Here is a 57,151-nt window from a genome sequence, read left to right as displayed (position 1 = left end):
GGAACGCAGTGTGGCCGTGCCCTTGGCGGTCATCACGGCGACGGCCACCCCGCGGCTGGACGATGCCGCATCGGCGGCCACAAACTCCGAAACGGTGCTGGGCCGCTTGCGCACATCCACACTGGCGATGGTGCAGGTTCGCGGCACGCCCCCCAGCCCGACCCTGCGCGATGTCTATTGGCGCGGTGTGGGCGATGTGGGGGATCACGTGTTGGGCCTGGCCATATACGAAAGCAAGGATGGGGCGAACTTGGGCGAACAAGCCCCCGAGTTGTTGGTTCAGGCGATGCAGCGCACCTTGTCGCAGACTGCCGCGCGCACAGCACAGGCGGCAAACAATTCTGCCCCCAGCCCATGAATCCAATTGGCAACCCGGCCCTGCCCGGTTTATCTGAGGGAAACCTTTGGCATAGATAACAAGCCCGACCAACAATGGGCAGCCAAGCGTAGGGGCATATGGCAGGCAAAAGCATCAAGTTCATCGACAAACTGGCGCATCGGCGCGCGATGCGGCGATGGGCCCGTGCCGCGCGCAATGCGGGCGAGACGCCGCTGGACGAATTGCGCGGCACCCGCAGCGCGGCGCGCCTGTTGCGGAGCCACCTTGACCGGTTGATCCACCGCGCCGACGAGCGCCTCGCCTTGCCGGCTATCGGCTCCACAAGCTTTCCCCGCCCACACAATGCCGACTGGTCCTGGCGCCCGGAATTGTGGCGCGGGCCGTTGGCGACCAAAGGGCTGTCCTCGGTCCAGACAAAATCGATGCTGGGGGATGAGGCGACGCTGTTTCACGACTGCGCCCTCAGCGAATTGACCCTGCGCCAATTGCGCAACCAGCGCGAAGAAGACCTTGCGCCCTATGGGTTGCGCATGGACGTGTTCAAATTCGACGGCTCCTTCCTCAGCCTTGTCATCGATCTTCCCGAAGATGCGGTGAGGGGCATGCGCAAGACCCATCTTGTTGGCATGAACGCCATTGTCGAGATGGAAAAACCGCTGGAAATCTTTGGCCGCCTCAACATTCGCCACGGGCCCAACACCGAACAGATCGTGCGCGAGTTGCCGTTGCACCAGAAGGACGTGACGGTGGAATTCGACCTCGCCTATTCAAAGCTGAACGAAAAACGGGTGGAGCGGGCGTGGATTGACCTGATCTTTGAAGGGCCGCAGATGAACCAGGTGACGCTGCGCGACCTGACATTCTCGCGCCGCCCCCGCGCCGCACTGTGAAGGAGTTGTCGACATGAGCACCCTGACACTGACACCCACGAAAATGCGCCACGGCATCTGGCAAGGCGTGCTGGTGCAATCGGGCAGCGGCGTACCGCAGATCACGGTGACCCATCTGGGCAACGCGGTGCCCGACGTGCAGGTCAGCGAAAGCGGTCAAGCGGGCGAGTGGATGTTGCAGGTCCCGATCCCGTCCGAGGCGATTGCGGACGGCGTGCAGGTTTTTGTCATCACGGACACGACTGATGGCGATACATTGGGTCAGTTCACGTTGATTGCCGGTGAAGTCTTGGGCGACGACATCCGCGGCGAGGTCGAATTGCTGCGCGCCGAGTTGGACATGCTCAAACGCGCGTTTCGACGGCATTGCGTCGAAACGGGGTGACGCGGCCTTTGCCAGGGCACTAATGCCAGCGTGAATATCTTAACACGATGATACCACATTTTCGGGGTACTCGAGCCGGGCCCAAAGTGCAGTCGAGTTACGAAAATGAGATATCTTCGGTTCGTAAGGCCCAAAACAATCGAAAATTTTGGCGCGCCCGAGGGGTTCTTTTGCGCCGCGTATGAATTACGCCGCATGGACGTCCTCGAAAACTACACCTCAGATCAGCTCGGAAACCTTCTGACATGGTTTCGCACCAATCTCGCGATCCCGGACAAATGCAACCGGTCCCGCTCCAAGGGGTCATGGGACAAAGGCACTGCGGGCATCAGCTGGTTCAAGGGAGACGCCTCTGACGCCATCCAACGCTCTTATGAGTTGATTACCCTGTTGAGAGAAAATGGCTATGCAATCGATACCATTCGCACCGAACGAGTCGGCTAAATCGTCTATGAGGATGCGCAACAGGTCGTCGCAGAACCGTTTTTTGACACGCCGGTATGACTGTGATCGGGCAGAACCGGCGTCGACCCGCAATCTGATGGACGGTGACAGTTCGTTTAGCCATTCAACAGGTCCGCTATTGCTCCAGCGCAGATGACCACGCGCCCAGAAACAGGGATCGTTTGAGCGCATCAAGATAGACCAGCAATCCTGGCTCCAGCGTGACGACGCCTGCGGGGGGGGGCACCTCGGTCACGCCGATGGCGGGGAGCGGATAGCCTGGCCGATCCGTCTCTGCCCAAATCCCAGACGTAAGGTACCGCACGAGGTTGGTAGCCGCCTCTGCCTGAGATGTCGTGTCCAAGACAAGCACGGTGCGCATCATCGTCGTGGCAAAGTCTGTCGGGGTGATGATTGTCACCTTCTCGCGGGTTTCAGGCCGGGTCGCGGCATAGCTGCCCAGCACGTTATAGGCAACGAAAAGATCGCCCTGCGCCAGATCGTCGATCATCGCCCCCGAACAGCAATAAAGCAGCGCGCCGAGGCTGCCAAACACCTCCATCAGCCGCCAATAGGTTTCCGACGTGCGCGCATCCTGCGTGGCAAACAGATAACCAAGCCCAGACAGCCGCACGTCATATGTGCCCACTTTGCCGCGGAAAAACTCCGGATCGGCGCGCAGGGCTTCGATCAATTCCTGCCGGGTTTTTGGCATGGGACGGCCTGCAAACGCCGCCCTGTTCAGCACAATGGTGGCCGGTTCATGGGTGAAACCAAACAGGCTTTGACGCCATTGGCTTCCGGCGCTTGGGTCCACATCCGGCAGTCGACGCGCCAACCCGTCATTGGCGAGCTTGAGTTGCAGGTCCATCGCGCTGGAAATGACCACGTCGAAACAGTCCCCGCATTGCGCGATGATGTCCACGATGTCGGCTGACCCCGCAACGGCATAATCAATGCTGACACTCGGGTTCTGCGCAATAAAGCCGGTCAGGACCGGGGCGAAACTGTCAGTGTCCGTGCTCGACAACACGCGCAACGTCTGCGTGGCCTCGGGGGCGTCAAAGACTTGACGTTCCTCGAAGTCTGCGGCGCGGGCGAGGCCCGCCCACAGGATCAGTGCGACAAATGCAAGACCGCGCATGCGCCACCCCCTTTCAGGTTCTTGAGTTCCAGATGGCCGCCATGCGCCTCTGCCACATCCTGCGCGATGGTCAGACCAAGGCCCGAACCAACCGTATCCTTGACGTTGTTCCCGCGTTGAAACCGGTTCGACAGCATATCGATCTGATCATCCGGAAAGCCGATCCCCTGATCGGTGACGGTGATCGTCGGATCAGGATCGCAAGCGACAATGATGCGCACCACCTTGTCGGGCGGCGAATATTTCAACGCATTATCCACCAGATTGCGCACAGCATTCTGGATCAGGATCGGGTCCGCCTTGACCGGCACAGGGCCTTGATCGACCAGCATCAGGTCAAGGTCCATCATGTCGGCCACAGGGGTCAGCCGATCCACGATGTCCGAACAGATCGCCACCAGATCAATGTCCTGTCTCTCCAACTGATCGCGGCGAAAGGTGACCATGGCATGATCAAGCAGCTGACCCGCCGCCCGGCTGCTTTCGTCGATGGCGCGGATCATGGCGCGCAAGGCCTGGCGGTTTTCGTCCTTGTCGACCCGCATCAGGGTCACCTCGGCGTGGCTACGCACCGTCGCAAGCGGGGTGCGGACGCGGTGGGCCGCTTCGGCGATGAACGTCTCGGACTGGGTTAGGGACAGGTTCAATCGCGTCATCAACGCATTGAGCGAACTGACCAACGGCGAGAGTTCTGTTGGCACCGTGCGGGTGACGGGACGCAAATCGCTCGGGCCGCGACGTGCAACTGATTCCGCGATCTGGCGCAAGGGGCGCAATGTCGACGCCGACGTCCACAGCGCCATGCCCGCCGCCAGCAGGAAGAACGCCCCGCCAAAGACGGCGGCGTTGATCGAAATGGTGAGCAAAGTGCCCGCAAGGCTGTCGCGGGTCTGGGCGACGCTGATGGTCAACGACACCGGGCGTGGGTTGGCAGGCAGCGTTTGGGTCACAGTGGCCACCCGAACCTGCGCCCCGGCAAAGTCGCGTGTGGAAAAGGCGGGCGTTCGGCGGGTCTGTGCGGTCGCCCCTTCAAGCCCCGCATAGCCCGACAGCAATGTCTGGTCCTGATAGATCGCATAAAACACGCGGTCATCCGCAGGTGTGTCCAGCATCGCAAAGGCCGCATAGGGCACATCCAGTTCGATCTGGCCGTCCCGGACAACAGCCGCATCCAGCAGCGAGGTGACCGACGCCTCAAGGATGCGATCCTGGCTTTGTTGCGCGATCTGTTGGGCGTAAAGCCGGATGACCATGTAAAACAGGATCGCCAGAACTGCCGCGCCCCCGATCAGGGTCAGTGTCAGGCGACGCCGTAAAGAGCGGGGTTTAGCGTTCATCAAGCCGATACCCAAGGCCGCGATGTGTCGAGATGGTCACGCTGGAGGGCTCCAGGTGTTTGCGCAAGCGCCCAACATAGACCTCGATCGCGTTCTCGGTGACCGTATCGTCATAAGAAAACAAGCGGTCCACCAGCTTGCTTTTCGAGAAAATCTGTCCGGGGGCGTTCATGAACAACTCCAGCAGGCGCAGTTCGCGGTTGCGAAGCGTGACTTCGACCTCGCCGATGCGCAGCACGCTCGCCACCGGGCTCAAGATGGCCGTACCCCGTTTGATGACGGTCTGCGAGGCCCCCGCACGGCGGCGCAACACGGCGCGGCACCGGGCCTGCAGCTCGGCGTGGTCGAACGGCTTGGTCAGGTAGTCATCCGCGCCCAGATCCAACATGCCCACACGGTCGGACACTTCGGATCGGGCCGTCAGAACAATGACGGGCGTGTCATTCTGCGCCGCGCGATGGCGTTCGAGAAAGCGGCGCCCATCACCATCAGGCAGCATGATGTCGAGCAGGATCAGATCATACTCACCCACATTCAGATAATCTGCACCATCGCCAAGCGTCGGCGCATGGTCGACCACATGCCCGTCCAATCGCATCCGGTCGCCCACAGCGGCAGCCAGGTCCAAGTTGTCTTCGATCAGCAGGTATTTCATTGGTTTGCGCCGCGCGATGGGGTCGTGACAGGTTTATGTCAGGTTCGGGTGTTTCAGTGTCAGCATTCGCGCGCCAGCCGCGCGGAGTCAAATGGGAGGACATTATGAAAACGTTTGAACTGAGCCGTCGTGCTCTGTTGGGTGCCGCTATGGCACTGGGCCTTGGTGGCCAGGCGATCGCGGACGGCCATCAGGTTGTCGACAGCATCCACTTTCTGATCCCCGGCGGTGCCGGCGGCGGTTGGGATGGCACTGCGCGTGGCACAGGCGAGGCCCTGACAGGTGCGGGCCTTGTGGGCAGCGCGTCTTACGAAAACATGTCAGGTGGCGGCGGTGGCAAGGCCATCGGGTTCCTGATCGAAAACGCAGACAGCAACCACGGCACTCTGATGGTCAACTCGACCCCCATCGTGATCCGCTCGCTGACGGGCGTGTTTCCACATAACTTCCGCGACCTGACCTTGGTTGCGGGCACCATTGGGGACTATGCCGCCATCGTCGTGGGCAAGGACAGCCCGATCAACTCCATGGATGAGTTGCTGGCAGCCTATGATGCGGACCCGTCCGGCACAGCTGTCGGCGGTGGTTCGGTTCCGGGTGGGATGGACCACCTTGTTGCGGCCATGGTGATGGAAGCGGCAGGCAAGGACGCGCTTGGGGTCAAATACATCCCCTACGATGCGGGTGGCAAAGCCATGGCAGCCCTGCTGTCGGGTGAGATCGCAGCCCTGTCGACAGGCTTTTCCGAAGCGGTCGATCTGGCCAATGCGGGTGAAGTGAAGATCATCGGTGTAACTGCACCCGAACGCGTAGACGCCTATCCGGATGCACCCACAATGAAAGAGCAGGGGATCGACACGGAGTTCGTGAACTGGCGTGGGTTCTTTGGCGCACCCGGCATGCCTGCTGAGCAAGTGGCGGCCTACCAGGACGCGCTCGCCAAGATGTACGAGACGCCCGAATGGGAAGCCGTGCGCGCGCGCAACGGTTGGGTCAACATCCACAACAACGGTGACGAATTCAAAGCCTTCCTTGAAGATCAGGAACAAGTCATCGGCGATCTGATGAAAAAGCTCGGGTTCCTCTGATCTAAAGGAGCGGCTGACGCCGCACGCCTTTTACAAGAACGGAACGAGGGGCCAGCCCCTCGTACTCCCCGAGGTATTTTGAGCGAAAGGAAGAGGAGATTGGTTCCAACCTCCTCCCCTCGCGAAGGCGTTCAACGGCCTTCCTCTCGCACGGTCATCAGCTCCTCAGCCTGTACCGTACGCCTTGAATGATCGCATTTTCTTAAAATTTGCTTTCCTTTCGCTCAAAATACCTCGGGGGAGCCCGCAAGGGCGGGGGCAGAGCCCCCAAAACAAGAATTTCGGCCCGGCAGTTGGGTCCACCCTACTGCCCGTCACAGGAGAGACAGATGGCACTTGATCGATGGATCGGACTGATCTTGCTGGGAATATTTCTGGCCTATGGTTACACCGCCTGGTTCACCATGGATGCTGCCCTGGCCCCATTCATGCAGCGCAATCCGATCTGGCCGTCTTCCTTCCCCAAAATTCTGTCGATCCTGGGGATCGTGTGCGCCCTGATCATCATCACGGGCATCGAAGGCGGGCAGACCAAGGTCGGCGACATCGATTACCGCAGACTTGGCGACTATAACATCGGCCAGGCGCTCATGTTGCTAGGGTTGATGGTCCTTTATGCCCTGTTGCTGCGTCCAGCTGGTTTTCTGTTTTCCACCGCCGCGTTCCTGATCCTCGGCTCCGTGATTTTGGGAGAGCGGCGTTGGATCACAATGATCATCGTGGCAGCTATCGCGACGGGCATCGTCTGGTATTTGGTGCAGGTCGTTTTGGGCATTTATCTGCGCCCCCTGCCCGGTTTCATAGGAGGTTAGGCCATGATCGAAGGTATTCTCATTGGTCTGCAAACGGCTCTTTCGCTGCAAAATCTGCTGATGGTGATCGGGGGCTGCCTGATCGGGACCTTCATTGGTATGCTGCCCGGTCTTGGGCCCATGTCGATCATCGCCATCATGATCCCGGTCGCCATCTCAATTGGTGATCCCGCTGCGGCACTCATTTTGTTGGCGGGTGTCTATTATGGCGCGATCTTTGGTGGGTCGACCTCATCCATCTTACTGAATGCGCCGGGGGTCGCGGGCACCGTTGCGACCAGTTTCGATGGATACCCGATGGCGCGCGAGGGCAAGGCGGGCAAAGCCCTCACCATTGCGGCGATCGCGTCCTTCTGTGGTGGTACGATCGGGGCGATTTTGCTGATGATATTTGCGCCCATGCTGTCTTCGGTCGCGCTTTTGTTCCACTCTGCGGAATATTTCGCGCTGATGGTCGTGGGCCTTTCGGCCATCGCGGCCTTTGCGGGAACGGGCCAGGTCGCCAAGGCGATCATCATGACCCTTCTTGGCCTTATCATGGCAACCGTCGGCGAGGGGGCGTTGTTCAATATGCCGCGCTTTACGATGGGCCTGATGGATTTGCAGTCCGGCTTTGGCTTTGTAACCCTTGCGATGGCCATGTTCGCCCTGCCCGAGGCCATCTTTCTGGTGCTGAATCCCGGGCGCTCGGCCCAAGGCGACGGCGGTGCGATCAAAGATATGCGCATCACCCGCAGCGAGGCGAAATCCATCGCCCCTGTGATCGGGCGGCAGTCCTTGCAGGGGTTCTTTATCGGGGTCTTGCCCGGAGCAGGTGCCACGATCGCGTCTTTTCTGGGGTACGCCGTGGAGCGCAATATCGCCCCCAAGGCGGAACAAGAGCAGTTTGGCAAAGGGTCGATCAAAGGGCTGGCAGCGCCCGAGACCGCCAATAATGCAGCATGCACCGGATCGTTTGTTCCTTTGCTGACCCTCGGAATTCCCGGGTCTGGGACCACTGCGATCCTGCTCGGTGCTTTGATCGCGTTGAACGTCACGCCCGGACCGCGTCTGATGTTGGACGATCCGCAGATTTTCTGGGCTGTCATCATTTCGATGTATATCGGCAACCTGGTGCTGTTGATCCTGAACCTGCCGCTGATTCCCTACATCGCCAAAATCCTTTCGGTGCCGCGCAACTTTCTGATCCCGTTTATTCTCTTTTTCACCCTGATGGGGGCCTATATCGGGCAAAATAACGCGACTGAGTTGCTTCTGCTTGTCGGGTTTGGGGTGTGCGCCACGGTGCTGCGTTTTGCGGATTATCCACTCGCCCCGTTGCTGATCGGGTTCATTCTTGGCGGTATGCTCGAAAACAACTTCAGCCGGTCCATGCAGCTTTATGACGGCGTCAGCTTTGTCTGGGAGCGTCCCATGACGCTTGGTTTGTTGGTGATTGCGGCGTTCCTGGTGATCCTGCCGAGCTACCGCGCCCGCCGCGCCAGAGCGCGGGCTGCGGGTATCGCTGACGGGGATTGATGTCCGCACCGCTGTGATCCGACAGACTGGGTTGGCGATCCATAGCGCCTCAGTCACGGCTGCTGTTGTCGTATCTCCAGGGCTGTGCGTCCCTAAGGCGACGGTGTGCCGCTATTGGGGCAATATGGTTGCTACAGTTTTCCGCGTGCACTAAACGCAATTCAGTTTTGATGCGCATAAGGCAAGGCCTGACATGTCCGACACTCCAATTCCTTCGACAGTGGATCGGCTGTTGGACCAAATTAGCCAAAAGAGCGCGACAATCGGCATTATCGGCATGGGCTATGTGGGCATCCCCTTGGCCGTGGCCGTTGGCCATGCCGGGTATCGCGTCATTGGGTTCGATGTTCTGCCCGATCGGATTGAGCAACTCAACTCGTGCCACAGCCCGATCGGTCACATACCCGACGCCGCACTCGAGCAGATTCAAAAAACGGGTTTTGAGGCCACAAATGACTTCGCGCGTGCTACCGAATGCGAAGCGTTGATCATTTGCGTGCCCACACCTCTGGACAAAACGCGCGAGCCTGACCTTAGCTTTGTGACATCGACGATGGATGCCATTGGGCCCTATCTGCGGGCAGGCCAATTGCTCGCGCTCGAAAGCACGACTTGGCCTGGGACCACGGATGAGGTTTTAAAACCCTATGTGGAGCGCGCGGGTCTGACGGTGGGTGAGGACTTTTTTCTCGTGTACTCGCCAGAACGCGAAGATCCCGGCAACGCCAGTTTCAGTACGCAGTCGATCCCCAAAGTTCTCGGCGGTGACACACAGGCATGCCGCGCGGTGGGTGTCGCACTTTACAGCGCGTTTATCGACGAGGTTGTACCCGTCAGCTCGACCAAGGCTGCTGAGATGACGAAGCTGCTGGAGAACATCCAGCGATCCGTGAATATTGGGCTGATGAATGAGATGAAGATCGTTGCGGACGCGATGAACCTTGATATCTTTGAAATCATTGATGCGGCCGCGACCAAGCCGTTCGGTTTTATTCCCTACTATCCCGGCCCTGGAATCGGCGGCCACTGCATTCCAATCGATCCGTTCTACCTGACCTGGAAGGCACGCGAATTTGGGCTGCATACCCGGTTCATCGAGCTCGCCGGTGAAATCAACGCGGCTATGCCGACCTATGTCATCGACAAACTCGTGCGTGTCTTGTCCGAGCGCGGCAAAGCCCTGAAGGGGGCCAAGGTCATGGTGCTTGGTGTGGCCTACAAACGTGACATCGAGGATGTTCGTGAAAGCCCGTCTGTTATCGTGATGGAGCAATTGCGGGACTGGAACGCGGACCTTTCGTATAGCGACCCGCATGTGCCGGATTTTCCGGTTATGCGCGAACACCGGTTCGACCTGTCATCGACTGACCTGACACCAGAAACGCTGGCACAACAGGACGCTGTCATTTTGCTGACGGATCATTCCGGTTTCGATTACGATCTGATCGCCGAACATGCGCCACTGCTGATTGATACGCGCGGTGTCTATCGCCGGCTTGGGAAAAAGGTTCAAACCGCTTAGGCTCCGGGTTGCTGTCTGCGTCAGATACGGGCGGCTCGGAAAAATCCCGGCCTCAGTTATTAGTGCTAAGCTGACTTAGCGGGCCTGCCTAAAACCTCTTCGTACAACTCGAGCAACTTCTCACTCTGTCTTTGCCAGCTATAGGTATCGCTCAACGCTCGTTCGGCCTCAGATGTCAGCAAATAGCTCTCACGGTTTGCAATCATCTCCTGCATCGCGCTGGCAATAGCGTTAGGATCCGTTTGATCCATGACCACTCCGATGCCCAACGTTTCTACAAATTGGCGCATTTCTGGCAGATCGGATACGCACATGGGGATGCGTGCGAACGCAGCTTCGAAAAGCTTGTTTGGTAAGCAGAAGTGATAGCTCAAGGATGCATCTTGTATCGGTATCACGGAAAACGTTGCACTGCTTATGACGGCTGGTACATCGCGGGCATCGACCGGTTCGAGCAGAGTGACACGGTCCGCCACCTCCATGTTGTGCGCGATTTCCATGAACCAAGTGTCGTCTCGTTCATTACGTGGCCCGAGTACGACAAGGTGCAGATCGGGCACCATTTTCATGGCTTCCAACACTTTGTCCATACCCCGGTTTGTGCCTTGGACACCGCCCGTAAAGACAGCGACAGGCACCGTATCTGCAAGTCCGGCTTTCTCATGTATGGATTTCAATCCAGGTCGACGTGATGCGCCGTATGCGAGCGCACCGGGATCAATTTCCGGGGCATTCATGATGACCGTTGGCGAGGGCCCCCGATATCGCTTTGAATACAGATCCGCGATACCGTCAGAGACGGTGATCATCCGGTCAACATGGGGGAAACAATCGTCTTCAAGTTTCTCCGGTAGATTCAGCCCATCGGCAGCCATTTTGCTGGCGCGCGAAGGTTCATATTCATGTGCATCATAGACTAGTGGAATACCCAGCTTCTGCGACAGCATCACACCTGCGGGCAGACAGTATATATCGTGCGCATGGACTGCCACATACCGATCACTCTGCTCCACTTCTGGAAAATTAGCGTAAAAGACGATTGACTGTGCCTGATATAAATTCTTACGATATTTGCGACATTGCTGCCGCTGCCAACGCACGACTTTCATGTAGCTTCCGGGGTTTTGTTTGGGACCTTCCATTGAGACGGGGGGCTTTATAAACTTTGCGCGCATCTTGATGTAAAGATATTCTAAAAGTCTGCGTATACGTTGCTCTTTTGGAGCCGCTTTAAAATATCTGGATTCACCGCGTTCAGCAGCATTTGGGCCGAGGTTTTCATCGAGGAAAGTCTCGTATGAATAGCGTTCGTCGCATGCCGACGCGTAAGGTATAAACCTTGATCGAAGTTCATCCTTCGATCGGTTCAAAAATGTCATTTCGTCCAGAACATCTGCTCTGAAATTTTCGTCAGCATAACACCGAAAGCGTGTTATTTTAATATCTTCTATATCATCATATTGCTCAAAGCCGTCCTGCCAGTCACAATATAGATCCACATCATAACCAGCTTGCTTCAATACACGTGCTTGCTTCAGCACGCGGGGATCTTTTGTGATCTCGTGATATGTCAGGCTGATAATCGTATTTCGATTACGGGTGGTCATCTAATCTCTTTCAGTTTTCTATTCTTCTGCGCGAGCAGACACCATCTGCAATTTGGCAATAACTTTGTCTTGATCTGCTTCGGCCAAATAAGGGCTCATTGGAACGCTAAAGACCGTGGAAGCCGCTGTTGCGCTATTGCTCAATCCATCTGGGTCAACAGGAAAATCGCGATAGGCGGTTTGTTGGTTCAGAGGCTTTGGATAATAGATGACTGACGGAATGCCAGCGGCCTTCAACGCGCCCATAACCTCTGACCTTTGATCTGCCGACGCGGCACGCAATGTGTATTGGGCCCAGATTGACTGGATATCGTTGGACATTTTGGGCAAGGTGAAATGACCAGCCAGCGCAGCATTGTACCGTGCCGCCACGCGCTGACGTTGTGCAATCTCATCTGCATAAATCGCGAGTTTTTCGAGCAAGATCGCAGCTTGCAACGTATCCAGACGCGAGTTCATACCGATGCGGACATTGTCGTATTTCTCTGCACCCTTGCCATGGATGCGGTAGCTGTCCAGAACGGCCGCCAAATCAGGGTCATCGGTGAAAATCGCGCCGCCATCACCGTAGCAGCCAAGCGGTTTGGCCGGAAAAAACGAGGTTGTCGTTATCTTACCAAAGGTGCCTGTCATCCGCCCCTTGTAGACGCCGCCCCACCCCTGAGCACTGTCCGCAATCACCACCATATCGTGATTGGCTGCGATTTCTTCGAGAACATCATAGTCAGCAGGCCGTCCAAACAGATCGACTGGCATGACCGCCGCGGGTCGCAATCCGATGCTGCGGGCATGCTCGACTGCACGCAGCAAACTGTTAGGGCACATCGTGTAGCTGTCCAACGCGACATCAACGAAAACCGGGGTCGCGCCCACGAAGGGGACAACTTCCGCAGAGGCGGCAAAGGTAAACGAGGGAACGAAAACAGCGTCCCCCTCGCCGATCGCCAACGCCATCAAAGCCAGCTGAAGCGCATCCGTTCCGTTGGCGCAACTGATGCAATATTTCGCGCCACAGAACTCGGCAAGTGCGTTTTCCAATTCAGCAACTTCGGGCCCCATGATGTAGGCACCGTGATCCAGAACCGCCGTAATTCGCGCGTCGATGCCGCGTCGGATGCGGTCTTGCTGGGATTGAAGATCAATGAATTGCATCGCTCATTCCTCAAGTAGCAGCAGGCGCCCCTGCTCTTCTGCGTAGCGCTCTGCGGTACGCGGACACACCAGATCAGGCCCCAACGGATCACCAGAGCGGCTCACCCAGCCAATGCGACGCGCCGGAACACCCGCCATCAAAGCGTAATCCTCGACGTCATGCGTGACGACGGCGCCTGCGGCAATCATGCAGTAAGACCCCAAACGATTGCCACAGACGATCGTGGCGTTTGCTCCAATGGTCGATCCCTTGCCGACCAGCGTTTCTGCAAATTCATCCTTGCGCTCGACATGTGCGCGCGGGGTCAGCACGTTGGTAAACACGCAAGACGGCCCGCAAAACACGTTATCTTCCAGTGTAACGCCTTTGTAGAGCGCCACGTTGTTCTGGATTTTGCAGCCATTTCCAATGGTCACGTGCGGACCGGCCATCACATTCTGCCCAAGCACACAGTTTTCGCCGATGGATGTGTGGGCCAGCACATGCGCAAAATGCCAGATCTTACTACCCCGCCCAATTTCGACTGGCGTATCGACATACGCGCTTTCGTGGACGAAATAGTCGGCCTGTGTCATCCGCCGATAACCTTGGCGAAATCGGGATGCTGTTCGCCCACGTTCGGTTGAATAGCGGCCGTGCGGATATCACTGACCACCTCGATTGAAGGGCGCACCACGTCCAAGCCAAAGCCGTGACCGTCCAGAACAGTCTGATAGCTGGTGGTGTGCAAGTCGGTGAAGCCGCCGGAAAACTCAATTTCATCACCGTCGACAGTGATGGAACGATAAGTGGTTTGCCCCTCAGGTGTCTGCGGTGGCAAGTGTGAGCGGTTGATCGACAAGACCCACCGCACACGCGCCTTTTCGAACTCCAGATAGCCCGCCGCGGCATCCTCTGCGCGGTGATGGACAACGGATGATTTCACCGGGCCAAAGATGAAGGATAGCATATCATAAAAATGCACCCCGATATTTGTCGCAATGCCACCGGACTTTTGGTCAAATCCCTTCCAGGAGGCGTGATACCACTTTCCACGCGAGGTGAAGTATCCCATATCCACATCGTGGATTTTATCACTCGGCCCTTCGGCGATTTTCTTTTTCAGCGCAATAATGGCCGGATGCAGGCGCAACTGCAGGATCGAATTCACGCGGCGACCCGTTTCTTTTTCAAGCGTGACCAGGTCGTCAAGATCGCTTGGATTCAACACCAGTGGCTTTTCACAAATCGCATCTGCGCCAGCACGCAAGGCGAACCCGATATGCGCTTTGTGCAAATAGTTGGGTGAGCAAATTCCGACATAGTCGAGCCGCTCCCCCCCGGCTTGGCGGGCATAAACATCCGCTTCGAATTGTTCGAATTCGGTAAAGAATGAAGCCTCGGGGAAATGGCTATCCATAATCCCAATACTGTCGTTCAAATCGTATGCCGTGGTCAGAATGCCACCGGTCGCTTTGATTGCCTTCATATGGCGCGGCGCAACATAGCCAGCGGCGCCGATCAACGCGTAGTTTTTCGTCACTTTTTCACCTTCAGCGCACGGGTATCGACCTGTATGCGGTCATTATGCGACGCTCGTGAGGTTGTCTAGGTTGAACTAGGCCGCTTGCGGGCCCCGACGACGGCGAGCGGCTGAACTAGATTCGAGCGGGCCGGGGCAAGTGACCAAACCACCCATTGTCAGCGGAATGGAGGCAAGGCGATGCCTCTCTCCGATGTCAAAAACCACGTACACCTCTGCGTGGCTGATGCGGATAGCAACTAATTTGGCATCCCTTAGACTTGAGCGCACCTATCGAAGGGAGGTGTGACATGACCGAGATTGTTGCCGCAGACCCAAGCGCCGGTTTGGATTTGGAAGGGACTTTGGATGTCCCACTGATCGCCGGTCGCAAACGTCCCAATACCGCTCTTAGCCCAGAAGGCGGGTCAGGGGCCGATGCGGACGATACTGCCGTCGAGGTCGGGGGGGACTCGGTTGTCGAACAGATCGGCGAAGCCGTCTTTCGCGATACAAACGACCGGTTGGAATCCGAGCCGGACCGCGCAGCCTTTGGCAGTGAGATCGATGGCCAGTTGGCCGACAATCGCACCAACGGCGAGCAGACTGCTATCGACAACACGATCAATGATTTGGACAGCAACAACCGTTTGGACGTGGAAGTCATCGCAGTTGATGAAGGCACACTCGAAACCATTGCGACGAGCAACGGTGATATCACCGAGGTCTATCTGAACGAAGGCGAAGGATCGCGGCTGGTCGAGGTTGCCCCAGACGAAGTGGTCCTGATCATTGCCGATGATCTCAGTATTGCCGAAACCATCGATGAAGCGATCGAGGCGAACGTCCAGCTGATCACTGAGGCCGCCGAGGAAAACGGGGTCGTCGTGGACGATGCTGGATTGCGGCAGGCGCTCTATTTTCATTCCGAGGTCGCTGTGACCAGCTATTTCGAACTGCGTTACTTCGGAGCGTTGCAGACAGGCTTTGTCGATACGATCATGAACGACATTCGCACACGGATTGGAATGACAACCGGCGAGCAATAAACCGGGGGCGCTGTCGGCTGACCCCCAATAGAGGTCAGGGCCTCACACCAGCTGCTGTGCGGCGGCCCGGGTTTCGATCAGGGTCAGTTCATCCGGTATCGCATGTCCACCCGCGCGCAGCCGGGTTGTGGCGTCCAGCGCATTGACCAGCCGCCCCCGCCGCATGTCGATCAACGCCTGCAATTCAATGACCCGCCTGTTCTCAGGCATGATCCATGCCGCGAGGCCAACAAAACCGGCCGCCGTGTCATGCCGCCCAAACAGAGTATGCGCTGCGGCAAGGGCACAGAGCAGTTTCACGTCCTTATCGTCGCGCATACCCGCCCCGGCGGGCTCGCCCGGCGTGCTGGGAGGAGGATCCATCTTCATCGCGTGCGTCCTTCGTGTGATTTGGTTCTAGGCGGGCTGCCCATCAAGTGATGTCCCGCTGTTGGCCATGAACACATGTTCGAACATGCGCGCCAATTCACCCAAACTTAGCAATCCGTCCTGGGCGGCAGGGTCGCCTGACCCCAGCACTTCGGCTTGACGGGCAACGACCAATTCTGCCACCGCCCAAGCCATCTGTCCGGTTGTCATTGCCCCCAAGGTCTCGAGTTCCTGGGCCACAAAGTCGCGCAATGGGCCCGATACGGTTTCCTCGGATTCGATGGCCCATGGCTGCAATACCGTGGTGATCATCGTGGTGAAGGTTTCAGGGTTGGGCGGTTCCGCACCGTCCGGCAGGAACAGGCTGGTATCAAAGCCGAGGTTGTCCGCCTCAATCTGGTTCAGGTCCGTCGCGCTACTTCTGGAAACACTATCTGTCATCGAGAATTCTCCAAGCGTTAGAATGCAATGTCGATGTCTTCACCATTGCGAGACAGCAGAAAGCTGGTGGGACGGATTTCGGTCACGGTCCACCCATCGGTCAGGACTTCGCCGGGTGTGATGTTGCGACCACTGGTGAGCAGAATGTAAGGATCGGTGCCCAACTGGACGGCAGCAATCGGAGGCAGCGCATCAAGCCCCTTCATCGTACTGACCCGGCTCACAAGCGGCGCTGCGTTCGGGCGCTGATCCCAGCCCATGCGCAAGTCCCGCCACGCTGTCATGCGCGCCTCGGGCAGCCGCCCGGCGACGCGTAACGTGTCGCCTGATCCCGGCGTGATGGTCAGGTATTGGCCCAATCCTGCCTCTTCGATCAGTTGTGTCAGATCCGTGGCTCCGGACGTCGTCTCGGTCAGCTCGGGCTCTTGGATGACACTGGCCATATCGTGCGATGGCGTCGCGGCAGGGAACAAGAGCAACGCCAAGGCCGCCGCAGCCACGATCCCGACATAAGCAAAGCCTGTAACCCTCACCGCCCCGCTCCGGTTGGGAAGGTCGAGTTCCATCTCGACCCCGCCCAGATCGACAGTGCACGGCAGTCGTTCCCACAGACCGACCCGATCAATCGGGGTACCGCCGACCGTCATGCCCGGCGTGTCCGCGCGCAAGTTGACGAGTGCGCCGATCGCACTGCGCTGCGATGTGACGTGCAGGCGGGTTCCTCCCAAATCGGGGTCCAGCAGAACGATGTCGTTGTCGTCCTGCCCACCGACATGGAACCCGTCCCCTTTCAGATCGGAGAACAAGCCAGACATCAGACCACCGCGCAGGCGCACACGGACCTGCTCAAGCGGGCCTGCCCGGGGGCTGAGCCGATGCGCCAGACGGATCGCGCGGGCGCGCAGATAGTCAAAAGAGGCGGTCTGTGTCATGGCCCGACCCTTTTCCTATTGGCCACGCAGCAATTGCGAGGTGTCTTGCTGCACGCGACGGGCAATGGACCATGCGACCTGAAACACCGTCATATCGGTGTAGAGTTTCTCGTACCGGGCGGCGAGGGCATCCTGCCCGTCCTGCGCGGGGTTCGCACCCGTCGCGTCCGCGGTGTCAGACACAAGGTCAGTCTTGGCCCGCGTCACCTCATCACCAGTGGCTCCGGTCAGCGAGTCCTTGAAAGACAACGTTTCGACCTGCGCGCCAGGCATAGTCAGGATGCCGGACATAGCCCCTTCCATCGCGGTTGACAGATTGTCGGCAGCCATAACGTTCTGTGCGGCATCCGCTGACAGCTCCTGAAGCGACATGTAGTTTTGCACCGGTGACGGCGCCGCCCCGGCAGAGCCAAGCGGTTCAATCGCATCAAGCGGAGAGTGGGTCGTGTCACTCATGACATATCCTTTCGCAACGGGTGATGGGGTGCGCTCAGAAGTAAGTCGAAGAGCTTTGATCTTCTTCCGTCATGGTCATCATCTCGCTGCGCATGGGTCCAAGGACCACCGCGTCGAGAATTCCGAATGCGATACCTGCAAAGGCTTCGGCCAGATCCGCTTCCGACAATTCGCCTGAACCGTTTCCGGGCTGGCCGGTTTCTGTGATGGCGGTCTCTTCCATGATCAACCCTTCGTGCGCGTATTAGTATAGTGGTCCCATCCTAACGGAGCAGACCCCGATCACCGAGCGGCGCGGCCCCTGATCACCCTCATCCGTTTTGTGATTCTTCTAGGTGACTACGTAGAAGACCCCGCAACCGCACGGGCGTGTCGGTCGCCCTTGCGCGGATGGTGCCCCTATGACCCGGCCGGTAACCTCATTCACAACGAAACCGTCAACCAAAGAGAGCGTCGATGATCACAGCCCTGACAGCCCGCGCCGCAACGGTCCGCCGCGACACATGCGCAGCTTGTGTTGCGTTGATCTGTGCCGCGACCTCTGTCAGCGCACAGCCCATTGGTGCCTCCGGCGCGGCAGAGCAGACCATTCAATACGTCATCGTCGACCAGTATATCGAAGATGTCTTTGCGATGATCGAGCGTGATACCGGCCTGCGCATCCGCCCCAGCGAAGCGGTGCGGGCCCGTGTTCAGCGCCATACGCTGACGGGTCCGGTTCTGCCCGCTCTGACGGGCCTTGCCGCCGCCCATAATCTTGACCTGTTCGAATTTGGGGGCACGGTGCACGTATCAGCCAAAGACGAAACCGCACTGCGTCTTGTCCGTCTGAAGGGAGTCAGCAAGGATCGCGCCCTTGCGGCCCTGTCGGACGCGGGCTTGCAATTTGCGCCTGGTGATGTGCGCGAGGCTGCAACAGGCATGGCCCTCACGCTGACGGGTCCGCCCCGCATGTTGGCCATTGCCGAGGCGATTGTCGAAAGCATCCCGCCACTGACATCGCCAGCGTCCAATATCCGGGTGCGGCGCGGCGTCAGCATGGGTCTTGAGGCCGTCAACGCACCCGCCGCCAGCGACATCCCGCAAATTGCGCCGGTCGAAGCGCCTGCGCCCACCCAGTTAAAGGCCGAAAGCTGATGCGCTGCATCCCTTTCGCCTCCGAAATCCCAAAGCGCCAATCGCGCGGTTTGGGGCCCATGCGCAACGATGCGCCACATCAACGCCGCCTTGCGGCATCACTGCCCAACAGGGCGACACTTCAAGGAGAAACCAAATGAACGGGCCTGATTACACCCCACCCCCAGAACCTGACCAAGGCGACGGCATCGCACAGCTCGAAGCCCGGGCGGAGGCGCTGTACCTCAGAATCATGGATATGAACATGACCTTCCAGGAAAACACGGCTGACGAAAAAGTCGCCAAGGACCAGTCCGGTAAAGTCCAGAACTAACCGGCGAGACCCTATCCGGGCGGCCTTGGGGCGGCCCGGAATGTGGCAGGGCCGTCATGGTCCTGCCCTCTCTTTTGCGCAGGCGCGCCTATCCTCAAGGAGATCGATATGCGCAAGGATCTGATCCTCGTTGCCGTCGTCATCGCGACACTGACCCTGATGGTCGTGCCGCTTAGTCAGGGGGTGATCGACGTCTTGCTTGCGATCAATATATCCCTCTCTGTCCTGCTGTTGATGGTCGCCCTTTATCTGCGCAACCCATCTGATTTTTCGACATTCCCGTCCGTCATTCTGCTTGGCACCGCCTTTCGGCTGGCCCTGTCTGTCGGCACCACCCGCCTGATCCTCAGCGAAGCGGATGCGGGCCAGATCATCGAGACCTTTGGCGAGTTTGTCGTGTCGGGGTCCATTGCGATCGGCCTTGTCATCTTTTTGATCATCACTGTCGTTCAATTCCTCGTCGTGACCAAAGGGGCCGAACGCGTGGCCGAGGTTGGGGCCCGATTTGCGCTCGACGCGATGCCCGGCAAGCAAATGAGCATTGACGCCGAATTGCGCGCCGGAAACATCGACGCGACCGAAGCCAGCAGCCGTCGCGCCCGTCTGGACCGCGACAGCCAGTTTTTCGGGGCCATGGACGGGGCGATGAAATTCGTCAAAGGCGACGCGATAGCGGGGCTGATCATCATCTGTATCAACCTGCTTGGCGGGATCGCCGTAGGGATGAGCATGCATGGCTTTGGCTTTGGCGAAGCTGTCGGCGTCTTTTCCCTTCTGACGGTCGGAGATGGTCTCGTGGCACAGATCCCGGCCCTGCTTATGTCGCTGTGTGCGGGGGTGATCGTGACCCGTGTGGCGAATATGGACAACGATGACCTTGGCACTGACATCTTCAAGGAACTGGTGTCAGACCCACGCGTGCCCGGCATCGCCGCCTTTGTCGTGCTGGCCATCGGGTTCATTCCCGGCTTTCCTACGCTGGTCTTTGCAGGCATTGGGGTCGCGCTCTTTGTCTCGATGCTGTTTTTGCGCGCCACCATCATCCGTGAAGCCCGCGCCGAAGGGATGGGCCACGATGCAGACGAAGACGATGCAGACGCCGACGTCGAACTGGCCCCTGCCAGCACCCGGATCCGTGTCATCATCGGCACCGAAGCGGCAGCGCCCATGGATTTGACCGATCTCGAACAGCGCATATCGCTCAAGATGGACAGGTTGCATAATGCACGTGGCGTACGCTTTCCGCGTCTGGCGGTCGACGTGAATGACCGGCATGGCCCCAAGATGGTTGCGATTGAAATTGACGAGGTCCCGGTTTTCAAAAGCGTTCTGCCTACGGACGCAGTTGCCGTCCGCGGTGACATCGGACTGTCCAAGATCATGGCCGCCCAGACCGGCACCGCGCCTGATCCGATGGATTGGATCGATCTGAAAGGCGTCTGGGTCCCATCCGCCAACATGCATGTGATCGATGGGTTGGGCTATGACGCGGTTCCGGTCGAGGGGGCTGTGGCCCACCTGGCCTACCGCATTTACGAGCGTAATCTGGGCACGCTGTTTTCCAACGAGATCTTCATGGAATTGCTTGCCGCGATGCACGGCGCTGAACCAACGGCCATGAGCGAGATCGACGAAAAGATCGAGCGGCCTGCCCTGCACCGTTTGCTGCGCTATCTGGTCGAAGACGGTGTGCCCGTGCGCCCGCTGCCTTTGCTCATCGGAGCCCTTCACTACTGGCTTTACAGCCTTGACGCCCCGAAGGTCGTGAACCTGGCCGAGCACCTGCGCGGGTCCATGAAACGCCAGCTCTGCCACCGGATTGCGGGCCGCGAGGGGATTCTGGGTATCATGCTTCTTGATCCCAACCTCGAGGCGACCATCCGACGGTCACTGCAGGATGCCCGTCGCCCGGCAGGTGTTCCAGAAGACGGGCTGACTCTGCCGCCCCAGGTCAACGAGGCCATCCTCAAGCAGATGCGCGACGTGATCAGCGAACAGGACAGCGGCACCCGCCTGCCCGCCCTTGTCTGCGCCGCTGACCTGCGCCGCCGCTTCCGCAACTATCTCGCGATGCACGACATTCACGTGCCCGTATTGGCCACCCACGAGCTGGCCTCAGAAATTTCGACCTACCCCGTTGGCTTGCTCAAAGCGCCCCAACAAGAGATTGGAGGCCGCGCGCAGCTTGATCCCGCGACCGAGATGCGGCGCACCACGCCCATGCGTCGTCGGCTCGACAAGCGCGACACTTCGGTGCCTGCCTGAGCCTGCTGCCACCACTTTCACGTTCACTGCGATCCGTCCGGAATTTTATGCGCGGAGACCCCACGGGACTTTGCGCCGCAGCGACACCGGCCTTCTCGTCCCGTCTTGACTGGAAAGACACCGCGCGCTTGACGTGCCGGTCGGTGAGGCGGTCAGATCATCACTGCACGCATCGCGATGCTCAGGTCATGGCCTCACGCAGCGTCGTGGCGAATGTCTCGTAAAGATCACTGGGCATCGCGCCGCCGGGCTCGATCCCCCAGCACCCGCTGACCATGCGATCACTTTCCACCACCGGCAGCCCGACGCCGTTCAGCTTGTCCTTGAACTGCCCGACCGCCTGCCCTTGCAGCTTGGCCGAAATGCGCGGTGTCTGAGCCTGTTGAGGGTGATAGCGGATCGCGACAGCTCTGTCGCCGGCGAAAAAACAGATGTTGGCCTTGTCAACGCCGGCGGCCTTGGCGTCTGTGGTCTCTCCGCGCATCCGGCGGCGGCGTTCTGCGCGGATGCCCGGATCACCGAAGGCTTCCTTACGTTCCTGTTTCACCTCGCTTTCGGTCATCATCTGCTCAAACAGGAACAGCGACTTTTGCAAAATCATATCCGCCCCCGCGGACAGAACCAGAATCACGACAAAGCCGATACCCAAGAGCCACAGTGCAGGGCGGGACATGTTCAGCTGGCAAGAAAAGCCGCATTGCACCGCCCCCGCAAAGGGCGGCAGCCAGATCAGCGCGACAATTCCCACAAAGATCAGCCAGATGAAAATCCGCGTGAACGAGGCCGCTGTTTCGATCCATCCGCGCCGTCCATAGATTCGGGTCAGACCTGCTTTCGGTGATATCCGCTCAAGCTGGGGCGCAAGCGGCTTGGCAGAGATCGGCAAGCCGCCGTTGAACAGGATCGCAACCAGTATCGCAATCAATACCGCAGCACCGGCCACGGGGGCCACGATCTTGAACAAGCGCCACGCGATGTCGGCCGAGGCGGCCCGCACCGCATCTTCAAAGGGCTGCGCCATGGCCGTCGCCGTGACCTCGAACATCCCGGACAAGGAACCGATTGCCCCCCCGAAAATCGCGATCATGACCACGACGCCAATCGCGGCGGCCATGAACCCGGCCGTCTCGGTCGAGTTGGCCACCGTGCCCTCTTGGCGCAATTTGCGCAATTTACGCGGGCTGGCGTCCTTGGTTTTGGCTTCGGTATCGCTCATGGGGTGGCTTCGGGTGACAAGATGCGGCCCAGCAGATCATCGGCAAGAAAGGCCTGATCCGTCAGCGTATCAGACGCCCCAAGCACGAACCACGCAACCAGCGGCAGGGCCAGAACGGTCGCGAGGTTCTTGACCAAAAACGACAGATCGTAAAAGCCCGTGCGTCTGCCAAGGCGCGCCGCGGCCCCGATCCCCAATTCGATGACCAGCAGCAACGCAAGCAACGGCAATGCCAGCCGGACCGAGGTTGCAATCGTCTTGCCCACCAGCATCAGCGCAAGCACGGCGCCGCCATCTGCCAGTGGCGGGAAGGCGGCAGCAATCGGCCAGACCGTGTAGCTTTGATAAAGTAGCCCCACCAGCGCCCACAGCCCGCCCAGTGAAAAGAAAGCGGCAAAGCCGATGATCACATAGAGCACCGAAAAGGTTTGTAGTGTGCCGCCGCCAGACGGGTCCGTCTGGCCTCCATCGCTCTCCCCGCGAAAACTGTCGGTAATTGCACCTGCATATTGCAGAGCCAGAAAAGGCAGCGAGGCCAACAGGCCCAAGCCGAACCCGATGACAAACTCACGCGGGGCAACAAGGGCCGACGTCAGCGGCGGAGCCGACAGGATCAGCGGTTCGATCTGAGGCAGGTTCAGCATCAGCGTCGGCAATCCGATGGCAAGTGCAATGCCGGTACGCAACAAGACCGCCGTCCCAATCGCCCAGGCAAACGCCTGAAAGCCGAACAGCAATCCAAGCGGCCGGGCCGCGCCAAAAACGATCAGGCCATAGACGCCCTCGCCGCCACTTTCAGTCAGGATCTGGAAAAGCTGCGCCTCCACACCGCGGCCCTACCTGACCATTTCGGGGAAGTCGTCAAACACCATTTGGGCAGAGGTCATCAAAGGCGAGGTCAGGACCGCCCCAAATGCAAATAGCGTGATCGCAATGGCCGCGATCTTGATGGTCTGGGACAGGGTTTGATCTTGGATCTGGGTGATCGCCTGAAGGAAGGACACGATCAACCCGATCACCGTGGCCACTGCCAGAGGGGCCCCCGCCAACAACGCCACATCCGCCATGAACCCCACCAAAACCGATCCGTATGATGTCGTCTCCATCGCTCTATGCGCCCCCGTATCCAACCAGCAGGCCCTCGGCCAATCGGGCCCAGCCGTCCACAAAGACAAACAGCAGCAGCTTGAACGGCACTGCGATGATGTTGGGCTGCACCATCTGCATGCCGAGCGCCATCAGGATGCCCGTAATGGCCAGATCAATCGCGATAAACGGCAGGTACAGCAGAAACCCGATCCGGAATGCCTCGGTCAGCTCCGAAATCATGAAGGCGGGCACCTGGATCACGAAATCCTCGACCGTCGCCGACAACCCGGATCCGACCCAAAGCTCTTCGGCTGAGGCGATGAAGAACTGCGCGTGTTCAGGATCGATATTGCGCCCCATGAAGGTCTGGAACGGGGCGATGGCGACATTCCAGAGATCAAAGAGGTTCTGGGCCGTGTTCAGCTCAACCCCGCTGTCCAGCACCGCACTCAGCGACGCGCTGAAGACGGGAGCGGACACGAACAGCGCCAGAAACAGGGCCAATGCCAACACAATAATGTTGGACGGCACCTGTTGCAGCCCAAGCCCCTGACGGATCACCATCAACACCACCGAAATCTTTACAAAGGCCGTGAGTGTCAGCACTGCCAGCAGGAAAAATCCTGCGACAAAGCCAAGGACCAGTGGTGTTGAAAGGTCTTCCATGAAACGGCCCCAGGGTGCGCTGCGCTTAGTCGAGCGCCAGCAGGCGAACGCCGATCCGCTCACCGAGCCGCACCAATTCCCCCGAGGCAAAGGGAGCCCCGTTGGCCAGCAATGTGACTGGATCCCCCAACGTGCATTCAAATGGCAGCACCGTTCCGACCGTCAGCTTGCGCAAATCCCCAAGCGGCAACTCACTGCGGCTGAGTTCGACCGAGACGGTCACGTTCAGGTTCTCAAGCGCGGCTTGCGCCCCCGGCTCGCTTCGGCGGGTGACGGAGCGGCCCGTTGCGGGGCGTGGCAAGGTTTCAGTCTGTGTCATGTCATCGTTCCTTGTCAAAATATCGGAATCTGTCAGCGCAGCGAGGGTCACTGTCTGCGTTTCGGGATTGCGTGTGACGGCTCCGAGCGCATGCGCGCCGCACATCAACGTGCCTTGGGTCATCACGGGCCAGCCTGCGTCGGGTAACAACACGTCGCCCATGCCGAATTCAGCCAGAGTGCCTGCGGCCATGCTCACATCCGGGCTGTGCAATGCGATTGGCATCACCATCCTGTCCGGCACCTTCACCGGCGTGAGCGGAGAGGCTGGCGGGAACAGGGCCAAAAGTTGATCCGCCGCGCCTTGATCGGTAGACAGCACCATACGATGGCTGTGCCCACCCAACGCGACCATCAGGCACAGATAGGTTGAGGCCGGGACGTCTGTAGGATCAGGTCCGATCCGGCAGTGGCCACCCAGCGCCTTTTCCAGTGGCTTCAGGACGGGTTCAAGCAAGTGTTCGGCAACCATCGACATAACACTTGCAGGCAGTATCTCGCAGTCCTGATCAATCCCGTGTGCATCCACAAGTGCCTGAACCACCTGCCAAGGGGCCTGCAGATCAGCTCGGGTCGTGCCGAACCGGACGGTGGTTTCGACCGCTTCCGCATCGGGCTCGGGAGGGGACGTCCATTCTTCAAGCGTGACTGATGCGACGATATCCGCCCCCAGATCAATGGTGCGCCGCCGCGCGACGAATGGGGGGCCTGCAACTGCTGGAGGAAGTTGTGCGTGAAACGCGGTCCAATCCAACTCCTCAAACCGCTGGCTCTCAGCGTCTGGTATCTTGGTGTGCAAACCCATGTCTTATGTCCCCTTGGGCCGCAGCGCGGCGCATGACGCGCGGGCTTCGGCAATGGCGTCGTCTTCGCGCACGGCGGCACGACGGGTTTCGGCCTTGATCAGCGCATCGCGCCGGGTGCCCAGCGCCTGCGCCCGGGCGCGGGTGTCGAGGTAATGCGCGCTTGCCGCTTCGGCCTCGGCCTCAGCTTGAGTGCGCCGCGAGGTGGCGCGCCGGTGCTGCAATTCGGCGCTGGCCGCATCGCGGCGACGCTGCACCGCCCCAAAGGCCAACGCGGCATAGACCGACGCGCCATCCTGTGTCGGGGCCATGTTTCGGATGTGGCGAGCCATATATGTTTCGGCCAAAGAGGTGGCGGTTTCGAAGGTCGCCCTGGCCGTCCTCTCCGCAACCTCACGCGCCCGCGCTTCGCCCTGAGCCTGTGCCATCCGACCCCGCGCACCGTCCTGTTCCGCATCGCGCAGACGGCACAGCAAACGCAGCGTTTCGGCGGGGCTGCGGCTCATTTCACGGCCTCGGCCAGTTTGGTGCGCAGGCCCGACCATGCTTCGACCGTTCCGCCGGTTTGTTGCAGGAACCTGTCCAACGCGGGCTTGGCGGCGATGGCAGCATCCGCCTCGATGTCGGCCCCTTCAGTGTATTGCCCGACTTGCAGCAAGAGTTCGATGTCGCGAAATTTGGACAGGTGACGGCGGGCCAAACCTGCGGCGGCGACATGATCAGGCGTGGTCACCGCGCCCATCAACCGGCTGAGGCTGTCCAGCGGGTCGATCGCGGGCCAGTGTCCGGCTTCGGCCAGCTTGCGCGACAACGTGAGGTGCCCGTCCGTCAGGCTGCGCACCTCATCAGCAATCGGGTCGCCTTCGCCCTCATCCTCGACCAATACGGTGTAAAGCGCGGTGATATCACCGCTGTTAGTGCGCCCTGCCCGCTCAATAATGGCGGGCAATGCCGGGTAGACGGACGCGGGATAGCCGCGTCGCGTCGGGGCCTCGCCCGCCGCCAGGCCCACTTCACGTAATGCGCGCGCTGTCCGCGTCAGGCTGTCGATCATCAGCAAGACAGACTTTCCCTGATCCCGGAAGTATTCGGCGATGGCGGTGGCACTTTGCGCGCACAGCACCCGCTCGACCGCGGGACGGTCCGAAGTGGCGGCCACACAGACAACGCGTTCACGCGCTGCTGCGGACAGGTCCCGTTCGGTGAATTCGCGCACCTCACGGCCCCGTTCGCCAACCAGCCCGATGACGATCACGTCGGCTCTGGCCCCTCGTGCAATGCTGGCCAGCAAGGACGACTTGCCTGTGCCGGGGGGGCCGAAAATCGCAACGCGCTGGCCGCGTGCGAGGGTGGCCATCCCATCGATTGAGCGTACACCGGTCGGCAGAGGCGTGTCCACCAGCGGGCGCGAGACGGGATCGGGGGCGGCGCACCGCACGGGGAAAGACACTGTTGGACCTTTGATCGGGCCCTTCCCATCGACGGGTGTGCCAAAAGCGTCGACAATACGACCCAACAATCCCGTACCTGCCGTTAGTGTCAGTTGACCTGATGCGGGGCGGATCACAGCCCCCTCGCTCAGCCCTTCGGTCAGGCCAAAAGGACTCAGGATCGCGACCGATCCGTCAATGCCCACAACCTCGGCCCGCAGCGGAGCATCCGCGCCCCGGTCAATCCAGCACAGCCCGCCAATCTTTGCGCCTGACAACCGGGCCCGAATGATCGGCCCGCGCAATTCGGACACGCTGCCCGTCAGGGGACGCAGCGGGGCGGCCTGGACGGCGGCGCGTAGCGTATCAAGGCGCTCCGTGGAGATCACAGGTGCGCCTCAAGCGCGGCACACAACGCCTCGACCTGAGTGACAAGGCTTGCATCGACGCTGCCCCCCGCCCCTTCGAGGGACACCGCACCCGGTTGCAATCTTGCATCGCCGCGGATGTCGGCAACCCCGGAAAACCGCACCGGATATGACGTGCGGGTGGCTTGCAAATGCCCCAGATCAGCAGGGTGAACCAACACAGTGACCTGGCGCGCATCCTTGAGCGACGACACCCCTTCGGCCACCAGCCGGGACAGGACGTCCTCATCATCCAACTGCCCGATCAGGCGCGTTATGGCCACCTCGAGAAACTCGGTGAGCCACGGGATCATGCTGTCAAACTCTTCGCGGATTTCGCCCGCATCCCGGATCAGGCGGGCGGCGGCTGTTGCCGCAGCCTCGACCCGTTTGGTGTCGAGATAGCGATCAACGGCGGCGTTCGCGATCCCTTGAAGGGCCGTGTCGCGTTCGCGCGATTTGGCCTCCGAAAGCTCCTGAACCCTGCGGGCTTCTTGGCGGGCGGTTTCGATCAGCGCCTTGGCTTCGGAGATGGTTGCGCCGACCTCCTGATCAATCTCAACCGATTTCTGCATCTGGGCCGTTGCCTCAGCTGCCGTCAGTCGGGTGGCGGCAAAGGGACGGGTCATTGCAGGTCCTCAGAGGGGGTCTCAAGTGCTGCACACATCGCACTGTAACGCGGCCCGTCCGCAAGCGAGTCCGTCAACGTGTTGGCTTCATCGACAGCCAGACGCACACGCAGCCGGGCCGCCAACACGTCCGGCTGGTAGCGCAGCCACACGGCCAGACACGCTCGCCCGGCGCGGTGCAGGTCGGCAGCGGAACGAGGCGTTTCCACTTGAGATGCGGCGCTGTGATCACGCCCGGCCATCACAAGACGCAGACGGGCGCGGGTGGGTGTCACATCCGGCAAACCCGCCAAAGGTTGCAACGATGTCGCAAGCGCAGGGGCCGACCAGTACAACCCTGCGCGCAGCAGCGTCTCATCGTCCAGTTGCGCCATCAGCAATGCGACCTCTGGATCGGACTGTTCAAGAGCGGCCACGTCCGTCTCACAGTCCGTCAGCTCATCCAGCAGATCAAATTCGATCCGGGTGGCAAAGCGGGCGTTCCCGATCAGCGCCCCGCGCAATGTCTCATCCATGAGGGCGGGGGCCCACATGTCGGTCCAGTCTTGATGCAGCGCGCTCATGATCTGCGGCCCCGGCTGACGGCCATCAGCAGCAAAAGAAATGCGCCAATGCCCGCGCCGCCCAGCAAGGCTGCAAACCGTTCTGCGCCGATATGGCTGCGCAATTGGTCGAGCGGGGGAAAGACGGACATCACGCTCGCAGGATTGGCCGCTTCGGTCGTCAGGGCGGCGGCCTGAGCCGGCGTGGCCACGGGGCCGCCAGCCTCAAACAGCGCCACGGCCACGTCGTCATAGTCGAGATTCGGCAGGGCATGCGCAACCAGCATCTTGATGGACGACATGTTCGAGCGCACGTCCTCACCGTTTTCATGATGGATCGCGACCGACGCCGTGGCACGCGGGGCCTCGCGGTCAAACCGGCCACGCGGCGGGGCGGTGACCAACACCTTGGCGGACCGGATACCGTCGATGGCCGTGATGGTCGATGACAGTTCCTGGTTCATGGCATGAATGTAGCGGGCGTGTTGCTCAAACGGGGTGCCAAACACCCCTTCGGCGTTGAAGACCTCGCCCAACGATTGAAAAGTCTCTCGCGGATAACCGGCATTGCGCAGCAAGGTGATCGCCGCGGGGACGTCTGCGGACTCGACGCGGAGCGCATAGGCACCGTCCTTGTCGCGTTGCCGTGACGGGACGATGCCCGAGGCCGACAGAACGGCCACCATCTCGTTGACCTCGCGCTCGGCCAGATTACTGTAAACGTCTTCTTTGCAGGCCCCCAAAATCAGGCACAAACCCACGACGGCACCTGTGCGCGCTGTCTGTGAAATGAGATTGCCAAGCATCACGCGTCTCCCCCTCAAGCCGATGAAATACAGGCACCCGACCGTGTCTGCGTGTTCAAAGCGAGGGTGGTTTTTCGGGCGTGAATTGGCGATACGGCACTGCTACGCAGGCGGCACAGAACTGCTTAGAGCTTTACGTAGGTGGTGCGGGGAGTGTCCGCTAAACCATTGATGCGTCAGTGATTTCTCCATCGAAATACACTGAGATAACAGGCCGAAACGTGCCTTGGCCAGCGCCGTCGTCCGCACCAGCCTCGGGGGGGAGGTCGCCGGTCCGAATCAAGGTGGCCAAACTGTCGCCGACCTGGTCGTTGATCATCGACAGGCCCGCCGATTGGGCCAAATCCACAAGCAGGTCTATGGCCGCCTGTTGCGCGCTCAGGATCATGTCCCGAAACCCCAGATCGCTCGACAAAAGCACAACCGGCACGCCGTCCGGGGGGTAGACGATGGCGGCGTCTGCGCCGTCTGGCAGCACAGCCTCACCCGGTGACGCATCAAGCGGATCACCGACACGGGCGGAGACGAAATCGGCCTCAAGACCGCTATCAGCCACTGCGTTTAGCGCGGCATCCAACCGGCCCTGCACATCAGGATCGCGGGAGCCTCGAAACGTGCCGTCCATCACGTGTGCGACGGCCTCGACGTTCTCGGGGAACTGCAAAAACTGCGCGACGTTGTCCAGCGCCAGTTCTTTGACGGCGCGTAGATCTTCGTCCAGACCTGTTGCTTCCAAAGGATGGTCCATGGTCAACCAGTCACCCAATTGGCTCAGAGTTTCCAATCCCTGCTCGGGCGTCACTGAATTCGTGGAACGTCCCGTCGCAGAGGGGTCTTCAATTCCATTCATCAAAATCGTCCCAGCCCAAAAAATCCAACCATAGTCTATGGTCCATTGACCGGTAAGACTGAGGTTAGGATCAACTAGCGCTTGCGTAAAGTCGATACGTTGGGGGCGCGTGAACATCTGCGTAGGGGAAATGGGGCACGGGACCTACCCGCACCATAGGCGTTTGCGAAGGCCGCTCAGCCTGTTTGCAAGGTGCGGTACAGCTCTTGCAGATCGTGGCAATCCGTCTTGCGGTAGATTGCGTTGCGGTGGGTTTCGACGGTGCGCACGCTGATATTGAACCGCTCGGCCACCTCTTTGGTGCGCTGACCCGAGGCACAGGCCTCGAGCACTTCGAGTTCGCGCGGTGACAACCCGTAGGAATTCCCTGTGCGGCTGACATTGCGGCGCAGGCTGACAAATTCAGCGATGTAATCGCTTGGCATCGAGGTGTACCCAGACACCGCGGCCCGGATCGCATTGACGAAATCCGCGCCCTTGGCCTGCTTGGGCATAAAGCCGATAGCCCCCAATCCAAGCACCGTGAACGCATCCGCCACCTTCGCGTCCGAGGACAGCACGACGATGCCCATATCGGGTAGGGTGTAGCGCAGTTTGGTCAGTGTCTCGATGCCGGTCGGCCGGGTCAGACACAGGTCCATCAGCAGCAGATCGGGGGTGGTCTGGCGGCATGCCTTGATTGTGGAATACCCATCGGCGGCCTGCCCAACAACCTCAATCGGGCAGCTGTTTTCCAAGCGCGCCGCGATGCCTTCACGTACGATCTCGTGGCTGTCCGCGATGACCAGTCGTGCCTTTGCTCCGCCCTGCATATCGTCACATCCCATCTTGAAACTCTGAGCCAGAGTTGGGCCGCAAATCGATTTTCAATCAACATCGAAATTTTTGTGGAGGACGGGAATTCGCCTATGACATCGGCAATTCGGCACACCTGCGATAGCAATAAACTGTTAATAGACAGGGTCGTAAGAACGTTTCGGCAACTCTTCGCCAAGTCACTGAATCGACGGGTTTCCGTGATTGCGTACCGGCTTGTGTAGATACGGCTGCGTCTGGAGGACTACCCAATACCACGTAGAAAAATTGACGTTCCGAAACGAATCGGGCGAATCACTGCCAATGCAATGTGGGCAATTTTCCCGCCCCCCTTCGCAACCCACCCATGCAGGGCCTTGCGCGGCCCGGATGGCACCTCCAACTCGGGTCCGGCGTTTGGTGATGACAGAAAGGCCCACATGGTTTCTGACCTCATCTCGGACTGAAACCACTGAATGCATGTCCCCCGTCCAAACTCCTCAAACGGGTGCATCGCCGATACCAGTGTCCACGCGTGCCACATCGCCGACCAGCGATCAGGTACATGTCGACGACCCGAAGTATACGCGGTGCGTACCACATTGCGTAGACCAGCGCGCTTGGCACCGGCCCGCACCCGATTGGGCCAGCAACCATCATATTCCAAAGTGGCGGCACACCAACACCAAGGACGCCGCAATGACCGATATCAGCACAAACCTTCCCGCCAACGCCAACGGGCAACTGCCGACGGATCCGGGTTTGCTTGATCCGGCGGACGGATCCACGTTGATCGCGCAGACCGCGCCGGGCAGCACCCCGGGTCAGGAACTTGACGCGGATGGCGACGGGATCGTCAGCTATGAGGAATTGGGGCCAGAGGCGCGGGCAGCTATCGATCGCATTCGGGCAGGGGTGAACCCTTCGGACCTCAACAGCTCGACTGAGGTCATCGCCGACAATGATATTATCGAACTGGTTGAAATTGACGGCGTGTTGTCCACCCAAGTTGATCCTGGGGGCAACCTTTGGGCCTTTATCTACCCCTCCGTCACACTGGAGCAGGCTGAGGCAAACCCCGAAGTGTTGCTGGAAACGCCACCCGTCGTGTTCCTGAGTGTGAATGCCCCGATCCCGCAACTGGGCGGATCGAAGCCTGTCTTTTCAATCAACCTGAATGCCGGGGAAGGGGCCGATATCGTGTCCTCTTTCGAAGGTGGGCTGGGCAACGCGGCTGGCGCATTTGGTGGCAATGCGTTTTACAACGCACGTGTTGGCGGGTTGGGCGATGGCAGCGCGACCGTGCGCGGCACAGGCGGTGTCTTCTGGGGTGCGAACGGTCAGCCCGGATTGAAACTGGCCTCTTCCTACGGCACGGCGAACGGGATCTGGCACACGCTTCAGGCCATCAATGACGGGGCGCTGGATGCCTTGCCGGAGGCGCTGCGCGACAGCATCACCGAGCAATTCGGCGATGTGGAAATGGGCCAGGAAGCGTTCATTGCCGCCTATGGCAGTACAGCCTTCGCGACGGCGGGCAAACAGGGGATCGGGTTCGCCTACACGGGAACGGTAGCTGGCAATCAACTACGGCTGAACAGCGGGGAACTGGCTACCACGCTTGCCCTAGGCATCCCGAACGGCAACACCACCGTCCGCTTTGACGTGGATGTGTCGCAATACGAGGCCGCGGCGCTTGATAACCCATTTGTCGTGGACCGGGACAACCCCAACGACGTTGCCTATCTGGATGGATGGCTCGAAGAGCGCCTGGTTCTCGCTGACCCACTGGGCGAAACGGCACTGCCGGGCGCGCGCTCGTTCGCATCGTTCCTTTATGACCACTACACCGGGCGGGGACTTGATCAGGATGAGGCGCTGGCGCGGATCGAAATCGACCTGACGGGTGGGCCGGGCTCTTATGAGGCACGGATCTTTCAACTGATCGCCGACAGCCCCCCAGACACGCTGACACGGCAGGCCTTTGCGGATGTAGGCTATGGGCAAATAGCGTCCTTTCCCGCGACGGCCACCGCAGAGCGGCTGATTGCAGACGGTGCCACCGCCCAAGAGGCGTGGACCGAAGTCGCGCGCATCTATGCTGACGGGTTCACCGACGCATCTGAGTTCGGGATATACGGTGGCGGGTTTTCCGGGGGACTCGCGGCACTTCAGGGCAATCTCGAGGCGATTGGCGTCGATCCAACCGGCGTCTTTGAGCAGGGCGATGTGAGTGACGCAGACCTCGTCGGCCCCCCGCCCCTGTCGGACACGGTGACGGGGGATCTGATCGCTCAGGAAGTGACAGGCAATCAGGCTGACGATGTGATCCAGGCGACCCTTGGAAAAACAATCTCGATCGAACGCGATGACCGGATAGGGGCCATCGTCGAGCAACAGGACATCACCTTGGCGGACGGCACCGAGGCCATATACCTGCGCACCGACAGCGGAAACGTGTTTGTGGTCCTGGACCGCAGCACATTCCTTGAGCGCAATGTGGCCAATCTGGACGTTTCAGCCGCAGTCTTTGCGCTGCGCGGCTCAAGCGTCGCTGAAATCGAAGCGATGGTGCTCGAACAGAACCCGGGCGATTTTACCGACCGGCTTGTCTCACCCGTCGATCCCGGGATTTCGTCTCAAACAATTCAAGTGCCGCGCTTTACGGACCTTGATGTGGCCGTCTCTGGACAACGTGATCCCACCCAATTCGGTGGCGAAGGGTTGACCCCGACGTTCCGCGAAGTGGTCTTGGCCGATGGCTCCACCGGCACGCTGATCACCTATCGCAACGACGAAGGCAGCATCGTCGAGGGGTATTTGCAGGTCTTTGTGGATGGGCAGGAATGGTATTTTGATCGGACCAGCGCCGCCCCAACCCCCGACCGCTCACTTCTGATTGCGGATGGCACGGGCGCACCGATCATGGTCCAGATTGATGACATTGACGCCCCCGGTGGCGAGGGCGCGGTTGGCGATCTGTTTGCCGATGGCACGGTCCGCCGCCAGGAATTGCCCAACGGCGGTACCGCGATCTACGGCACATCCGAGGATGGGGCCCGCAGCGTGATCTATATTGCACCCGGCGGCGCGATCCGTCTGCTCGACGTCACCAATGTGGCCGAGGACACCGTAATTGACCTGCTGTTGCGCGAAGGATCAAGCGCACTGGGGCAGGACGTTCTGGTGCCGCGCGACGCGGATGCCGTTGAGTTCGAAAGCTTTGGCGATACGACTTTCTTGATCCCTGAAACCAACACGTTGGTTGTCGCCGCCGCTGACGGTGTGCAACTGATCGACAGTCCCGCCGGGGTGACCGGGCAACTGCCTGATCCGTCCAGCCTGACCGGACCTGCATTGCGGTTTCAGCAGGACATGCAGGCCCTGCTTTACGACGCGGAGGGCAATGAGCTGGGCATTTTCACACCCGAAGAAGCATCGGGCATCGCATATTCCAACTATCAACTCTTGGCGCTGGATGGCGATGGGGCGGGATTGTCCAACAATGCCTATCGTGATGCCCGGTTCGAGGCACGCAGCGACACTGCACCCGTCTTGGATCGAGACGCCTACAATGCTGTTTTCGACCCCGAATTTGACCGGCTGGCCAACCTGATCATCCCCTCGCAAATCGGTGATGCAGGTGCGCGCGCCGAGCTTGAAGCGGCAGGAATCTCTTTCCTGCCGGACGGACGGATTGACGAGAGCACCGGCAGCGCAGTGGCACTTGTCTCGCGCGCGTCTGGCGATCTGGCATCTGACCCTGCCATCAATGCGGCTGTGGCGGCTCTTGGGGACAGTCCAACACCCACGGCTGTCGCCCTGGCGATCCAAAGCGTGACAACAGGTGTCGACAATTCCGAATTCTTGAACGATGTCGGCGCGTTGCGCGGACAGGTTGCCGAACAGATCTCCAACCTTGAAACGCTTGGCGGAAATGATGCGGCCCTCGCGTTCTTGCGGACCTTCGACCTGAGCCTTGGTGTGATCGAAGCAACGGGCGGAGATTTCAACGGCACCGCAATCGGGGAATTCCTGAGTTCCGGGTCGGGCAGTATCGGCTATTTCCTGTCCCAGATCGGGGCGGGGGACGCTGCCGCATGGTCCGCCTTTACCGCTGACCTCGGAGGGTTTGTCACGACCCTGACGGATGGGCAGCGCAACACACTTCGCGAAGAGGCCTATGGCCTCAGCCTCGCCGGCAGTTTTCTTGTGCTGACCGGGACATCGGGTGACACCCCAAATGATGCGGCAATCATCAGCGGCGAGTTGCTGACAATCGCTGGTGACGGGCTGTTGGCCGCAGCGGGTGAAATCCCCGCAGGGTTCGAAAGCGTGCCCTCACCTGAATTCGCAATTGGTTCCGGATTTGGCCGGCTCCTGGGCCGCTACGCAGATCGCACCGATACGCCCATTGATGACATCGGGGCCGTTCTGCTTGAGGACGGGCTTCCCGCCTGGGATGCGCTTCGGACGGGCAGTGTCGTGAACGACGCAGGCGAAGAGGTGTTCAACGGCAACCTTGTGGGAGCCGCCATTCTCAGCAGTGCGGGCGGTGCCATTCTGAACGACCTGATCGGCGGAGATGCCGGCCGTATCCTTCAAGCCGTTGGGGATGGCGCATCAACCGGGATCCTGTTGGCGGCAGGCGCGATTAATCCTGCGCAGGCCATCATCTCGGGGGTCGACGTGTTCTTTGACGCCATCGGGATCGAGGTGCCGCCCGAAGTGCAATTGGGTGCGCTGGTCGCGTTGGCGGCCGTCAACGCCTCGAACCCGGTTGGCTGGATCGCATTGGCCGTGCAGGTGGTTTTCCAGTTCGCCAGCATGCGCGATTTCACAGTCGTCACGGATATCGCGCCGGGCATTGACGCCGACGGAGACGGGGCATTTGACGACATCGGGCAGGTGTCGACGGATTACAGCACCAACTTCTGGGGCAGCACCAGTGCCACGGGGGGCCGTCTGCAATACGAAGTGGTCAGCCCAAACGATCTGCGGTTGCAATCGGCGACCTTCGATCTGGCCGATAACCCGATTGCGCGCCTGAATGTCCGTGACGACGATGATGACGGCATCCAAGCCGAGATCACCGTCAATGGCGAAACCTATGAAGGGGCGATCGTGTCAAGCCGGGGGCGGCAGGTCAGCTTTGATGGCTACGTGGGCAGCGGACGGGACAAGGACAAGGTGACCTCTGCGACCTTCGTATCGGCGGATGGCACTATTGAAGTCCCCGTGCGGGTCTATGAACACGGGCATGACGATGACGACAATGCCTATGGTGCCCTCTTTGAACTGACCGACGCCGCCTTTGAGACGTTCCCGCCAAACTATCGCGTGACGATCAGCGGGGTGTACGATCCGATTAACCCAGGTGTCGGCACCGAAGAGTTCAATCAGACTATTTCGGTCTCGGCTGAGGAATACGCACAGCTTCAGCTTGAGTTGGGCAGTACCGATCCGGTGACACTGGATGGGACAAACCCCCTGCTTGGCGGCCCGAACAACCCGGACGCACCGGTAAACACGATCCAGACCGTAATGGACCGGGTCGAGGTGACGTTCGAAGGGGCCAAGCGAGACGCCAATCTTTACCAATATCTCGACATGAATGGTGACGGGAATCCGGATCTTGTCCGTTACGGTATTTCTGCGGGAGGAGACGGGCTGAACAGTGGGGATGAACGCTATGAAGTCACCCTGTTGGGGCCAAACCTGACGAACCTAGGACTGCCCACCATCCTGCACCCCGACATCAATGAAGCGGCCAATATTGCGTCCCTGACCCCGTATCTGATGCAATGGGCGGCGTCGCGTCCCGAGGTCTATCAATACGGCTATGATCCCGTTTCGATCATGAACGTGGCCGACGAACATGGGGATCTTGATGCGCTGCTCGAACTGCGCGACCTCGACATGGCGCTGGCGCGCGACTACGCCCTGATGGCCGGTACCCTCACAAACGGAGAGACGATCACGGAAGAGGTGTGGGCGAATGTTCAATCCTCGATCGAGACGAACCCGGAAACCACGCAGCGGCGCAGCAACCTGGCCGACGGATTGAACCTGTTTGATGCCAGCGCCTATCTGGAGGCCAATCCGGGGCTGGGAGATCAATTCGGCAATAACGGGATGCAACTGGCCTTCCATTACATGTCGGCAGGCAACGATGAGGGCCGCGCGATCAACACGGATGGTGCAGTGCTGGAGGTCGGGCGGAAACCCGTCTGGACGCGCAACCGGTCCGTCGGGTCCGAGCTACGTGCCGGAGAGCAACTGCTGAAGAACGAGATGCTGGTGTCCGAAAACGGACAATACGCTGCGCGCTATACCGAGAATGGGGATTTCTATATCGCGGACGTCTCGGGCGCAGAACCCGACATTGTGTGGCAGGCCGACACCTACATAATTGCCGACAATGACGGGGCGGTCGTGATGCAGGAGGATGGCAATCTGGTTGTCTACGATCACCGCACGCTCCCCTCCTTTTCAACCCGCACCGATAGTGAAACCGGCCCGGCGCACGGCTCTTTCGTGCTGCGTATGGAAAATGACGGGCGGCTTGTGATCCACGACCAGCTTGAAGGCGACGTATTGTGGTCCGGTGGTGTGGGTGATGGCGAGTCGCGCGGAGACGGCGTGCGCAATAGGCGGGCCGCCCCCGGCAACACAACACCAAATGCCGATGCAACAGACAGCGCGAATGCCGCGCGCGAGGACATTATGTTCGATGATCTTGGCGCGCTTACCTACCTTGCAAGCGACCTTGATCTGGTTGCCGCCTACGCAGAACAGGGCGGTGACCCCGTCTTGTTCGCCCGCCAGCATTTCGAGGAAACCGGTCAGTTCGCGCCCGTCAGCATCGACTTCGATCCCGACCTCTACATCTCGGCACCGGGCAACGATGACCTTTATATCGCATTTGCCGATGATCCCGAGGGGGCCACAAATCACTTTATCACCGCCGGGTTCACCGAGAAAGAGGCGGGGTTGCGCCCTCAACTCAGGCTTAATGGCAATGACACGCCCAATCAGGCATCCGTGGTCTACAGCGACATCATGGATACGCGCAGTGGCGCACTGAGATATCTGGCAAGCTCGCCGCCGCTCGCCAATGCCTATCTGGCAGAAGGGGGCGATCCGGTCGCTTGGGCCCGGTCCCACTTCGAGACCGTAGGCTGGCAGTCCGAAATCACACTCGACTTCAATCCGGAAAACTACATCTCGGCCCCCGGAAACGACGATCTTGCCGCGGTGTTCTGGGACGACCCGGTCGGGGCCATCGAACACTTCATCATGTTCGGCGTCACCGAGAATGTCACAAGCGGGCGGCAATTGGCGCTGAACGAAGGTGAGACGCAAAACCAGGCCGCCGTCTTGATGGCCGAAGTGTTCGGGTCTGAAGAAGGGGCATTGACCTATATCGCCTCCAGCCCCGATCTGACCCTTGATGCGCACAATTCCGGGGCAACGGATTTGGTGTCCTACGCGCGCAATCACCTGACCGAGAGTGGCTGGAAAGAGAACCGCCAGATGGGCTTTGATCCGCAAAGCTACATCATGGCACCGGGCAACGATGATCTGGCTGCGGCGTTCTGGGACGACCCGGTCGGAGCCACCGAACATTTCATCATGTTCGGCGTCGGTGAGAACAAGACCAGCGGGCGACAATTGGCGCTCAACGAGGGCGAGACCCAAAATCAAGCTTCGGTGTTGATGGCCGAGGTTTTTGGATCCGAGGAGGGGGCGTTGACCTACATCGCCTCCAGCCCTGACCTGGCTTTGGATGCGCGTGAGACGGGGTCGACGGATCTGGTCGCCTATGCCCGCAATCACCTCACCGAAGTTGGCTGGTCAGAAAACCGTCAGATGGATTTTGACGGGGTCGCCTATCTTGCCGATCACCCTGATCTGGTCGATGCCTTTGGAAGCAACGTGGTTGATGCGCTGACCCACTACATCGAAGTCGGACAGGACGAAATCGGCCGCATCGTGGGGGATCAGGTGGTGACAGAGGACGGACTGGTTGATCGCGATTTGCTCGAAGACGCCTGAATGGACACCCTGTTGTCGTAGCGGTTCGGCTTTGGCCGGCTAGAGCACGACAAGAGGCTACCCGTCTCGGCAAATGACTTAAAGCGGTCTAAGTCCGCACCGCCTTGCGCCATCTGCCGGGGCTGATGCCGACATGTTTGGAGAACGTGGAGGTCATATGCGCCTGATTGGAGAAACCCGTCGCATAGGTGATGTCGGCCAGCGTGTCCTTGGTGCCAAGCAGCAAATCCTTGACCCGCATCAGACGGCGCTGGATCAGGAACTGGCCGGGGGTTTGACCCGTGGTTTCCTTGAACGCGCGGGTAAAGCTGTAAACGTCCATGTTGACCAGCCCGGCCACAGTATCCATCCCGCCGATATCTTCGATCTGGTCTTCGAAATAGGAAATCACGCGCGCGATTTCATCCGGTGACAAGGGCCGTGTCGTAGGGGTCAGCACCCGTGGCCCATTTTGACGGCGCAGGACAAGCAAGGCGAGCTGTTGCGCCAGCAAATCGACGTTCAGGTCGGTGCCGATTTGCGGGTTGCGGGCTTCTTCCAGAATGGCTTCGGCGTTGGCTTTCATGGCTGGATCAAAGATACCGTAAAACGCCAGACTATTGACCCGATCCGGATCACCCCTGAACAGGCTCGACGCACACTCCGAAAACACGCTGCGGTCAATATAGATTTGCTGCAGCTCGGCGTCGCCCTCGGACGACTGAATAGTAATAGCATCTGGCTGAATGTACGTCAGGCTGCCCGGCACAAACTGTGCTGTGCGATCCGAACCTGGCTCGGCCGCGATATCAAAGGTCATGTGATGCGACCCCTGCCGACCCAGCTCGAACATATGAAAGTCGATGATCGCGTTCGTGATTTGAGTGTCTCCTTGCCGCACGACAGTTGTGTTGACGCGCTTCCAATTGTGTCGGATAGGCTCAAGAATGCCAGAGTTCCACTGCCCCACCAACAGGTCGGCCATCTGGTCTCGCGTGACAAGCTGCGTATCGCTCATGACTTCACCGCCTTGCGCCATCTGCCGGGGCTGATACCGACATGTTTGGAGAACGTGGAGGTCATATGCGCCTGATTGGAGAAACCCGTCGCATAGGTGATGTCGGCCAGCGTGTCCTTGGTGCCAAGCAGCAAATCCTTGACCCGCATCAGGCGACGCTGGATCAAGAACTGGCCGGGGGTTTGACCCGTGGTTTCCTTGAAGGACCGGGTAAAGCTGTAAACGTCCATGTTCACCAGCCCGGCCACAGTATCCATCCCGCCGATATCTTCGATCTGTTCTTCGAAATAGGCCACAATGCGGTCGAGGTCCACATCTGACAAGGTGGTACACTTCGGCTCGCGCAATTGTTTGGAATTCTGTCGGCGCAGGATCAGGATCGCCAACTGCTGAGCGATCAGGTCGGCCGTCAAATCGGTGCCAATACCGGGGCGACGCGCTTCTTCGAGCAGTGCGAGAAGCAATGACTTGATGTGCGGATCGAATATCCCCTGAAATCCAAGGGACACAATATTGTCACTGTCGCCCTTGAATAGATTGTCTGCGCAGTCCTCAAATATCGAGTTGTCGATATATACCTGCTGAAATTCGGCGCGACCTTGGCAGGTTTGGGTCATCGATACACCAGGCTGCGCGTAGGCTAGCTTGCCGGGCTGCACCACGCTTTCAACTCTGTCGCCATTTTCCAGCAGACTGTCGCTTTGCACATTGTGCCTGCCGTTGATGCACACCTCCAGCATATGAAAATCAAGGGCGTGATCATGAATCTGGCCATCGACCTGGGTCATCACGGCCGTGTTCACACGGTGCCAATTGTGATGCGGCGGCTCCGTAATGTCAGCATTGTATTGGTCCATTATGACCTCGACCATTTGCTGTCTTGTTACGATCTGGGTCACGACTTCACCGCCTTGCGCCACCTGCCGGGGCTGATGCCCACATGTTTGGCAAAGGTTGTTGTCATATGCGCCTGGTTCGAGAAACCGGTGGCATAGGTGATGTCGGCAAGCGTCTCGTGGGTATTGATCAGCAAATCCTTCACCCGCATCAGGCGCCGTTGGATCACGAATTGGTGCGGGCTGGACCCGGTTGCGGATTTGAAGCTGCGCGAAAATGCGAATGGGTCGCGTTCGAGCACAGCCGCAAGATCGGAGAGGTCAAAGCCGTCCTCCATCTGCGCGTCGATGAAGTCGACAAGCTTGTTGATTTCAAGCCCGTTCAGCGGGATTGCGACACCGTTTTCGAGGGGTTTGCCAAAGACCGCCAACAACTCGACCGCGAGCTTGAGGGCGACGGATTCGGTCAGCACCTTCGATCCGGCCTTGTCCGAGGCCATGACGTCATATTGCTCTTCGATCAGCGCATGCAGGCCGGGGCGCACAAACCCCAGACGGGTCTCAAGCACGCCGGGGTCGTCAAGGCGTGGGTCTATGTCGGTGACCCGTTTGAACAATGCGTCATGGATGCCAATGACGGTGTTCGTGGTTGTACCTTCGTAGTCATAGACCTGCCGCAGCCCCGCTGGAACAAAGGTGAGCGTGCCGGAACGGATATCCGTCGATTGCTTGACCCCGTCGATATCGCTGTGAAGACGGCCGCGCGCTTGAGTGGACAGGACCAGCGTGTGCATGTTGCTTGGGTCGATGTCAGACTGATGTGAGCCAATCGAGAAATTGGCACAAGCGACATCGCAATCATCGGGCTGAAACAGCACTCCGTCTGTGATCTCGTGCTCGACAAAGCCCATGAAGTCACGGCCCGACAGCATGTCTTCAGTATATCTCACAGCATGTCTCATCCCAGTCTCCCATTGCGATAATTCGCGACAGATATTCCCAAATAGGTCCGAAACGCGGTATCCAGCGCCTTGGCGTTAGCAAACCCGACACGGCGCGCCATGACATCCGTGTCTTGTGGTACTTTATCGTACTTTATCCAGTTCTGTACGATTCCGATACGACGCTCTGTGCGGAACGTCTCAATGCTCAGTCCGGCCTCGGTGACGAACCCGCGCGCCATATGTTCAGGAAGAACCCCGACGGCATTTGAAATGTCGCTCAGGGAAAAGTCCTGGGTCATGTTTGCTTCGATGTAGTCGATGGCATGACCGAATTGCAGATCAGTCAGGTCGATATGCGGCCCATTGGGGTCGGTGGGCTTGCCCACAAAGCCGACGAGTTGTCGCGAAAGCTCAAGCGCGATGGTGTCCGCCCAAAGGGCTCCGCCCGTCCGGGTGCCTTCGGTGATTTTCCTCATCGTCTCGGCAATGGCGTGGTGATGGCGCCCGCTAAAGCCGTGCATCTCGATCAGATCGGGGTCGCCCTGATCTGCGAGCCGCTTGGCCGATTGCATCATGTTGTCCTTGATAAGCACATGCGTCATCTCGGCCCGGCCCAGCATTTCGAACGCCGTTTTGTGACCGGCTGGCATGAAGCACAGCACGCCCGGCTCGACAATGGATCTGTTTGGGCCGGTGTGCGCATCGAACGCGATATCTGCCATGCCGTGCCCGCGCTGCGCTAGAGCAACAAAATGGCTTTCGAGCGGCGGGCTGTCGAACGCATCATTACCTTGCTCGACCCGGATGGCCTGAACGCCGTTCCAATCTGTCTTGAACGTGGTGGCGGATATGGTGGACTTGGTCTTTGACTCAAGAAAGGCTGCAAAACCTTTGTCGCTTGTCCGGCTCTGCTCCGTTTCATTCAGTCCGGCCATCGAATTTATTGTCCTATCATGCGCCCCACTCGCGAGCCTTGAGCTACCTGGTCCGAAAAGTCTCACCTGTCCGTGCACAACGCATCATGGTCGTATAACGGACCTACAAGATAGATATGGTCCGTTTATTATTATTTCGAATTCTTGCGCAGAATTATCGATTTTCAAGAATCAGCAGCGAGAGTCGGTGCCGGTGCAGACGATGGACTGTGATCATAGCCCCTAGGAAGCCCACAGCGGGCATTTCATCTGCGTCGCGGGCAACATCAAGCGCTGCACTGACCGACAAGGCGGCCTGTTTGTGCCCTCGACGCAGGGTGCTGACCATATTGGACAGCTCGGGAATGTCGTGGGCCGTGGGTGGATTGATCAAAACCACTCCATCCGAATAATCGAGAACGGGCCGTAACCCAAGACTCAATACCTGTTTCGCAATCGGGTCGATTATATCGTCCAGTTCGCGGGCCTGCTCTCGGAAACACTGCCGGGCCACTTCTGCCCCCGGCCCTTCTACGTTCCATTCATAGCTTTTGGTTGTACGCGCCATACGGCAGGTATTGCCCAAGACATGGCACAGTGCATCACAAAGAGCGGCTCGTTGTTTCATGGCGATGTCGCATTCGGCTCGCGCCGCGGGTCGGTCAAGAGCGGCAAGGAAAAGCCAATCCGAGTGCCTTTTTCGCCGGTACTGACCAGCGTGAGTTGCCCACCGGCCCATTCAATCAACTTTGCGGCCGAGACAAGTCCCGCACCGGTGTGATCAGAGTACATCGTCACGCGCGCGTCCTTCTGTTGGAACCACTCGATCACATGCGCAGGCAGCCCGTTGCCCTGATCCGCGACCTGAACGTACAGCTTGTCTTTGTGTTGCGTGGCAAAGACATCCACACTCCGCCATCCGGCCCGCACCGAGGCCATGACGGCGTTTGTCACGAGTTGCCACAAAACCTCCACAAGAAAGGGCTGCGAGCAATCAAAATCGATATCATCCAGGATCTGGAGGTGCAGCGAATAGGACTGTCTGGCCGCCCGTCGGGTCCGGGCGATCGTGACATCGATTTCGGTCAATATCTCGGCAAGGCAGTCGGCCCCTCGCAAATGGCGCATGGGTTTGAAATCAAGGCCGCTGACATCATCGCTGAGGCATCGTTCGGCTGCTGCGAAGTCCGCTGCGTTTGGGTGCTGTTCTGGTGGACAGCCATGTGCGCGTGACGAGGCATCGCTTTCGCTGACCTCGCCCAGGTTGAGTTTGAGGGAACTCAGTTTCAAGCTCATAGTCTGATCCTTCCGTCCATCATGCACCGGGCGCCTCGTCCGCAATGGTATGCCCCGCTCGGATGCGCCGGGGCAGACGCATCCGAACAGGACGGGAGTGAGGTGAGCCTTGGGACATTGCTCACCTCTATCGCTGCCTGTCGGGAGTCCTGATGGCCAGCACGGGGAGAAACTGGCAGGTCAGGCAGCTTTTCGAAAACGTGTTACGCCGATTGCAAGGTCGGCGTTGTCGCATCTTTCCGCGTTGCGGACCCAGCTGGTTGCGGAAGCGCAGGCGGTTCCACCGGAACCCGGACCAGCAGCGCATTCTGACCGCTTGCGGGCGTATCCAGTTTCATCTCGCCACCCAACTGGCGAATAACGGTAGAGGCTGTCAAAAGGGTCGTACTGACATGGGCCTCCCCCTCAGCCGCAGGGTCGGCGCAGGGGTAAAGGTAGTTCATGAACCGCTGAGACATTTGCGGACCATCGGTGGACAGGCGAAACACGACAAAGCCCGGTTCGGCGACAGCATCAATGCAGACTTGCGAGCCGCCATATTCCGCAATCGTGCGCGCCGCATTGGTCGACAGATCCAGAAGCACCCGAAACAGCGCCAACCCGTCCACCGTAAAGATCACAAGTGGGGCAACCGACACTTTGAAGTCAATCGCCACCCCGGAATTTTTCTGACTGTCCCGCGTGAAATCAACGATGTTGTCCAACAACTGCCGCGTGTCGTCACAGTTGTGAAGACGCGGCAAGGCAGGGTCGGTCGAAGGCTGTAACTCCGAACGGCAGATCGCATTCACACGCTGAATGGCGCGGGTGATGCGGTCAGCCTGTCGCTGGACATGCTCGTCCTTGTGCTGGCCCAAAAGCTCGGCGGCAAGGCCGGCGCGCGTCATCAGTCCTTTTATGTCATGGGCGATGCCACGCATCTTCAGGTGATCAAAGGACATGGTGGTCTCCTAGTGTTGGCGCATGAACCTGGGTCCAGTGCGAGTGAGTGGTGACTGCCGGGTATGTCTTCAAGCTAGCGTGAGTCGGGCGATGCGTTATTCCGCTGTCTTGCTGAATCATTTGGATCGCGTGCGGTCGGGTTCAGGCACCTACCAACTTTTCGAAAAACACGGATCGACTAGAATATCGGGATGCCAAAACCCTCTAGTTAACGGATCATGGACAACAATATTGGCGCTCAAAATGCGTGAACGTGATCACACACAACAGACCGGATTTCGCCATGCAGGCGAAGGATATACCATCATTGTGCGCAAGCCAGGGGCGCAACACATCACTGTCCCCGAAGGTGTGCAGTTTCTGGATATCTACCTTGGCCGGTCGGTTGCGCGCTACGAGATCTCGGTACGGCCAGAGGCCGGCACTTCGGCCCCTCCATCGACTATCGTATTCTTGCCCGCTGGCCAAGAATACGAAATTTCTGCGTCTCGGTCGGGGTGGAGCGTCCAGATGTGTTTCGAAACAGATCGTTTACGAGACGCGCTCTCTCATCTGTTGGGGGTTCCCAAGTCATCTCTTGATCCAGACGTGATGCGGGCAATTTGTCATGAAGAGGACCCGGTTCTTGTCGGCATCGCCCAGACCTTGGCAGGTGTGTGGAGCGCGGACATAGCCCTGCCGGACACGCTACAACTCGACGCGGTGGCCCGGCTCTTTATCATGGGTGTCGCATTGCGGTTCGCACTCCACAGCCGCCCGCGCCTGCCTGTCGATTCAGCATCACCCCGAATTCAGCCCGTCTTGGATCACATCGAAGCCAATTTGGCCGATCCTCTCAGTCTCGACAGCCTAGCCTCGATCGCTGGTGTGAGCCCGTACCACTTTGCACGCCTGTTTCGCCGCTACATGGGGCGCAGCCCGCACAAATATATCATCGAACGCCGTGTCGCGCGGGCCCGACGCAAGCTGAACCAGTCGGACGATCCTATCGCCCTGATCGCGCATGATTGCGGTTTTAGTTCGCAAAGTCACATGACGGATGCGTTCGGCAAAGTGATAGGGGTGACGCCCGGCGTCATCAGAAAAGGTGCTCTCTAGGTTTGGGCGGTCTCGGCAGACGGCCTGCGAGGTCATCAATGGGATTTAGGGCGCGACAATCGCCCTTGCCATGTTTGTACTGTGGCGATGATTGCAAAGAGCGCGAAAATCGCTGCGTCTACCCTAAGGCAAAGAAGAAGATTTGACCCCTATCCTTCGGATGGCTTTTCTCAAGCATGGATCAATAAGCTATTCATCCCGATAGTTTTGGCGACCCCGGCAGGATTCGAACCTGCAACCTGCCCCTTAGGAGGGAACCGTTCATAGCGCTATTCCTTCTTTGATTTCTTTCTCTTGGTGGTTTGTACAGTGTCTGGCTGTACGTGGTTTGTACGAAAACGAGCCCTGACATCGGCCTCGTCCGTCTCCGCATGGGCATAGATGCGCATGGGTAAATTGGGGTCAGACCAGCGCCCGGCCTTTGCTGCCGTGACCGGATCAACACCTTGGCGCACGACCAGTTCCGTGAAGAACCCGTGCCGTCCTGCGGGGTGGGCAGAGAGGTACGGGATGTCTGCGCTCTTACAGATCGTCTTCCATCGCGTGTTGTACCCCGTCGAACTTCCGTAGCCGAAAACACGCGGCTTCATGAACTTGCCGGTCTTGCGGTTCTTGGGACGCTTTGGTGGCAATGCTAGGAGCTCGTCCATCATCTGAGGCGAAACAGTGATCCAGCCTTCGGGATGACCCTTCTGTGCTTTGACTCTGACTTTGTTCTCGGCGGGCCGCAGATCGTCAGGCTCAATTGAGACAGCCTGATCGATCCGCGCCGCCGTCTCGAACATGAACCGGACCAAAGCGGCGTTGTAGGGATCGGCAGCTCGGCAAAACGCTTCAATCCATTCCTTGTCGGCCGGCTTGCGTTCAACCCGGCTGAGCTTCCCCCGGCGATTGTCCTGAGCGATCCGCTCAAACTTGTCGTACGGCTTCACCCGGATCAGAGGCGTGCCTTCCAGCTCGTGCGCGTTGTTGATGACCGCACTCGCTGGCGTCACGATCTCGCGCCACCAAGTGTCGGTCGATGCATTTGGTTTAAGTTTGGGGCCAAGGCCCTTCAGAAGCGCACCAGAGATCGCACCCAAAGGCATGTCGCCAATCTCTTCAACAATCGGGATCAACTGCTTCGCTGCCTTGGGGGAGGCATTGTAGAGCATGATCGCATCCGAGAACGTTTTGCTCGGTTCGTCACCAACAACATGGCGACGTATCTGAAGCTCGGTCTCGCGGTTTATCCAGTCCCGTGCACCCGCTTCTGTAGATGCCTTAGTGCTTCTCCGGTATGGGCCTGCGATTGGCCTGCCGTTGTACTCGACCCAGCCCTTAGCCCAGTAGAAGCGGCCCCTCTTGTAGAATTGGAGCGGCATGCCTGGCCTCCTTCAAAAATCTTGTCGATCTGCGCGGGCGTGATCAGCATGGTCCGCCCAAGGCGGTAGAACGCCCCTGTGTCGTTGGCCCGTTCGCGCAGCGTTCGCTCTGAAATATCGATCCCCATGCCGGACATAACCTCGACCCATTGGGCTGGTGTCTTGCCAAGCCCCAGGATTTGCGAGCTGTCTGATTTGTCGGTCTCTGCCATTTCAGTCATCCTTGTCCACCTGAGTTGAAACGTGCGTACGCATGGAATCGCTTGTTTGGTACCTTCTGACGTGCTCAGATGGATTCAAACGGAATTATGCGTCATTTTGTGCGATGTTTATACAAAATTGCGCTTTCGTCAATTGGGAAGTCAGAATGACGCAAAATGATGCTGACATGTTCGCAGAAGTGGGTGCCCGCCTGGCCATCTCACGCAGCGAAATAGGCGTTTCACAGGCTGCGATGGCAGAGGCGATCGGCGTCTCACATCGGGCCTATCACAGCTATGAGAAGGGTAAACGCGGCATTCCAGTCGAGGCGCTGATCAAGATGCACGGGCGATACGAAGTCGATGTTGCTTGGTTGCTGCTAGGCACACGGTCGATCCGTGTCGGTCACGATTTTGAGGCTTTGAAAAGGATCGAAACCTCACTCGATCAGTACCTAGAAAGTGCTGGCATCAAAATCAAAAGCGAAAAACGTGGGGCCATCGTCGCGCGGTGGTACCAGTCGCGGATCGAGGGGCGGGAAGTAACGGATGATGACGTTCACACTTGGATCGAACTCGTAAGGGAGTAGGCAAATGCAAGAACCAAGCAAGAAATGGAAACTGATCCGCAGGGCTACCTTGGAGCACGCGTTCACAAAGTTTGAGAAACCACTGGAACAACTTCTTATTTTTCTCTTGATCTGCAGCTCGATATACTTGAGCGGCTTTATCAGTCTCGCGATCGGCGAACAAATCCAAGCTTTCAACCTACTTTCTGGATTTGCTGTAAGTGCGGTTGCGATCTCCGGGTTACTCGTTCCGTTCGTTCTAGTCTCTGCAATGACATTATTCCTTGCAATGAGAAACCTTAGAAACTTGCTTGAAGAATGAGCGCTAGAAGTATCAACTGGCTTGAAATATTGTTGAATTGGGATTGTTAAATTGTTGTCGTGCCAATGAGCTTTTCAATTCGGAAGGTCGATGCATCCCCTTATGCCGCCTCCCTAATCGAAGGGCATAGAGACTTCGGATACAGTCTCGAGACGGCTTTGGCCGATATCGTAGACAATGCAATCACCGCCAAAGCGAAGGACGTCAGCCTTACTGCTGAAACCGCTTCTGACGAACCATGGATCGCCATAGCTGATGATGGCACTGGGATGACGGAAGTCGAACTCATTGAGGCCATGCGTTTGGGTTCCAAGAATCCGACACATGAACGAAGCGCAGAGGATTTGGGTCGTTTTGGCCTAGGACTTAAGAGCGCGAGCTTTTCACAGTGCCGAAGCCTCACCGTTCTGACACGAAAAAACGGTTCAATCGCTTGCGCTCGATGGAACCTTGATAGGATTTCGAAGAGAAACGATTGGAGTTTGGAGCTAATCGACGATACTTCGTCGCTGCTTGGGCGGGAATTGTTGCCTGAAACAGGAACAGTCGTAATTTGGGAGAACCTAGATCGTTTGAACGGCGGCTACACCCATGACCTTGTCAAGCGAGCCGAACATATAAATTCCGAACTGTCTCAAGCAGAAAGGCATTTATGTTTGGTCTTTCATCGCTTTATTGAAGGGACCAATCCCAGCTTAACATTGAGCCTGAATGGTCGGCGCTTGAAGCCGATTGACCCAATGGCCTCATCACATTCTGCAACTCAAAGAGACCCTGAGGAGGTTCTCCGGCTTCGACAGGGCGACGTCCTGATCAGATGCCACACCCTCCCGCATCACAAACGCATGAGCCGCGAAGAGTGGGAAGAAATCGGTGGTCCTGAAGGGCATCTGAAGTCGCAAGGGCTCTACGTTTATAGGGAGAAGCGTCTTATCATCGCGGGCGGATGGCTGGGTCTCGCACGTCAGACTGAGCTCACCAAGCTTTGCCGCATCGCTGTCGATATCCCGAACACGATGGACGCGGAGTGGAAGATCGACGTGAAGAAGGCGTCAGCTCAGCTACCACCGTTGGTACGTGAGCGATTGAAAAAAGTGGTTGAACGCTTTGTTGGTACGTCCAAACGCACTTACAGAAAACGCGGCCAGAAACTGGTCGATGAAACGCGTTTCCCGATCTGGAATCGTGTGCAAAAGGATGGGCAAATAGTCTTTCGCCCCAACCTAGAACACCCCGTCTTTCGAACCTATGACGAGCAGCTGCCGGAAGACCTGCGAGAGGGCTTTGAGCGCTGCTTGCGCCTAGTTGGTTCAGGCCTGCCGATCGAGACACTGCACGCTGAACTTGTCGGAAACGCGGAAGCGGTCGCTGCTGACGAAACTTCGGCAAACGACCTCGAGCAAGTGGTTTACTCCCTCTCAGTGACATTGATGGAAAATGGTGTGCCGTCCGAGGCTCTTTCGGACACACTCCAGACCAACCCATTCTTGCGAGTTCGGTGGGAAGCCGCTGGACCTATTCTCGAAAAATTCTTGAGGACACGTACTTCATGAGTGAAGCAATTGAGACAGTAAAAAACATGGTCGAAAGCGGTCTGTTCAACCAAGCGCGCAAGACCGAAGACGAACTTCGCAATATGATCCGAGGTGTCGCTGCTTTAGTTCCGCCGGGTCTTGATGAAGAAGAGATCGAGCAAATTGCGCGCGAGATCGAGCACAAGCAAGGGATAAAGGCTGGACTTGGTGCAGTGGTCGATAGCGAGGATTTCGAACCTTGGTTGGATGACGCAAAGCCGTCGATCAAACCCTACTACTGGGATCGCTACCAGAAATTGCTCCTGCAAAACGGCCTGCCAAAAGACGTGGTGATTTCTACGGACACAGTTACCGACAAGATCCTCAGTCGACTTGGCAACCCTGAGAAGCATGTGCCGTGGGACCGGCGAGGCATGGTGGTTGGGCACGTCCAAAGCGGAAAGACGGCGAACTACACGGGCCTCATCTGCAAAGCGGCAGATGCAGGCTACAGGCTGATTATCGTTATAGCCGGTATTCACAACAACCTTCGAAACCAGACTCAAGCCAGGATTGACGAGGGCTTCATCGGTCGCGATACCGGAAAGTCCCACGAAGCCAAGAAAGGCGGGGCAAAACATATCATCGGAGTTGGTCATTTCGACCCGAACAACACACCGGTCAGCCTTACCAACACACTGCGGGACTTCAATAAGGCTACTGCTTCTACCAATACCAGCGAGATCGACTCCTACAAGGTTCCTGTCGTCCTAGTCATCAAGAAACAGTCGAATACGCTCCGCAACCTGCTCCAATGGCTAAAGGACAATAGCGCTCGCGGCGACCGTGAAATGATCGATCAACCAATGCTGCTCATTGATGATGAGGCTGACAACGCTTCGATCAATACCAAGTACAACAAGGAAGAGGTCACAACCACAAATCGGCTGATCCGCGAGCTTTTGAACACGTTCCACCGGAGTTGCTATGTCGGATACACGGCAACTCCTTTCGCGAATATCTTTATCGATCCTGATCAAGACGATGAGATGCTGGCGGAAGACTTGTTTCCTAAGGACTTTATCATCGGCCTCGACGCTCCAACGAATTATTTCGGCGGCAGAAAAGTCTTTGTCGAAGGCTTGCCCGATGATGAGGATCCAACATGGTTGAGGTATATCGACGACAATGAAGACTTGCTTCCCGTCAAACACCCACAAGACTTTGAAGTAGAAGCGCTTCCGGAGTCGTTGGTGAAAGCGGTTCGCGCCTTCGTACTGACTGCAGCAATTCGTACGCTAAGAAACCAAGAGCACAAACACTGCTCAATGTTGGTGAACGCCAGCTTTCGGAACCCCATTCAATTACAGCTGCGGAACCGGCTGCACGAAGTGCTTCAAAAGATTCAGAACTCGGTCAGGGTCAACGGTTCAACTGGCAACAAGGGAGTGGCAGACCCAGAAATTGCAGCTTTAAAGCAAGTATGGGAAAGCGAATTCCGAGAGGCTCATTCCTCATGGGATGAGATTCAGGCTGCGCTGCATGAAGCCATCGCTGCTGCACAGGTCGTGCTGGTGAACTACAAGTCGAAGGATGTTTTGGAGTATCCAGATGAAGTTCGTGGCAAAGCGGGCAGAAAATTCATTGCCGTTGGCGGTTTCTCTCTATCGCGCGGGTTAACACTTGAGGGGCTGACGGTAACCTGGTTCTTACGCAACACGAAGATGTACGATACCCTCATGCAGATGGGGCGTTGGTTCGGGTATCGGACCGGATACGAAGATCTTTGTCGTATTTGGATGCCAGCCGAAGCTATTGGATGGTATGCATACATCGCGAACGCGACTGAAGAATTGCACTCAGAAATTCACGATATGGCGGTTGTGCCTACAGCAACTCCTAGGGATTTCGGTCTGGCGGTACGAAGTCATCCAGCTTCGTTGCTCGTCACAGCACGCAACAAGATGGGGTCGGGAACAAAAGTCACGACGCTGATCGGACTCTCCAACAAATTCGTCGAGACATCGAGAGTGAGCACCAGATCAGGCGATCTTTCCGCGAATATTGCTGCGGCCAAGTCTTTCCTTTTGAAGCTCCAGAGTGCGGGCGTTGAGGAGCAGCGATCGCCTTGGGGAGCGTTGTATTGCAGCGTACCAGTCCAAATCATAGACGAGTTTCTTGCCGTGTGGCGAAACGCCGAGCAGAGCGCGACGACTGACCCAGACCCGGTCAGAAAATACATCGATGCCCGAAGTGCGGACGAGCTGAAAACTTGGGACGTATTGATACCCAGCCTCACTAAAGGCAAATCGAACGAAACGTTGGGTGTGCCGATCGTGCCCGCGACGCGATATGTAGACCTGCAAGACCTGCAACATGGATTTATGTCTTTCAGTGGTAAGCGAATGCGTGTTGCGTCTCGGGGGATCGAGAAGGCAGGTGTAGACCCGGAAAGAGCTGAGGCAGCCGAGTCGCGGTATCGGGAAGAAAACGGGAAGACGGTCGGTGATCGCGTGAACTATCCGGACTCGATCTATCGTCGAGAAAGAAATCAAGGTCTTTTCATCCTCCATTTCGTCAAGGCCAAGGCCCCAGATGGCAAGGAAGATGGCAAGCATGTCGACCTAATCCCTGCTGATCCCGTTGTGGCGTGGGGCATAAGCCTTCCAGTTTCTTCTCGCGCAGCCGAACGCGTCGAGTACGTAGTGAATACGGTGCGTTATCGGGAACTGTTCGGCGAAGAAGACGATGACGAAGATCAGGAGGCACCTCTTGAAACCTCGTGATCCATGGGAACGACTCAACCCAGACGAAGCAAAGCGGGTCAATGTCGCGGGTGGTTTTGATTTTTTCTGGGTGCTGTTGGAAGCAGGCATGCCCGGTCTGATGTTGAAATTTCCAAGCGTGCCGCAACCGATACCGCGTCTGCCGAAATTGAAGAACCTTGTTGCGAGCTTCCGTCCTGTATCGGACGGATCGGCATTCGTCCTCGGCCTCAAGGAAAGAAGTCAGGTCGAGATCTTCGAGACCCTTTGCCGGGATGTGGTCGAAGCTGGAGAAGCAGGTGCGGACCGAGACGAAGCGCTCGCCCGAGCACTTCAGCGGACGCGACGCTGGTATCACCTTTTGCGCGGTGGCAAGACCAATGGGTTGTCCGTTGAAGAGCAGCGGGGACTGGTCGGCGAGCTGGCGTTTCTTCGGGAGCTTGTATCGGCGTTTGGACCAGAGACTGCAATCGAGGCTTGGACCGGCCCGACCGGCTCGGCGAAGGATTTCGAGTTGATCGGAAGCTGCGTCGAAGTGAAGGCGAGGCGGGTAGCCGCAAAGCCTTTTGTCGCCATTTCTTCAGAAGACCAATTGGCAGATGTAGAAGGCAGCCGATTGTGTTTGCGTGTGGTAAACGTTTCCTCAGCTGTCCTGCCAGAAGGTCAGAGTCTGCACGATCATGTGCGCATAACGTCAGAGATGTTCGAAGATGGCGGCGCAGCTTTCGAAGCGTGGGAAGAGGCGCTTTATTCGACCGGATATGACCCGGAGAACGGCTACGATGAGCGCCGGTGGCTTCTTGGCGCAACGACCGACTACGAAGTGCTTGATGGATTCCCCCGGATATCTGCGCCGCTTGCACCGGGTGTGGAGAACGTCCGATATTCGATAGCTCTGGATTCGTGTGAGCCGTTCAAACTCGAAGACGCTTTGGTTGACCTGATCCGAGAGGGTCTTGTTCATGAGTGAACTCGAAGGTTTTCACCACGAATTAATAGCCGATATCCAGGGCGACGCAGACGTTCTTGGTCTCGTAACAGTGGAGGCATTCTTTGAAAAGGTTGGCGAGCTGCTCACCGAAGCCGGTGAGTTGGATGGGGCACATCGCGCATATTTCGACGGAAGTGTTTCTGGTAATCCCGCACGGATTGACGGCTATGGTGGTGATCCGCGGGACGGAGACGGAGTGCTTAGCCTAATTCTCTGTGACTTCTCGATCGCGGATGAAGTCCGGCTGATCTACAAGGACCGGCTTCAAGTCCTGCTGAACACGCTTCATCGCTTTCTAAAGGCAAGCTTGAAGCGTGATTTCAGAGAGCAGCTCGAAGAAACAAGTTCCGCTTTTGGCGTCGCCGATTTGATTGCCACCACATGGAAAGACGTCGAAAAGATCAAGCTGATCATCGTTTCGAATGCAGACTCAAGGACTCAGGCCGACGCAGCCAAGGTGACAGATGTCGATGGCAAGCCGGTAACCTTGAGTGTTTGGGATCTAAAGCGCCTTAGACAGTACATGGAGCAGGGGCAGGCACGGGCCAACCTTGTTATCGATTTCGCAGAAGACTTCGGGAGCGGCATCCCGCTCCTCGCGGCATCGGGAGGTGACACCGCGCTTGAGAGCTATTTGGCAGTTATTCCCGGGAAACAACTGGCCGCTATATATGACAAATGGGGACCGCGTCTCCTCGAAGCCAATGTCCGAAGCTTTTTGCAGGCGCGCAACAAAGTAAACAAGGGCATTCGCGATACGATCCGCGATGAGCCACATATGTTTTTCTCCTACAACAATGGCCTGAGCGCAACTGCTGATGCGATCGAGGTGGAGCAATCGGATCAGGGTTTGCAGTTGGTCCGAGCAGACAACCTGCAGATTGTAAATGGCGGTCAAACTACAGCTTCGTTGCACGCGGCGAGACGGGCTTCTGCAGAAGAACTTGAGCAGGTACATGTCCAGATGAAGCTGACCATTGTGCCGCGCGAAAAATCCGAACTCGTGGTTCCGCGCATCTCGGAATACGCGAACAGCCAGAACAAGGTAAACGCAGCCGATTTCTTCGCTAACCACCCCTTCCACATTCGAACCGAAGAGCTGTCCCGCAAGGTACTGGCACGGGGAGAAGACGGGTATCGGGACACCAAATGGTTTTATGAGCGCGCGAGGGGGCAATATGCAGACGAAATTGGACGGAGAAAAAGCGCTGGACGACAAACCGCTGAAAGCAGGAAGTTCCAAGCCGAGTTCCCTCGCTCCCAGTTTCTGACAAAAACTGATCTCGCGAAGTTTGAGAATACGTGGGTCTGCTTGCCACACGTCGTGAGCTTGGGCGCACAGAAGAACTTCGCTGAGTTCGCCAAGCACATCGGCAAGCGATGGGGTTCCGAAGGAGCGGCGTTCGATGAGCTCTGGTTCAGGCGCATGATCGCAAAAACTATCATATTCCGGGCAACTGAAAAGCTGGTCTCAGGTGCGGAATGGTATGAAGGAGGATACCGCGCCAACATCGTGACATATGCCATTGCCAAGCTTGTTCACGACGCGCGCGAGCGGGACATGCAGGTCGACCTCGACGCAGTCTGGCGGTATCAGGATGTTTCACCCGATCTGAAATCGGCGCTTTTGGTAGCCGCTGCTGAAGCCCAGGATGTGATTACAAATCCCCCTGAAGGTGTGCGGAACTTCAGCGAATGGGCCAAGAAGCAGGCTTGCTGGAAGTGGCTGGAAGAACGGTCCCTGAGCTATCCTGACGGCCTTGACCGCGTATTGATCTCTGAGGAACTTGCCAATGATCGAGCTCGTGAGGCACGGGCGGACAAGGCTGTCGAAGACAGTGTAGAGGCGGAACTCGAAGTGCACAGGCTAGGCGCGGCGTTCTGGGCAGAAGCGCGCAACTGGGCACGTGAACGTGGGCTTCTGTCTCCACGAGAAAATGGCGTCCTCGAAACCTGCGCAGCGTTCCCGAGCAAGATGCCGTCAGACAAGCAGTGTGCGATTGCGATGGGTGCACTCAAGAAACTTCAGGATGAAGGCTTTTCATCTGGCGTGAGCGCTGATGCGACCTGACGCGAACAGAAGGCTGCACAAGTTCAGTGGTCCAACCGAGTACACTCTCCAGAATCTGGAAAACGGGATGATTTTTTGTCAGCACCACTCGGCCTACAATGATCCATTCGAATTTTGGAGCAACATCTACGAGGGCATTCCCGATCCAAAGGTTGAACCGGAAAGATTCCTAGCTGCCGCGAAAGCTTGGGGATTTCATGCTAACTCAGTCGAAGACCTGATGGCTGACGATATTTTCTCCGAAAATGTGGAAGAGTACTTTGATGAGTGCCAGCACTATGCGCCTCCGTTTGTCGCGATGCGGGTAGGAATGCGTATTGCTTGTTTCGGCTCCGAGCAAGACAACTTGCTGATGTGGTCTCACTACGCTGATGGTCTTCGCGGATTTTGCATTGTATTCGACGAGGACCTGATCGCTAATGCCGAGCCCAAGGGATATCTGCTCGATGTCGCCTATGTTGATGCGCCGCCCGTAGTAGACAGCATGGTCTACGGAATAGCGTGGGATCAAGATTGGTATAGTCACACCGCAATAGAAGAAACAAAAGTGATGATTGAATATCAAGGTATGGAAGAGAGGCGTGCAGACATCCCCATGTATGAGGAATCCGGCGCTGAAGCAGTCAGAATGATGCATGATATCTGGCGGCACGCCTTCGGCACCAAGCCAGCCGAATGGAGCTACGAGCGCGAAAGACGTTTGTTGGTGCAGTCTGACCGTGAGGACGAATTGCCGATCCTGCGCAAATACCCTGTCGAAGCTATCAAAGAGGTCGTTGTGGGCGAGAGGATGCCACCCGATTACCGACGCCACCTCGAAGCTGTGCTGTCGAAAAACTATGGAAATATTCCAATCGCCACCGCGCGACGTTCAACGTAAGCGGTGCGCGGTTCACACCGGTTTGATGTAGTTCCAGGGCAGCAGCTGGTTGATATCGGTCTGTTTGTGCCCGTCTGCGATGGCTATCAGGACGTCGGATAAATAGCCGTGAGGCTCGATCCCGTTGAGTTTGCAGGTCTCGATCAGTGACGCGATGACGGCCCAGTTTTGTGCGCCGGCATCGTGTCCTGCGAAGAGCGCGTTCTTGCGGTTGAGGGCGATGGGGCGGATCGTCCGCTCGACGGGGTTGTTGTCGAGTTCGATGCGACCGTCGTCGAGGAACAGGCTCAACCTGTCCCAGTATTTGGCGATGTATTTCAGGGCCTCTCCGGTTGGGGATTTGGCCGAGATGCGGGCGCGGTTCTGGGCGAGCCAGAGCTCGAAGGCGTCGATGATGGGTTTTGAGCGGTCCTGTCGTGCAGCGAGCCGTTGGTCGGCAGACATGCCGCGCAGGTCTTTTTCGATACGGTACAGTGCCTGG

Annotated in this window: 55 protein-coding genes (1 of these 55 cut by a window edge); 21 read left to right on the top strand and 34 right to left on the bottom strand. The window is 58.2% G+C overall.

Translation table 11 applies throughout. From position 1 onward, the window contains the following. The 4 genes from Q0908_RS13320 to Q0908_RS13305 form a co-directional block, all read left to right on the top strand. Positions 1-358, top strand: the 3' portion of a protein-coding gene (locus Q0908_RS13320; RefSeq protein WP_299285174.1) for a hypothetical protein. It extends 215 nt beyond the left edge of the window; only the last 358 of its 573 coding nucleotides appear in the window; its start codon lies beyond the left edge, outside the window; it ends in the stop codon at positions 356-358. A 98-nt stretch (positions 359-456) separates the two neighbouring features. Continuing rightward, complete coding sequence (locus Q0908_RS13315; protein WP_299285171.1) at positions 457-1,230, top strand: DUF6478 family protein; 774 nt, start codon at positions 457-459, stop codon at positions 1,228-1,230. A gap of 13 nt (positions 1,231-1,243) precedes the next feature. Then, a complete protein-coding gene (locus Q0908_RS13310) occupies positions 1,244-1,615 on the top strand; it encodes a hypothetical protein (protein WP_299285169.1) in 372 nt (123 codons plus the stop codon). Between the two features lie 195 nt (positions 1,616-1,810). Further along, complete coding sequence (locus tag Q0908_RS13305; protein WP_299285166.1) at positions 1,811-2,059, top strand: hypothetical protein; 249 nt, start codon at positions 1,811-1,813, stop codon at positions 2,057-2,059. A gap of 136 nt (positions 2,060-2,195) precedes the next feature. On the opposite strand, the gene Q0908_RS13300 is transcribed toward Q0908_RS13305, so the two are convergent. From Q0908_RS13300 to Q0908_RS13290, 3 genes are read right to left on the bottom strand one after another with little or no spacing between them, the layout of a single operon-like run. Beyond that, on the bottom strand, positions 2,196-3,203 hold the full coding sequence (locus Q0908_RS13300; protein ID WP_299285162.1) for an ABC transporter substrate-binding protein: 1,008 nt from the start codon (positions 3,201-3,203) through the stop codon (positions 2,196-2,198). Next, a complete protein-coding gene (locus Q0908_RS13295; RefSeq protein ID WP_299285159.1) occupies positions 3,176-4,540 on the bottom strand; it encodes a sensor histidine kinase in 1,365 nt (454 codons plus the stop codon). The genes Q0908_RS13300 and Q0908_RS13295 overlap by 28 nt, the downstream gene beginning before the upstream one ends. Continuing rightward, positions 4,530-5,195 carry a response regulator transcription factor gene (locus Q0908_RS13290; protein ID WP_299285156.1) on the bottom strand — a complete coding sequence of 222 codons (666 nt, stop codon included), beginning with the start codon at positions 5,193-5,195 and terminating at the stop codon, positions 4,530-4,532. Before Q0908_RS13290 ends, Q0908_RS13295 begins: the two co-directional genes overlap by 11 nt. Before the next feature lie 104 nt (positions 5,196-5,299). On the opposite strand from Q0908_RS13290, the gene Q0908_RS13285 reads away from it, so the two are divergent. From Q0908_RS13285 to Q0908_RS13270, 4 genes are all read left to right on the top strand, one after another. After that, positions 5,300-6,283 (top strand): tripartite tricarboxylate transporter substrate-binding protein, encoded by a 984-nt coding sequence (locus Q0908_RS13285; RefSeq protein WP_299285153.1) that lies wholly within the window; start codon positions 5,300-5,302, stop codon positions 6,281-6,283. A gap of 329 nt (positions 6,284-6,612) precedes the next feature. Next, positions 6,613-7,095 carry a tripartite tricarboxylate transporter TctB family protein gene (locus Q0908_RS13280; RefSeq protein WP_299285150.1) on the top strand — a complete coding sequence of 161 codons (483 nt, stop codon included), beginning with the start codon at positions 6,613-6,615 and terminating at the stop codon, positions 7,093-7,095. Between the two features lie 3 nt (positions 7,096-7,098). After that, positions 7,099-8,613, top strand: a complete 1,515-nt coding sequence (locus tag Q0908_RS13275) for a tripartite tricarboxylate transporter permease (protein WP_299285147.1) — start codon at positions 7,099-7,101, stop codon at positions 8,611-8,613. A gap of 193 nt (positions 8,614-8,806) precedes the next feature. Beyond that, positions 8,807-10,135, top strand: coding sequence for a nucleotide sugar dehydrogenase (locus Q0908_RS13270; protein WP_299285144.1), 1,329 nt, complete (start codon positions 8,807-8,809; stop codon positions 10,133-10,135). 65 nt (positions 10,136-10,200) lie between these two features. Here Q0908_RS13270 and Q0908_RS13265 read toward each other — a convergent pair whose 3' ends face one another. Genes Q0908_RS13265 through Q0908_RS13250 form a run of 4 tightly spaced genes read right to left on the bottom strand, consistent with a single transcriptional unit; the run spans position 10,201 to position 14,417 of the window. Beyond that, positions 10,201-11,742, bottom strand: coding sequence for a glycosyltransferase (locus Q0908_RS13265; protein WP_299285141.1), 1,542 nt, complete (start codon positions 11,740-11,742; stop codon positions 10,201-10,203). 18 nt (positions 11,743-11,760) lie between these two features. Further along, positions 11,761-12,894, bottom strand: coding sequence for a DegT/DnrJ/EryC1/StrS aminotransferase family protein (locus Q0908_RS13260; protein ID WP_299285138.1), 1,134 nt, complete (start codon positions 12,892-12,894; stop codon positions 11,761-11,763). 3 nt (positions 12,895-12,897) lie between these two features. Continuing rightward, a complete protein-coding gene (locus tag Q0908_RS13255) occupies positions 12,898-13,470 on the bottom strand; it encodes an acyltransferase (protein ID WP_299285135.1) in 573 nt (190 codons plus the stop codon). Then, the gene (locus Q0908_RS13250) at positions 13,467-14,417 is read right to left on the bottom strand and encodes a Gfo/Idh/MocA family oxidoreductase (RefSeq protein ID WP_299285132.1); all 951 of its coding nucleotides are present in this window, start codon (positions 14,415-14,417) and stop codon (positions 13,467-13,469) included. Before Q0908_RS13250 ends, Q0908_RS13255 begins: the two co-directional genes overlap by 4 nt. Before the next feature lie 290 nt (positions 14,418-14,707). Here Q0908_RS13250 and Q0908_RS13245 point away from each other — a divergent pair, with 290 nt between their 5' ends. Continuing rightward, a complete protein-coding gene (locus tag Q0908_RS13245) occupies positions 14,708-15,445 on the top strand; it encodes a hypothetical protein (RefSeq protein WP_299285129.1) in 738 nt (245 codons plus the stop codon). Positions 15,446-15,487: 42 nt separating this feature from the next. Here the strand turns inward: Q0908_RS13245 and Q0908_RS13240 are convergent, their stop codons facing one another. From Q0908_RS13240 to Q0908_RS13220, 5 genes are read right to left on the bottom strand one after another with little or no spacing between them, the layout of a single operon-like run. After that, a complete protein-coding gene (locus Q0908_RS13240) occupies positions 15,488-15,814 on the bottom strand; it encodes a hypothetical protein (RefSeq protein WP_299285125.1) in 327 nt (108 codons plus the stop codon). Between the two features lie 27 nt (positions 15,815-15,841). Next, complete coding sequence (locus Q0908_RS13235) at positions 15,842-16,255, bottom strand: hypothetical protein (RefSeq protein ID WP_299285122.1); 414 nt, start codon at positions 16,253-16,255, stop codon at positions 15,842-15,844. Positions 16,256-16,272: 17 nt separating this feature from the next. After that, the gene (locus tag Q0908_RS13230; RefSeq protein ID WP_299285117.1) at positions 16,273-17,187 is read right to left on the bottom strand and encodes a hypothetical protein; all 915 of its coding nucleotides are present in this window, start codon (positions 17,185-17,187) and stop codon (positions 16,273-16,275) included. A 15-nt stretch (positions 17,188-17,202) separates the two neighbouring features. Continuing rightward, a complete protein-coding gene (locus tag Q0908_RS13225) occupies positions 17,203-17,643 on the bottom strand; it encodes a hypothetical protein (protein WP_299285114.1) in 441 nt (146 codons plus the stop codon). A gap of 34 nt (positions 17,644-17,677) precedes the next feature. Then, positions 17,678-17,866: a hypothetical protein gene (locus Q0908_RS13220; RefSeq protein WP_299285111.1), complete on the bottom strand. Its 189-nt coding sequence runs from the start codon at positions 17,864-17,866 to the stop codon at positions 17,678-17,680. Positions 17,867-18,099: 233 nt separating this feature from the next. Here Q0908_RS13220 and Q0908_RS13215 point away from each other — a divergent pair, with 233 nt between their 5' ends. The 3 genes from Q0908_RS13215 (at position 18,100) to Q0908_RS13205 (ending at position 21,358) form a co-directional block, all read left to right on the top strand. Beyond that, positions 18,100-18,780: a hypothetical protein gene (locus Q0908_RS13215; RefSeq protein ID WP_299285109.1), complete on the top strand. Its 681-nt coding sequence runs from the start codon at positions 18,100-18,102 to the stop codon at positions 18,778-18,780. Positions 18,781-18,916: 136 nt separating this feature from the next. Further along, positions 18,917-19,093 carry a hypothetical protein gene (locus Q0908_RS13210; RefSeq protein ID WP_299285106.1) on the top strand — a complete coding sequence of 59 codons (177 nt, stop codon included), beginning with the start codon at positions 18,917-18,919 and terminating at the stop codon, positions 19,091-19,093. A 108-nt stretch (positions 19,094-19,201) separates the two neighbouring features. Beyond that, complete coding sequence (locus tag Q0908_RS13205) at positions 19,202-21,358, top strand: flagellar biosynthesis protein FlhA (RefSeq protein ID WP_299285103.1); 2,157 nt, start codon at positions 19,202-19,204, stop codon at positions 21,356-21,358. A gap of 181 nt (positions 21,359-21,539) precedes the next feature. Here Q0908_RS13205 and Q0908_RS13200 read toward each other — a convergent pair whose 3' ends face one another. From Q0908_RS13200 to Q0908_RS13145, 12 genes are all read right to left on the bottom strand, one after another. After that, positions 21,540-22,574 (bottom strand): EscU/YscU/HrcU family type III secretion system export apparatus switch protein, encoded by a 1,035-nt coding sequence (locus Q0908_RS13200; RefSeq protein ID WP_299285100.1) that lies wholly within the window; start codon positions 22,572-22,574, stop codon positions 21,540-21,542. Beyond that, the gene (locus tag Q0908_RS13195; RefSeq protein WP_299285097.1) at positions 22,571-23,401 is read right to left on the bottom strand and encodes a flagellar biosynthetic protein FliR; all 831 of its coding nucleotides are present in this window, start codon (positions 23,399-23,401) and stop codon (positions 22,571-22,573) included. The genes Q0908_RS13200 and Q0908_RS13195 overlap by 4 nt, the downstream gene beginning before the upstream one ends. A 9-nt stretch (positions 23,402-23,410) precedes the next feature. Continuing rightward, positions 23,411-23,680 (bottom strand): flagellar biosynthetic protein FliQ, encoded by a 270-nt coding sequence (locus Q0908_RS13190; RefSeq protein ID WP_299285094.1) that lies wholly within the window; start codon positions 23,678-23,680, stop codon positions 23,411-23,413. A gap of 4 nt (positions 23,681-23,684) precedes the next feature. After that, positions 23,685-24,329 (bottom strand): type III secretion system export apparatus subunit SctR, encoded by a 645-nt coding sequence (gene sctR / locus Q0908_RS13185; RefSeq protein WP_299285091.1) that lies wholly within the window; start codon positions 24,327-24,329, stop codon positions 23,685-23,687. A gap of 25 nt (positions 24,330-24,354) precedes the next feature. Continuing rightward, a complete protein-coding gene (gene sctQ / locus Q0908_RS13180; RefSeq protein ID WP_299285089.1) occupies positions 24,355-25,452 on the bottom strand; it encodes a type III secretion system cytoplasmic ring protein SctQ in 1,098 nt (365 codons plus the stop codon). Positions 25,453-25,455: 3 nt separating this feature from the next. Next, positions 25,456-25,956 carry a hypothetical protein gene (locus tag Q0908_RS13175; protein ID WP_299285086.1) on the bottom strand — a complete coding sequence of 167 codons (501 nt, stop codon included), beginning with the start codon at positions 25,954-25,956 and terminating at the stop codon, positions 25,456-25,458. Then, positions 25,953-27,269: a FliI/YscN family ATPase gene (locus Q0908_RS13170; RefSeq protein WP_299285083.1), complete on the bottom strand. Its 1,317-nt coding sequence runs from the start codon at positions 27,267-27,269 to the stop codon at positions 25,953-25,955. Before Q0908_RS13170 ends, Q0908_RS13175 begins: the two co-directional genes overlap by 4 nt. Next, positions 27,266-27,916, bottom strand: coding sequence for a FliH/SctL family protein (locus tag Q0908_RS13165; RefSeq protein ID WP_299285080.1), 651 nt, complete (start codon positions 27,914-27,916; stop codon positions 27,266-27,268). Before Q0908_RS13165 ends, Q0908_RS13170 begins: the two co-directional genes overlap by 4 nt. Then, positions 27,913-28,479 carry a hypothetical protein gene (locus Q0908_RS13160; RefSeq protein ID WP_299285077.1) on the bottom strand — a complete coding sequence of 189 codons (567 nt, stop codon included), beginning with the start codon at positions 28,477-28,479 and terminating at the stop codon, positions 27,913-27,915. Before Q0908_RS13160 ends, Q0908_RS13165 begins: the two co-directional genes overlap by 4 nt. After that, entirely contained in the window at positions 28,476-29,264 is a 789-nt protein-coding gene (gene sctJ / locus Q0908_RS13155; RefSeq protein WP_299285074.1) for a type III secretion system inner membrane ring lipoprotein SctJ, read from the bottom strand. Before sctJ ends, Q0908_RS13160 begins: the two co-directional genes overlap by 4 nt. 160 nt (positions 29,265-29,424) lie before the next feature. Then, complete coding sequence (locus tag Q0908_RS13150) at positions 29,425-30,114, bottom strand: hypothetical protein (protein ID WP_299285071.1); 690 nt, start codon at positions 30,112-30,114, stop codon at positions 29,425-29,427. Positions 30,115-30,290: 176 nt separating this feature from the next. Beyond that, positions 30,291-30,941, bottom strand: a complete 651-nt coding sequence (locus Q0908_RS13145; protein ID WP_299285068.1) for a response regulator transcription factor — start codon at positions 30,939-30,941, stop codon at positions 30,291-30,293. 667 nt (positions 30,942-31,608) lie between these two features. Between Q0908_RS13145 and Q0908_RS13140 the strand changes: the two genes are divergently transcribed. Continuing rightward, positions 31,609-38,967 carry a hypothetical protein gene (locus Q0908_RS13140; RefSeq protein WP_299285065.1) on the top strand — a complete coding sequence of 2,453 codons (7,359 nt, stop codon included), beginning with the start codon at positions 31,609-31,611 and terminating at the stop codon, positions 38,965-38,967. A gap of 88 nt (positions 38,968-39,055) precedes the next feature. On the opposite strand, the gene Q0908_RS13135 is transcribed toward Q0908_RS13140, so the two are convergent. From Q0908_RS13135 to Q0908_RS13105, 7 genes are all read right to left on the bottom strand, one after another. Next, positions 39,056-39,964: an AraC family transcriptional regulator gene (locus Q0908_RS13135; protein ID WP_299285062.1), complete on the bottom strand. Its 909-nt coding sequence runs from the start codon at positions 39,962-39,964 to the stop codon at positions 39,056-39,058. Beyond that, entirely contained in the window at positions 39,961-40,863 is a 903-nt protein-coding gene (locus Q0908_RS13130; protein WP_299285059.1) for an AraC family transcriptional regulator, read from the bottom strand. Before Q0908_RS13130 ends, Q0908_RS13135 begins: the two co-directional genes overlap by 4 nt. Beyond that, the gene (locus tag Q0908_RS13125; protein WP_299285056.1) at positions 40,860-41,750 is read right to left on the bottom strand and encodes an AraC family transcriptional regulator; all 891 of its coding nucleotides are present in this window, start codon (positions 41,748-41,750) and stop codon (positions 40,860-40,862) included. The genes Q0908_RS13130 and Q0908_RS13125 overlap by 4 nt, the downstream gene beginning before the upstream one ends. An 8-nt stretch (positions 41,751-41,758) precedes the next feature. Further along, positions 41,759-42,679 (bottom strand): AraC family transcriptional regulator, encoded by a 921-nt coding sequence (locus tag Q0908_RS13120; RefSeq protein WP_299285053.1) that lies wholly within the window; start codon positions 42,677-42,679, stop codon positions 41,759-41,761. 154 nt (positions 42,680-42,833) lie between these two features. Further along, a complete protein-coding gene (locus Q0908_RS13115; RefSeq protein WP_299285050.1) occupies positions 42,834-43,286 on the bottom strand; it encodes a ferritin-like domain-containing protein in 453 nt (150 codons plus the stop codon). Continuing rightward, positions 43,283-43,954, bottom strand: a complete 672-nt coding sequence (locus tag Q0908_RS13110; protein ID WP_299285047.1) for an ATP-binding protein — start codon at positions 43,952-43,954, stop codon at positions 43,283-43,285. Before Q0908_RS13110 ends, Q0908_RS13115 begins: the two co-directional genes overlap by 4 nt. A 203-nt stretch (positions 43,955-44,157) precedes the next feature. Further along, positions 44,158-44,895 carry a hypothetical protein gene (locus tag Q0908_RS13105; protein WP_299285044.1) on the bottom strand — a complete coding sequence of 246 codons (738 nt, stop codon included), beginning with the start codon at positions 44,893-44,895 and terminating at the stop codon, positions 44,158-44,160. A 91-nt stretch (positions 44,896-44,986) separates the two neighbouring features. Between Q0908_RS13105 and Q0908_RS13100 the strand changes: the two genes are divergently transcribed. Next, positions 44,987-45,994: an AraC family transcriptional regulator gene (locus tag Q0908_RS13100; RefSeq protein WP_299285041.1), complete on the top strand. Its 1,008-nt coding sequence runs from the start codon at positions 44,987-44,989 to the stop codon at positions 45,992-45,994. Between the two features lie 269 nt (positions 45,995-46,263). On the opposite strand, the gene Q0908_RS13095 is transcribed toward Q0908_RS13100, so the two are convergent. Both Q0908_RS13095 and Q0908_RS13090 read right to left on the bottom strand, forming a co-directional pair. After that, positions 46,264-47,148 carry a tyrosine-type recombinase/integrase gene (locus Q0908_RS13095; RefSeq protein WP_299285038.1) on the bottom strand — a complete coding sequence of 295 codons (885 nt, stop codon included), beginning with the start codon at positions 47,146-47,148 and terminating at the stop codon, positions 46,264-46,266. A gap of 74 nt (positions 47,149-47,222) precedes the next feature. Beyond that, complete coding sequence (locus tag Q0908_RS13090; protein ID WP_299285035.1) at positions 47,223-47,570, bottom strand: hypothetical protein; 348 nt, start codon at positions 47,568-47,570, stop codon at positions 47,223-47,225. 155 nt (positions 47,571-47,725) lie between these two features. On the opposite strand from Q0908_RS13090, the gene Q0908_RS13085 reads away from it, so the two are divergent. From Q0908_RS13085 to Q0908_RS13055, 7 genes are all read left to right on the top strand, one after another. Next, positions 47,726-48,148 carry a helix-turn-helix transcriptional regulator gene (locus Q0908_RS13085; protein WP_299285033.1) on the top strand — a complete coding sequence of 141 codons (423 nt, stop codon included), beginning with the start codon at positions 47,726-47,728 and terminating at the stop codon, positions 48,146-48,148. A 4-nt stretch (positions 48,149-48,152) separates the two neighbouring features. Continuing rightward, complete coding sequence (locus Q0908_RS13080) at positions 48,153-48,449, top strand: hypothetical protein (protein WP_299285032.1); 297 nt, start codon at positions 48,153-48,155, stop codon at positions 48,447-48,449. A gap of 65 nt (positions 48,450-48,514) precedes the next feature. Beyond that, positions 48,515-50,002 carry an ATP-binding protein gene (locus Q0908_RS13075; RefSeq protein ID WP_299285031.1) on the top strand — a complete coding sequence of 496 codons (1,488 nt, stop codon included), beginning with the start codon at positions 48,515-48,517 and terminating at the stop codon, positions 50,000-50,002. Then, a complete protein-coding gene (locus Q0908_RS13070) occupies positions 49,999-52,749 on the top strand; it encodes a Z1 domain-containing protein (RefSeq protein WP_299285028.1) in 2,751 nt (916 codons plus the stop codon). Before Q0908_RS13075 ends, Q0908_RS13070 begins: the two co-directional genes overlap by 4 nt. Next, positions 52,736-53,698 (top strand): PD-(D/E)XK motif protein, encoded by a 963-nt coding sequence (locus Q0908_RS13065; RefSeq protein WP_299285025.1) that lies wholly within the window; start codon positions 52,736-52,738, stop codon positions 53,696-53,698. Before Q0908_RS13070 ends, Q0908_RS13065 begins: the two co-directional genes overlap by 14 nt. Beyond that, positions 53,691-55,790 carry an AIPR family protein gene (locus Q0908_RS13060; RefSeq protein ID WP_299285022.1) on the top strand — a complete coding sequence of 700 codons (2,100 nt, stop codon included), beginning with the start codon at positions 53,691-53,693 and terminating at the stop codon, positions 55,788-55,790. Before Q0908_RS13065 ends, Q0908_RS13060 begins: the two co-directional genes overlap by 8 nt. After that, entirely contained in the window at positions 55,780-56,670 is an 891-nt protein-coding gene (locus Q0908_RS13055) for a DUF2971 domain-containing protein (protein WP_299285019.1), read from the top strand. Before Q0908_RS13060 ends, Q0908_RS13055 begins: the two co-directional genes overlap by 11 nt. Positions 56,671-56,682: 12 nt before the next feature. Here Q0908_RS13055 and Q0908_RS13050 read toward each other — a convergent pair. Continuing rightward, on the bottom strand, positions 56,683-57,151 hold a 469-nt coding region (locus tag Q0908_RS13050; RefSeq protein WP_299285016.1), incomplete at its 5' end, for a transposase.

The organism is uncultured Tateyamaria sp. (assembly GCF_947494755.1).
In the GTDB taxonomy this organism is placed as follows: domain Bacteria; phylum Pseudomonadota; class Alphaproteobacteria; order Rhodobacterales; family Rhodobacteraceae; genus Tateyamaria.
The sequence above is the reverse complement of the archived record's forward strand: the minus strand, read 5'-3'. Positions and strand labels throughout refer to the sequence as shown.

Coding starts and splice junctions, on each gene's coding strand:
- Q0908_RS13315 (WP_299285171.1), top strand. CDS start 457: ATGGCAGGCAAAAGCATCAAGTTCATCGACAAACTGGCGCATCGGCGC.
- Q0908_RS13310 (WP_299285169.1), top strand. CDS start 1,244: ATGAGCACCCTGACACTGACACCCACGAAAATGCGCCACGGCATCTGG.
- Q0908_RS13305 (WP_299285166.1), top strand. CDS start 1,811: ATGGACGTCCTCGAAAACTACACCTCAGATCAGCTCGGAAACCTTCTG.
- Q0908_RS13300 (WP_299285162.1), bottom strand. CDS start 3,203: ATGCGCGGTCTTGCATTTGTCGCACTGATCCTGTGGGCGGGCCTCGCC.
- Q0908_RS13295 (WP_299285159.1), bottom strand. CDS start 4,540: ATGAACGCTAAACCCCGCTCTTTACGGCGTCGCCTGACACTGACCCTG.
- Q0908_RS13290 (WP_299285156.1), bottom strand. CDS start 5,195: ATGAAATACCTGCTGATCGAAGACAACTTGGACCTGGCTGCCGCTGTG.
- Q0908_RS13285 (WP_299285153.1), top strand. CDS start 5,300: ATGAAAACGTTTGAACTGAGCCGTCGTGCTCTGTTGGGTGCCGCTATG.
- Q0908_RS13280 (WP_299285150.1), top strand. CDS start 6,613: ATGGCACTTGATCGATGGATCGGACTGATCTTGCTGGGAATATTTCTG.
- Q0908_RS13275 (WP_299285147.1), top strand. CDS start 7,099: ATGATCGAAGGTATTCTCATTGGTCTGCAAACGGCTCTTTCGCTGCAA.
- Q0908_RS13270 (WP_299285144.1), top strand. CDS start 8,807: ATGTCCGACACTCCAATTCCTTCGACAGTGGATCGGCTGTTGGACCAA.
- Q0908_RS13265 (WP_299285141.1), bottom strand. CDS start 11,742: ATGACCACCCGTAATCGAAATACGATTATCAGCCTGACATATCACGAG.
- Q0908_RS13260 (WP_299285138.1), bottom strand. CDS start 12,894: ATGCAATTCATTGATCTTCAATCCCAGCAAGACCGCATCCGACGCGGC.
- Q0908_RS13255 (WP_299285135.1), bottom strand. CDS start 13,470: ATGACACAGGCCGACTATTTCGTCCACGAAAGCGCGTATGTCGATACG.
- Q0908_RS13245 (WP_299285129.1), top strand. CDS start 14,708: ATGACCGAGATTGTTGCCGCAGACCCAAGCGCCGGTTTGGATTTGGAA.
- Q0908_RS13240 (WP_299285125.1), bottom strand. CDS start 15,814: ATGAAGATGGATCCTCCTCCCAGCACGCCGGGCGAGCCCGCCGGGGCG.
- Q0908_RS13235 (WP_299285122.1), bottom strand. CDS start 16,255: ATGACAGATAGTGTTTCCAGAAGTAGCGCGACGGACCTGAACCAGATT.
- Q0908_RS13230 (WP_299285117.1), bottom strand. CDS start 17,187: ATGACACAGACCGCCTCTTTTGACTATCTGCGCGCCCGCGCGATCCGT.
- Q0908_RS13225 (WP_299285114.1), bottom strand. CDS start 17,643: ATGAGTGACACGACCCACTCTCCGCTTGATGCGATTGAACCGCTTGGC.
- Q0908_RS13220 (WP_299285111.1), bottom strand. CDS start 17,866: ATGGAAGAGACCGCCATCACAGAAACCGGCCAGCCCGGAAACGGTTCA.
- Q0908_RS13215 (WP_299285109.1), top strand. CDS start 18,100: ATGATCACAGCCCTGACAGCCCGCGCCGCAACGGTCCGCCGCGACACA.
- Q0908_RS13210 (WP_299285106.1), top strand. CDS start 18,917: ATGAACGGGCCTGATTACACCCCACCCCCAGAACCTGACCAAGGCGAC.
- Q0908_RS13205 (WP_299285103.1), top strand. CDS start 19,202: ATGCGCAAGGATCTGATCCTCGTTGCCGTCGTCATCGCGACACTGACC.
- Q0908_RS13200 (WP_299285100.1), bottom strand. CDS start 22,574: ATGAGCGATACCGAAGCCAAAACCAAGGACGCCAGCCCGCGTAAATTG.
- Q0908_RS13190 (WP_299285094.1), bottom strand. CDS start 23,680: ATGGAGACGACATCATACGGATCGGTTTTGGTGGGGTTCATGGCGGAT.
- sctR (WP_299285091.1), bottom strand. CDS start 24,329: ATGGAAGACCTTTCAACACCACTGGTCCTTGGCTTTGTCGCAGGATTT.
- sctQ (WP_299285089.1), bottom strand. CDS start 25,452: ATGGGTTTGCACACCAAGATACCAGACGCTGAGAGCCAGCGGTTTGAG.
- Q0908_RS13175 (WP_299285086.1), bottom strand. CDS start 25,956: ATGAGCCGCAGCCCCGCCGAAACGCTGCGTTTGCTGTGCCGTCTGCGC.
- Q0908_RS13165 (WP_299285080.1), bottom strand. CDS start 27,916: ATGACCCGTCCCTTTGCCGCCACCCGACTGACGGCAGCTGAGGCAACG.
- Q0908_RS13160 (WP_299285077.1), bottom strand. CDS start 28,479: ATGAGCGCGCTGCATCAAGACTGGACCGACATGTGGGCCCCCGCCCTC.
- sctJ (WP_299285074.1), bottom strand. CDS start 29,264: ATGCTTGGCAATCTCATTTCACAGACAGCGCGCACAGGTGCCGTCGTG.
- Q0908_RS13150 (WP_299285071.1), bottom strand. CDS start 30,114: ATGAATGGAATTGAAGACCCCTCTGCGACGGGACGTTCCACGAATTCA.
- Q0908_RS13145 (WP_299285068.1), bottom strand. CDS start 30,941: ATGGGATGTGACGATATGCAGGGCGGAGCAAAGGCACGACTGGTCATC.
- Q0908_RS13140 (WP_299285065.1), top strand. CDS start 31,609: ATGACCGATATCAGCACAAACCTTCCCGCCAACGCCAACGGGCAACTG.
- Q0908_RS13135 (WP_299285062.1), bottom strand. CDS start 39,964: ATGAGCGATACGCAGCTTGTCACGCGAGACCAGATGGCCGACCTGTTG.
- Q0908_RS13120 (WP_299285053.1), bottom strand. CDS start 42,679: ATGGCCGGACTGAATGAAACGGAGCAGAGCCGGACAAGCGACAAAGGT.
- Q0908_RS13115 (WP_299285050.1), bottom strand. CDS start 43,286: ATGAAACAACGAGCCGCTCTTTGTGATGCACTGTGCCATGTCTTGGGC.
- Q0908_RS13110 (WP_299285047.1), bottom strand. CDS start 43,954: ATGAGCTTGAAACTGAGTTCCCTCAAACTCAACCTGGGCGAGGTCAGC.
- Q0908_RS13105 (WP_299285044.1), bottom strand. CDS start 44,895: ATGTCCTTTGATCACCTGAAGATGCGTGGCATCGCCCATGACATAAAA.
- Q0908_RS13100 (WP_299285041.1), top strand. CDS start 44,987: ATGCGTTATTCCGCTGTCTTGCTGAATCATTTGGATCGCGTGCGGTCG.
- Q0908_RS13095 (WP_299285038.1), bottom strand. CDS start 47,148: ATGCTCTACAATGCCTCCCCCAAGGCAGCGAAGCAGTTGATCCCGATT.
- Q0908_RS13090 (WP_299285035.1), bottom strand. CDS start 47,570: ATGGCAGAGACCGACAAATCAGACAGCTCGCAAATCCTGGGGCTTGGC.
- Q0908_RS13085 (WP_299285033.1), top strand. CDS start 47,726: ATGACGCAAAATGATGCTGACATGTTCGCAGAAGTGGGTGCCCGCCTG.
- Q0908_RS13080 (WP_299285032.1), top strand. CDS start 48,153: ATGCAAGAACCAAGCAAGAAATGGAAACTGATCCGCAGGGCTACCTTG.
- Q0908_RS13075 (WP_299285031.1), top strand. CDS start 48,515: ATGAGCTTTTCAATTCGGAAGGTCGATGCATCCCCTTATGCCGCCTCC.
- Q0908_RS13070 (WP_299285028.1), top strand. CDS start 49,999: ATGAGTGAAGCAATTGAGACAGTAAAAAACATGGTCGAAAGCGGTCTG.
- Q0908_RS13060 (WP_299285022.1), top strand. CDS start 53,691: ATGAGTGAACTCGAAGGTTTTCACCACGAATTAATAGCCGATATCCAG.
- Q0908_RS13055 (WP_299285019.1), top strand. CDS start 55,780: ATGCGACCTGACGCGAACAGAAGGCTGCACAAGTTCAGTGGTCCAACC.